Genomic DNA, 56,466 nt, shown 5'->3' on the forward strand with positions numbered 1-56,466 from the left:
CAGGGCGCCCAGGGTCACAAGGGCCAACCCAAAAGCGGTATGGCCGAACGCTGCCAGTCCCAGCGCCCCCATGATCGAGAGGTAGGCGGCAGCCAGCGGCAGAGGCTCCGAAGCCTGACCGAGAATATCGCGGGCGAGCCGTGCCCCCGCCCGTTCCGCCACCGCAACCCCGGGCGCGCGGAAGGCTATTTGCCGCCGCTGTGCGTCAATCCAGCGCTTCTCGCGCGCGTCGAGCGTCTGACGGTCTGCGCCGAGGTGCCACTGCCCTTGCTGGAGCAATTCCCTATCGAGCTGGCGCATGGGCGTGCCGGACTGGAGCGCGAGGCGCATCAGGGCACTGGGCACGTCGACATCAGCGGGTAGGCCCGAGAGTCGCTCCACGAGGTTGCCGGGGACCATCATTGCACCGCTCCATGCGAGTTCCAGATCGATCCTCTCGTAACCCAGCGGCACGGCCAGATCCGCCGGGAATGCCAGGATCTCGCGCGATTCCAGCGCCTTCTCGGTCGCATCGTCGTCGGGCAGAAGCCCTGGAGCGAGGATCAGCATTTCGTCCTCGGCCGTGACCATGCCCGAGAGCCGCGCGGGATTGCGCAGAGCGCGGAACTTCTTCCCGGCGCTTTCGGCCCGATCCTGCACTTCCAGAACTTCGCGTTCGATGGAATCGACGAGACAAATGATCCGCTCGCATCCAAGACGGATGGCGAGATCGAGTTGCCGTTCAACCACCATCGCCCCTGCAAAACCGGCGAACGCAGCGCGCGGAGCTCCCGCTTGCGGGTCCCTTTCCAGCGTCGACAGCAGGGCGATGCGCACGCGTTACTCCTCAGGTTTGACCGCGTCGAAGGGCATAGGTCGCGGGCGGGTAGCCTGCCAAGCGCCGCCGCGCAAATGCCCACCGTTCGCTTCACCGCGAGAGGAAGGTTAATCGGCAAGCTACCACCGCCAGCAAAGCCGGCGCTCTCAGCAACTTTCAATAGTTAACAAGGGTTTCTGGAGTCCCGAAGTGTGGTAGAAGCGCGCCATGGTAAAACGCTCGCACATCACCGTCGTCGAAGGCGAAAATCCGCTCGAACTGAACGAGGAGGTCGATACTTCTCTCGAAACCCAATCCTCGCCCGAGCCGGAGCTGACCTTTGTCGATGAGGAAGGCGAGTGGTTCGAGGAAGAGCCTGCCCCTCGCAGCCGAGTATGGATCGTCCCCTCCGTGGCGCTGCTGGCCATTGCCGGTTGGACCGGTTTCTTCGCTTGGGCCTACGGTCCGGAAATCGTGGCGGGCGCATCACCCCAACAGTGGGCGAGCCTGATCGTAGACTGGAGCGTACCCGTGCTGCTCATCGTCGCCACCTGGATCCTCGTAACCCGCAATTCGCGCCGCGAAGCGCTGCGTTACGGCGAAGTCGCACGCACCCTTTCCGATGAAAGCGCCCTGCTCGAACGGCGCCTGGTGACCGTCAACCGCGAGCTTAGCCTCGCCCGGGAATTTCTCGGCAACCAGTCGCGCGACCTCGAATATCTCGGCCGAAGCGCGTCCGAAAAAATTTCCGAGCACGCCGACCGGCTTCAGGGCCTCATCCGCGACAATGGCGAACAGGTCGACGCCATCGCAGGCACCAGCACGGCAGCGCTCGAAAACATGGAGAAGCTGCGCGACAATCTGCCTGTCATCGCCAACTCCGCCCGCGATGTGTCCAACAAGATCGGCGGTGTCGGACGCGCAGCGCAGGACCAACTCGGTGGTCTCGTTGCCGGCTTTGAGCGTTTGAACGAATTCGGCGAGGCTAGCGAGCGGCAGGTCGCCTCGCTTCGCAAGCGTGTGAATGAGGCGTTGGCAGCGTTTTCTGATCAGGCGACCGAACTCGAGACCATCGTCGCGGAACGCTTTGCCGCCCTTGCCGAAGGCAGCGAGGCCATGCGCAACGACCTGCAGGCACAGGAAATCGAGGCGCTCTCGGGCCTCCGGGCGCGGAGCATGGCTCTGCGCAGCGAACTGGCCGAGGCCCACGCGGCTGCCGGCGCGCAGGAAAACGAGGCGCTGGCGGCCATGCAGGCGCGGGTCCAGTCGCTCAAGGAAGAGGCAGCTCGAATTGCCGTCGCCGTTCGCGAGGGCGAGGATGCGGCCATCGGGGCCTGGTCCGGACAGATCGAAGCGATGCAGGTACGGCTTGAGGAGGCGGTCGCCGAGATCAAGCAGATCGACGAGGCAGCGCTCGAAGCAGCAAACGCCAAGCTCAAGGCCCTGTTCGACGAAGCCTCGGGGATCGACGCCAAAATTGCCGAGCGCAATCGCGTATTCGAAACCGAAACCGAGCGCCGCACCGCCCAACTGGCGGCCGCGCAGGATGAAGCCACGGCCGCTCTGGAAGAGCGCATGGCCGCGCTCGACGAAGCCCTTGCCGAGAGGCGCGAGGCACAGCGTGTGCAGCTCGAAGCCTTGGCCGATCAGGGCGACGAATTGGGTGAGCGCATCGCTTCGCTCGGAACCACTTTCCAGACCATTGCCGCACAAGGCCATGAGGCGCGCGAGACGCTGGCTGGCGGTATCGATGCCCTTGTCGGCCAGTTGCGCAGCAGCCGCGAAGCGCTCGACGGGACCGACCAGGGCATCGCCCGCCTCACGGATGCCAGCGTGCGCCTGCTCGAACTGATCCAGGCCAGCGCCAAGCAGAGCGCCGACACCTTGCCGAAGGCGATGGAGGCTTCCGAACAGCGGCTGACCGCCATCGAACACCGCGCCAGCGAAATCCATTCCCTGCTCGATCAGGCGCGCCTCACCGGCGAGACGCTGACGGAAGGTATGGTCGTGGTGGAGGACCGCACGCGCAAGGCGATGGAAGGCTTCGACGCGTTCCAGAAGGATTTCGACGGAACGTCGACGCGCCAGATCGAAAGTGTGGAACAGCTGCGCACGAACCTTGCCGCCCTCGCTACCGACTCGCAGACCTTCGCCGAGCAGGTACAAGGCGAATTGCGCGAGGCCATTGCAACCCTCGAAGAAAAGGCTCGCACAGCCCTCGCCGCAATTGAAGACGAACAGGCGGGCCGCATCAATCGCGTTGCCGACACCATTGGCGAGCGCAGCGCGCGCCAAATCGAGGAGGTCCTGTCCGAACGCGCCGAGAGTGCTCTGACCCAGCTCGACGAAGCACGCGATCGGTCGAACGCAGCCGCGCGCGACATGACGCAGCACCTTCGCGACCAGCTTGGTCGCCTAAACGAACTGACGGTGAACCTGGAATCGCGCATCGCTTCGGCCCGCGAGAAGGCGACCGACAATGTCGACGGCGATTTCGCGCGGCGCGTGGCACTCATCACCGAGAGCCTGAACTCGAGCTCGATCGATATCGCAAAGGCTCTTTCGAGCGAAGTGACCGACACGGCTTGGGCAAGCTACCTGCGTGGCGACCGCGGTATCTTTACACGCCGTGCGGTGCGCCTGCTCGACAATTCAGAAGCCCGCGAGATTGCCGAGCTCTACGACGACGACAGCGATTTCCGCGAGCACGTCAATCGCTACATTCACGACTTCGAGGCAATGCTTCGCACGCTGCTCTCCACCCGTGATGGCAACGCCGTCAGCGTCACCCTGCTATCGAGCGATATGGGTAAACTCTACGTCGTGCTGGCGCAGGCCCTCGAGCGGCTGCGGCAGTAATTCAGCGACGCGCGTCAGGGCCGAAGAAGATGAGATCTTCTGCCGTGATCCAGCCAAAGCTGTAATTGGCGACGTAGAGAGCGGTCAGCACGGCCGACAGGATCGTGGCGCGCTTGGCGATCAGGCCGGGCCGGAAATTCACAGGCGCGCTATCCGCTTGCCCGGGCACTTTCTCGACACCGGCCTCTTCGTGGGTCTTCACCCCGAACGGCAGCAGAACGAAGGCAGAGACCACCCAGAACAGGGCATAGATCGCCAGGATCGACGTCCATTCCATTGGGAGGCTCATGATCAATCCTCGCGGAGGGTCGTCGGCAGGATGACCCGCACCTGCGGACGCTTGCCGGACCAGCGTTGTGCCGCCCTGCGAGCAGCAAGGCGCGCGGCTTCATGGACAGAGCTAGCGCTCTTGCGGTCGGCACCCTTCAGTTTGCCGATGGCCACACGGATATCATCGCGCGCTTCGGCGAGAAAATCGTCGTAATCTTCATCCAGCGGCAGGCCGAGGCTATCGATGATCGGATTGAAGCGATCGTCGAGCGCCACGATGACGACGCCTTCGTGCATGATCCGGCGGCGCATGACGATGCTGTCGCCATCGGCAGGCGCGATGATGTCGCCATCGAGAACAAGGCGCCCTGCCCTTACCTCTGCAATCTTTCCGGGAGCGCCGGGTGCGAGCCGGACGATATCGCCGTTCTGCTGCACCACCGCATCGGGAATGCCATTGGCGAGGCCGAGCCGCGCCTGTTCCTGCATGTGCCGCATCTCGCCATGGACGGGAACAAGCACCTCGGGCCGCAGCCAGCCATAGAGCGCTTCCAGTTCTGGTCGTCCAGGGTGGCCCGAGACATGGATCATGCTCTGCCGGTCGGTGACCATCGTGATACCCTTGGCGGCCAGGCGGTTCTGCACCGCGCCGATGGCCAGTTCGTTGCCGGGAATCTGGCGGCTTGAGAAAAGCACCACGTCACCCGAAACCAGTTCGAGCGGGTGGTTATCCTCGGAAACACGCGACAAAGCTGCGCGAGGCTCGCCCTGCCCACCTGTCGCGAGGATCAAGACCTCGCCGCGCGGCAGAGACATCGCGGTGTCGAAGTCGACCGGCTGCGGGAAATCGGTGAGATAGCCGTTCTGCTGCGCCACATCGATAATGCGATCGAGCGAGCGACCGGCCACGCACAGCTGCCGCCCGGTTTCGCGCGCCACCTCGCCCAGCGTATGCAAGCGCGCGACATTGCTGGCGAAGGTCGTGACCAGCACCCGCTTGCCGGTGTGCCGCTGGACCTCCTCCAGCAGCCCCTTGAACACCGCGCCTTCCGACCCGCTGGGCGCAGGATTGAAAACGTTGGTGCTGTCGCAGACCAGCGCAAGGACACCCTCGTCGCCGATTTCGGTAAGCTCTTCTTCGGTCGTCGGTTCGCCGATAATCGGGTCTTCGTCGAGCTTCCAGTCGCCGGTGTGGAAGATCTTGCCATGCGGCGTGTCGATCAGCAGGGCGTTCCCCTCGGCGATCGAATGCGCGAGCGGGATATAGGTAATCTCGAACGGACCCACCCGGAAGCTACCGTGGTCTTCCTCGATAATGTGCAACTCGACCGTGCTTTCGAGGTCGGCCTCTTCCAGCTTGCGCCGGACCAGTTCGGCCGTGAAGGGCGTGGCGTAGATCGGCACGCCGAGGTCGGCCGCGAAATACGGGACTGCGCCTATGTGGTCTTCATGCGCGTGGGTCAGGACGATGGCCTCGAGGTCCTGCGTGCGTTCTTCGATGAATTCGAGATCGGCAAAGACGAGATCGACGCCCGGATATTGCCCACCCGAAAAACTCATGCCGAGATCGACCATCAGCCAGCGGCCCTGGCAGCCGTAGAGATTGACGTTCATCCCGATTTCGCCGGACCCGCCAAGGGCCAGGAACAGCAGTTCGTCTTCGGGTTTGAAATTCTTCTTCACGAGGATGCGCGCTCCGCAAGCATTGCCAGGCCTTCAAGGGTGAGATCGCTGTCCACGGCATCGAACAGGTCGGTAATTTCGTCGAACAAGAGCGCCAGTCCGCCGGTCGCAACAACCTTGGCCGGGCGGCCGATTTCCTTCTTCATCCGCGCAACAAGCCCTTCGATCAGCGCGACATAGCCCCAAAACACGCCGATCAGCATCTGATCTTCGGTGTTGCGCCCGATCACGCTCGTGCTGGCAGGCTTTTCGATGGCGATACGCGGCAGCTTGGCCGTGTTTCCCACCAGCGCGTCGAGCGAAAGATTGATGCCCGGCGCGATAATCCCGCCCTTGTAGGCGCCGTTGAAATCGACCGCATCGATGGTGGTCGCCGTGCCGAAGTCGATGACGATCAGGTCGCCATCGTATTTCGCATGGGCGGCGATGGCGTTGAGGGCGCGGTCGGCGCCAAGCGAACGCGGTTCGTCGACATCCACCTCTATGCCCCAGTCCGTGTCCCCTGCCCCGGCGATCATGGGTTCGACGCCGAAATACTTGCGCGCCAGCACGCTCAGGTTGTGGATCGAGCGCGGCACGACCGAGCCGATGATGATCTGCCCTATATCCTCGCGCGAATAGCCCTCGATTTTCAGCAGCTGGAGAAGCCAAACAGCGTATTCGTCACCCGTGCGGCGCGCGTCGGTGGCGATCCGCCAGCGCGCCTTTATCTTGGTCCCGTCGAACAGGGCGAAGACCACATTGGTATTCCCGACATCGGCTGCGAGCAGCATGGCTTAGCCCTCCTCGTTTGCGAACATCACATCGCCTGCATGAATGACACGGCTCTCGCCTCCCGCCAAGCGGAGGCGCAAGGCACCGTCTTCGGTCAATCCAGCGTATGCGCCCAGGATCGGTTCCTCGCCGGGAGGGTGCACGCGCAGCGAGGTTCCTTGCGGATGCGCGACGCTCTCCCAACGCCGGACAAGCGGTTCTAGGCCGAAGCTTCGCCAACGATCCAGCTCGCGGTCGAAGCTGGCAGCAAGCGAACGGGCGAAAGTGTCACGCTCGGGCGCCGGGCCGAAGGCTGACAAGGCGACCGTGCGGCGATCGGGCAAGTCTGGAGCGGCAGCGAGGTTCACACCGATGCCGACGATGATCGCATCACCTTCACGCTCAAGCAGGATGCCGGACAGCTTGGCCCCTGCCAGCATCAGGTCGTTGGGCCATTTGAGCGTCAACTCAGACGGCTTTGCGATCAGCGGTACGACCGCCTCATAGACCGCAAGCGCGGTCACAAGGGCGAGACTTGCCGGCGCCGGGTCGCGTTCATGTGGGCGGACGATTGTCGAGCCCATGAAATTGCCATGCCCGTCGAACCAGGTCCGGCCCTGCCGCCCTCGCCCTGCGGTCTGGCGGTCAGCGACCAGCCAGCTGCCCTCGCCCAACGCCTCGCCAGCGCGCAATTGCGCAGCGAGGTCGGCGTTGGTGCTACCGGTTTCGGGAACCGTGCGGATCAAGCGGCGAAGAACAGCGCCTGCGCCGCCGCACCTGCCATGTCGCTCAGCCACGGCGTTACCAGATAGCCGAGCGGCGAGATCACGAGGACGCTGAGGCCAAGCACGACCCAGTGCGATACAGGGGCCTTGGCGGGGGCTGCCCCCTTCGGCTCATCGAAGAACATCACCTTGATGAACTTGATGTAGTAGAAGGCGCCGATCACGCTGGCGGCGATACCGATGGCGGCAAGCGCAATCATGTCGGCCTGCACCGCGGCCTGGAAGACCACGAACTTGCCCCAGAAGCCGAACAGCGGCGGGATGCCGGCAAGGCTGAACATGAGGGCCAGCAGGCACCACGCGAGCGCCGGGCTAGTCGTCGAGAGGCCCGAAATATCGTCGAAAGTGGCCAGAGCCTTGCCCTCTGCATCGCGCAGCATGAGCAGGGCGACGAAGCTGCCGATGGTCATGAAGACATAGATGAAGAGGTAAACCAGCAGGCCTTCGATACCCTTGGGCGTTGCTGCGGCCAGACCGATGAGAATGAAGCCGACGTTGTTGATCGACGAATAGGCCAGCAATCGCTTGAGGTTCGCCTGCCCGATTGCGCCGAGCGCACCAACCACGATTGAAGCGAGCGCGGCGAAGATGACAATCTGCTGCCACGCCTCGACCTGTCCGCCGAAGGGACCTGTGGCCATGCGCACCAGCATCGCGACTGCGGCGACCTTGGGGGCGCTGGCGAAGAAGGCGGTGACCGGCGTCGGCGCGCCTTCGTAGACGTCGGGCGTCCACATATGGAACGGCACGGCCGCGATCTTGAAGGCGAAGCCGGCAAGCACGAAGACCACGCCGAACATGGCGCCGGTCGAGAAATCGGCGCTGAACGCGGCGCGGATGCCGTCGTAACTCGTCGTGCCCGAGAAGCCGTAGACGAGGCTCACACCGTAAAGGATGATGCCCGAAGCGAGGCCACCGAGGACGAAGTACTTGAGACCCGCCTCGCTCGACTTGTCGTCACGCCGTGCAAAGCTGGCGAGGACGTAGGACGACAGGCTCGACAGTTCGAGACCGATGTAGAGCGTCATCAGGTCGACGGCCGAGACCATCAACCCCATACCAACCGCGTTGAACACCATGAGCACGGCGTATTCGCCGCGATACTGGGCGCGTGGGGTGAAATAATTGGGCGCCACGATCAGGCAGGCGATGGCCGCGATGTAGATCAGGCTCTTCGCGAAGACTGCGAAATTGTCGATCCGCACGAGGCCCGCGAAAGCATCAGCCGATGCGCCCTCGCCGAAGAGCGAGAGATTGAAGGCCAGCGCGCCAAACAAAGCGGCGACGGCGGCGATCGTAATGCCGCGCGCGGCTTTTTCGCCGGTCCAAGCAGTGACCAGCAGCAGCACGAGGCCCGTGACCGAAAGGCCGATTTCTGCGCCGGTGAGGTAGAAGGAGGTGGCGTAGGACATCAGTGCTCTCCCTCCCCTTCGTGGCTCGGAGCGACAAAGTTGGCCGCGTGGTCCTTCGGCGTGCCGACTGTGAGTTCGCTATCGTACTGCGGGGCGACGCTCGCGAGGCGAGCTTCGAGCGCGGCAATGTCTTGGCGCATGGGGGCGAGGAAGCTTTCCGGATAGACGCCCATCCACAGCACGGCGGCTGCAATCGGGGCAAGCATGGCCCATTCGCGGGCGTTGAGATCGGTCATGGCGGCGGCATCGGCGTTCTTCTGCTCACCGAACGCGACGCGGCGATACAGGTAGAGCATATAGGCCGCACCGAGGATGATGCCGGTGGTGCAAACCAGCGTCACGAAGGTCGAGACCTTGTAGATGCCGGCCAGCGCCAGGAATTCGCCGACGAAGTTGCTCGTCCCCGGCAGGCCGACGCTAGCCATGGTGAACAGCAGGAAGAACAGCGCATACTTCGGCATGTTGATGCTGAGCCCGCCATAACGCGCAATCTCGCGCGTGTGCAGGCGATCGTAGATCACGCCGACGCATAGGAACAGCGCACCCGATACGAGCCCGTGGCCGAGCATGACCATCATCGCGCCCTCGAGACCCTGCACGTTGAAGGCGAACAGGCCGACGGTCACGATCGCCATGTGGGCGACCGAGGAATAGGCGATCAGCTTCTTCATGTCGTGCTGAACCAGCGCGACGAGCGAGGTGTAGATCACCGCAACCATCGACAACGCGAAGACCAGCCAAGCAAGGTCCGCGCTCGCATCGGGGAACATGGGCAGGCTGAAACGGATGAAGCCATAGCCACCCAGCTTCAGCAGGACACCGGCGAGGATGACCGAACCGGCCGTCGGCGCCTGGACGTGCGCGTCGGGCAGCCAGGTATGGACCGGCCACATGGGCATCTTCACCGCGAAGCTGGCAAAGAAGGCGAGCCAGAGCCAGAGCTGCGCGCCGACCGGGAAGTCGTACTGCATCAGCGTGGGGATGTCGGAGGTACCTGCCTCGTTCACCATCCACAGCATGGCGATCAGCATCAGCACCGAGCCGAGCAGCGTGTAGAGGAAGAACTTATAGCTCGCGTAGATGCGGTTATCGCCGCCCCAAACGCCGATGATCAGGTACATCGGGATCAGGCCGGCCTCGAAGAAGATGTAGAACAGGAACAGGTCCTGCGCGGCGAACACGCCGATCATCAGCACTTCCATGAGGAGGAACGCGGCCATGTATTCGCCGACGCGCTTAGTGATGCCATCCCAGCTGGCGAGGATGCAGATCGGCATCAGGAAGACGCTGAGCATGATCAGCATCAGCGCGATACCGTCGATGCCGAGCGCGTATTCGAAGCCGGCGAAAAGCTGGGCGCGTTCGGTGAACTGCCACTGGGCTCCACCGATGTCGTAGTTCAGCCAGAGGATAACCCCCAGGGCGAGATCGATCAGCGTCGCGAACAGCGCGACCATGCGTGCGCTGGAGGCGTTCAGGAACAGGCAGGCGATGGCCGCGACGAGCGGCACGGCGAGCATGAGCGAAAGGATGGGGAACTCCATCAGAACAGCACCCAGGTGATGGCGGCGACAAGCCCGAGGAGCATCACCAGCGCGTAGCTATACAGATATCCGGTCTGGAACTTCTTGGCGCCGACTGAGCCCTTTTCGATCACCCAGGCCACGCCATTGGGGCCGAAGCGGTCGATCGTGCCGATATCGCCGAGTTTCCAGAACTGGCGGCCCAGCCAGAAGGCGGGGACCACGAAGAGGTAGTGGTAGAGCTCGTCGAAATACCACTTGTTGTAAAAGAAGCGGTAGACCGGGCCGAGCTGCTCGGCCGCCTTGCCGGGGATGCTAGTGTCCTTGATGTAGGCGAGCCATGCCACGAAGAGGCCGATGACCATTACGATCAGCGCCGCGTACTTAACCGGGGTGGGAACCGCATGCATCGCATGGATGAGGTTCGGGTTGTAGTAGATCGAGTCAGCCCAGAATGCCTCGCTGTCGAGGAAAGTTTCGGCGAAGAATTGACCGGCGAACACCGCGCCCACTGACAAAACGCCGAGCGGGATGAGCATCGAGATGGGGCTCTCGTGCGGATGGTAGCCACCCGTCGTGTCCTCGCCAGCTTCTTCCGGCGTTTTGTGGACGCTGTGCTGGATGTGTTCGCTCTCGATCCAGCGCGGCTTGCCCCAGAAGGTCAGGAACATCAGGCGCCAGCTATAGAAGCTGGTCAGCAGTGCGGCGAGCGTGCCCATCCAGAAGGCGAAGTTGCCGAGTTCGGTCCCGCGGCCATAGGCCACTTCGAGGATCGCATCCTTCGACCAGAAGCCCGCGAAACCGGCGCCAAGATGGTAGATACCCACGCCGGTAATCGCCAGCGTGCCTGCCATCATCGCCCAGAAAGTGAGCGGGATTTCCTTACGCAGGCCGCCATAATAGCGCATGTCCTGCTCATGGTGCATCGCATGGATGACCGAGCCTGCGCCGAGGAACAGCAGCGCCTTGAAGAAGGCGTGCGTGAACAGGTGGAACATGGCCGCACCATAAGCGCCCACGCCGGCTGCGAAGAACATGTAGCCCAGCTGCGAACAGGTCGAATAGGCGATGACGCGCTTGATGTCCCACTGCGTCGTGCCAACCGTCGCGGCAAAAATGCAGGTGGCCGCGCCGATGAAGGTCACCATGCCGAGCGCCACAGGCGCGGTTTCGAACATGGGGCTAAGGCGGCAGACCATGAACACGCCTGCGGTCACCATGGTGGCAGCGTGGATCAGGGCCGAGACCGGGGTCGGGCCCTCCATTGCGTCGGGCAGCCAAGTGTGCAGGCCTAGCTGCGCCGACTTGCCCATCGCGCCGATGAACAGGAGGATGCAGAGCACGTCCATCGTATGCACGCGCAGGCCGAGGAAGCCGATGGTCGCTCCGCTCATGCCGGGCGCCGCTTCGAGGATCTCGGGGATCGAAACCGTGCCGAACACCCAGAAGGTGCCGAAAATGCCGAGCATGAAGCCAAGGTCGCCCACGCGGTTGACCACGAAGGCCTTGATCGCGGCCGCGTTCGCGCTGGGCTTCTTGAACCAGAACCCGATCAGCAGGTAGCTGGCGAGGCCCACGCCTTCCCAACCGAAGAACATTTGGACGAGGTTGTCGGCCGTCACCAGCATCAGCATGGCGAAGGTGAAGAGCGAGAGGTAGGCGAAGAAGCGCGGCTGGTCCGGGTCTTCCTCCATATAGCCCCAGCTATAGAGGTGGACGAGCGCCGAAACGGTGGTGATGACCACCAGCATGACGGCGGTCAGCGTGTCGACGCGCAGCGCCCAGTCGAACGACAAGGCGCCTGACTGGACCCAGGTCAAGACCGGGACCACGCTGGCTTCCGCGCTGCCGTTTACGAAGCCGAGGAATATCGGCCAGCTCAGCGCGCAGGAAATGAACAGCGCGCCGGTCGTGATCGACTTTGCGAAGACGCTGGGTGCGCTCTTATTGACGAGGCCTGCCACAATTGCCGCAAGCAGCGGCAGGAAGACGATGAAAAGGATCGAGTTCACGTCGCCTTATCCCTTCATCTGGTTCGCATCGTCGACCGCGATGGTGCCGCGGCCACGGAAGTAAATCATGAGGATGGCGAGGCCGATGGCTGCCTCTGCCGCCGCAACGGTCAGGATGAACATCGCGAAGACCTGGCCGGTCAGATCGCCGAGGAAGGCGCTAAAGGCGACCATATTGATGTTCACGGCGAGCAGGATCAGCTCGATCGCCATGAGGATCACGATGATGTTCTTCCGGTTGAGGAAGATACCGAGCACGCCCAGCACGAAAAGGATCGCGCTGACGATGATGTAGTGTTCGATGCCGATCACAGCTCGACCCCCTCGCCCACCTTGGGCTGTTTCATGACTGTCGCCTCGTCGGGCGAACGACGGACCTGTTTGCCGATGTCCTGCTGACCGCGCTTCGACTTCGTGGGGCGATGTGTCAGCACGATCGCGCCGATCATCGCCACGAGAAGGACGATACCTGCGGTCTCGAACAGGAAGATGTACTTGGAATAGAGCAGCGCGCCGATGGCGCCCGTGTTGCTCTCGACCATGGCGGCCGTGTCGCTGGCAAGCGGTGTGCCGAGCTCAATCGCGCCGACGCGATAGGCGCCGATGCCGAGCACCAGCTCCGCCAGCAGGATCACCGCAATTGCGATCCCGAGGGGGAAATTCTTGATGAAGCCTGCGCGCATCGCGGCCACGTCGATGTCGAGCATCATGACCACGAACAGGAACAGCACCGCGACCGCGCCCACGTAGACGATGACGAGCAGCATCGCGATGAATTCCGCGCCGACCAGGACCATGAGACCGGCGGCGTTGAAAAAGGCGAGGATGAGCCACAGCACGGAATGCACGGGGTTGCGGGCCATGATCACCATCACGGCCGATGCAATCACGAGCACCGCAAACATGTAAAAGGCAAAGGTCTGGATCATGATGTCCCGATTTCGATTGCGGCGCGGTTAGCGATAGGGTGCGTCGGCTTCAAGGTTCGCGGCGATGGCCCGCTCCCACTTGTCACCATTGGCGAGCAGCTTGGCCTTGTCGTAGAGCAGCTCCTCGCGGGTTTCGGTGGCGTATTCGAAGTTCGGACCCTCGACCACGGCATCGACCGGGCAGGCTTCCTGGCAGAAACCGCAGAAGATGCACTTGGTCATGTCGATGTCGTAACGCGTTGTGCGGCGGCTGCCGTCCTCGCGCGGTTCGCTCTCGATGGTGATCGCCTGCGCGGGGCAGACGGCCTCGCACAGCTTGCAGGCGATGCAGCGCTCCTCGCCATTGGGATAACGGCGGAGGGCATGCTCGCCGCGGAAGCGCGGGGAAAGCGGGTTCTTCTCGAACGGGTAGTTGATCGTCACCTTGGGCTTGAAGAAGTACTTCAGCGTGAGGGCGTGCGCCTTCACGAACTCCCACAGGGTGAACGACTTTATGAGATGGGCGACGCTCATGCGGCGGCTCCATAATGGCCGGTGGCCATCAGCCAACCGGAAACAAGAACAACGAACAGCAGGCTGATCGGGAGGAAGACCTTCCAGCCCAGGCGCATCAGCTGGTCGTAGCGATAGCGCGGAACGGTCGCCATGACCCAGCTGAAGAAGAAGAAGAACATGAAGGTCTTCAGCAGGATCCACACGATGCCGGGCACCATGTAGAGCGGCTCCCAATCGACCGGCGGCAGCCAGCCACCGAAGAACAGGATCGCATTCAGCATGCACATCAGCAGGATGTTGGCGTATTCGCCCAGCCAGAACAGCGCGAAAGCCATCGAGCTGTATTCGGTCTGGTAACCGGCCACGAGCTCGCTTTCCGCTTCGGTCAGGTCGAACGGGACGCGCTGCGTTTCCGCCAGGCTGGAGATGAAGAACATGATCCACATCGGGAACAGCAGCAGGTTGAAGACATAGCCGTTGACGATGCCGAAGCCGTGTCCCTTCTGGGCCAGCACGATTTCGTTGAGATTGAAGGTTCCGGCGTAAAGCACCACGCAGACGAGGATGAAGCCGATCGAGACTTCATAGCTGATCATTTGGGCCGAGGCGCGCATGGCGGAGAAAAAGGGATACTTCGAATTCGAAGCCCAGCCTGCCATGATCACGCCGTAAACCGACAGCGAACTGATCGCGAGGATGTAGAGCAGGCCGACGTTGATGTCCGCCAGCACCGCTTCGGCGCTGAACGGGATGACCGCCCAGGCGGCGAGCGCAACCGTGAAGGTCACGATCGGCGCGAGCAGGAAGATGCCCTTGTTTGCCGCGCTCGGGATGATGGTTTCCTGCAGGAATACCTTCAGGCCGTCGGCAAAACTCTGCAGCAGGCCGAAGGGGCCGACCACGTTGGGGCCGCGGCGCAGGTTGATCGCCGCCCAAACCTTGCGGTCGACATAGATGATCATGGCCACGGCCAGCATCAACGGCAGCGCGATCAGCAGGATGCCGGCAATGGTGGCAACGGCCCATGCCCATTCGTAGGACATGCCGAGGGATTGGAAAAATTCGGTCATTCCGCGGCCTCCGCCAGCTCACCGCCGTGGAGCAGTTCGTCCGAGCAGCGCTGCATCACCGCGCTGGCGCGGGCGATGGGATTGGTGAGGTAAAAGTCCTTGATCGGATAGGCGCTCATCGTGCCTTCGGCCTTTGCCTTGGCGTCCGCCTTGGGCAGCGCACCGAAGTCGGCCAAACCTTCTTCGCCCAGCGCCGGGACTTCCTTGATCATCGCCGACTGAAGCTGCGCGAAGCTGTCAAAGCCGACCTCGACGCCCAAAGCATCGGCCAGCGCGCGCAGGATGGTCCAGTCTTCGCGGGCATCACCCGGAGCGAAGACGGCCTTCTCGGCAAACTGCACGCGGCCTTCGGTGTTGACGTAAGTCCCGTCCTTCTCGGCATAGCTTGCCGCGGGCAGGATAATATCCGCCGCATGCGCGCCCTTGTCGCCGTGATGGCCGATATAGACCTTCAGCGCGTCGGCGAAGGGTTCGAAATCCATTTCGTCCGCGCCGAGGCTGATGACCACTTTGGGCTTGGCCTTGACGATATCCGCCATGCCGCCCTTCTGTGCGTAGCCGAGCATCAGGCCGCCCATGCGTGCAGCCGAGAAATGCAGCACGTTGAAATCCGCGCCCCATTCGCTCGCGAGAGCGAGAGCCTTGCCGTGCGCACCCTTAAGTGCACCACCGCCGACGATGACAGCGCTGCGATCCGCGCCCTTGAAAGCATCCGCAACGTGACCCGGAAGCTCGTTGAGCACGCCAAGGTCGGTGCCGAGGAATTCGGCCGGATAGGTCGTCTCCCACTGCGGGCCGACTACGAAAACCTTCGCGCCGCGCTTCACCGCCTTGCGGATGCGCACGTTCACCAGCGGGGCTTCCCAGCGGATGTGGCTGCCGACGACAAGGATCGCACCAGCGTGCTCGAGGCCCTCGAAGGTCGAGTTGAAATTGACCGCCGCGAGGTTCGACACGTCATAATCCATCCCGGTCTGACGACCTTCGATCAGCGTCGAACCGCAGGCCTTGAGCAGCGATTTGGCCGCGAACATCGTCTCGCAATCGACCATGTCGCCCGCGACGGCGGCAATCGACTTGCCGGGTTTCGCCTTGGCAAGCGCCTTGAAAGCCTCGTCCCAGCTCGACGGCTTGAGACCGCCCTTCTTGCGCATGAAAACCTTGTCGAGGCGGCGCTTTGAAAGCCCGTCGACCATGTAGCGGCCCTTGTCGCTAAGCCATTCCTCGTTGACCGCATCGTTGACACGTGGAAGCGCACGCATGACTTCGCGGCCGCGGCTGTCGAGGCGGATATTCGCGCCGACTGCGTCCGAAACGTCGATGCTGAGCGTTTTCTTCAGCTCCCACGGACGCGCTTCGAACGCATAGGGGCGCGAAGTGAGCGCGCCAACGGGGCAGAGGTCGATCACATTGGCCGACAGCTCGTGCTCGGCCGCCTGCTCGAGATAGGTGGTGATCTGCATGTCCTCGCCGCGGCCGACCGCGCCAATTTCATCCACGCCCGCGATCTCTTCCGAAAAGCGCACGCAGCGAGTGCAGTGGATGCAGCGCGTCATGACCGTCTTGATTAGCGGCCCCATGTATTTCTCGGTCACCGCGCGCTTGTTTTCTTCATAGCGCGTCGCGCCGCGACCATAGGCGACCGACTGGTCCTGCAGATCGCATTCGCCGCCCTGATCGCAGATCGGGCAATCAAGGGGGTGATTGATGAGGAGGAATTCCATCACGCCTTCGCGCGCGGTCTTCACCATCTCGCTGTCGGTGCGAATTTCCTGGCCATCGGTGGCCGGAAGCGCGCAGCTTGCCTGCGGTTTGGGCGGCCCGGGCTTCACTTCGACAAGGCACATGCGGCAGTTGCCGGCGATGCTCAGCCGCTCGTGATAGCAGAAGCGCGGGATTTCCTTACCCGCAAGCTCGCAGGCCTGAAGGACGGTCGCGCCCTCCGGAACCTCGATTTCCTGTCCGTCTACGGTGACTTTAGGCATTATTCGGCATCCGCTGTTTCGGTTTCGGCAGCTGCGAAAGCGCCGTGATAGCTGCGCGCCCACATCCCGTCCGCAACCATCCGGCGCACCAGCGAGGTGCTGAGATTGCCGGCGTCATCGGTTTCGAGGCAGGTCAGGAGCGTGGGGTAAAGCGCCTCGAGCGCTTCGGTTTCGTTACTTGTTCCAGGTCGCGCGTCGAGGAATGTGTGCGCGAGATCGGGGCGGCGATAGCTGATGCAGTCCGACACTTCCGCCATCACCTGCGCGCGCGGGCCGCCGCGCGTGTAGGCGAAGCGGTCGGCAACCAGCAGGGGGGCGCCCTCTTCGCGCACAGGCGCGCGCTTGTTGGCGTGGTTGTAAGCTTCCTCGACCAGCAAGTTGCGCAGGGTCGAGTAGTTCATCGACACCATCATTTTGTAATGCGACGATTTCATGGCCCTACCGATGCAGCGACTGAAATCGATATCGTCGAAGAATTCGCCCGGCTCGAAGGCGGTGGCCGAAAAGTCGATCCGCTCGAAGTCGCTGTTGGCGAGCAACGTGTCCAGCTCTTCCATGCTGTCGAAATAGACGCATTTCGCAAGCCGCTGCTGCATCTGGCGGGAATCGGTCTCGCTCGCGGTTTCCGGTTCTTGCTTGAACCGGGTCCCGACCATGCTTTCCGGGCGCAGGAAGCGATCACGCTTCTTTTCCCAGTCGTCGTCCTGCGCCATGGCAGGAACGCAGAGCGACGCACCGATTAAGGAGGCAAGAAGCAGCCTCATTCCGCGGCCTCCGCGAACTTGGCGTTGTGTTCTTCGATCCGGCGTTCGAGCTCGGGGCGGAAGTGGCGGATGAGGCCCTGGATCGGCCATGCCGCCGCATCGCCGAGCGCGCAGATAGTGTGACCTTCGACCTGCTTGGTGACCTGCTGCAGCATGTCGATTTCCTCGATCGCCGCATCCCCGGTGCGCAGGCGCTCCATCATGCGCCACATCCAGCCCGTGCCTTCGCGGCAGGGCGTGCACTGGCCGCAGCTCTCGTGCTTGTAGAAATAGCTGAGACGGGAAATCGCGCGGACGATGTCGGTCGACTTGTCCATCACAATGACGCCGGCCGTGCCGAGGCCCGATCCGAGGTCCTTGAGACCGTCGAAATCCATCGGGGCGTCCCAGATCTGCTCGGCCGGAACCAGCGGGACCGACGAACCGCCCGGGATCACGGCAAGGAGGTTGTCCTTGCCGCCGATGATGCCGCCGCAATGTTTCTCGATCAGCTCGCTGAACGGAATGCTGAGCGCTTCCTCGACCACGCAGGGCTTGTTCACATGGCCGCTGATCTGGAAGAGCTTGGTGCCCTTGTTGTTCTCGCGTCCGAAGCTTGAAAACCACGATGCGCCGCGGCGCAGGATGGTCGGGACGACAGCGATCGATTCCACATTGTTGACCGTGGTCGGGCAGCCATAGAGGCCTGCACCTGCCGGGAACGGCGGTTTCAGGCGGGGCTGGCCCTTCTTGCCTTCGAGGCTCTCGATCATCGCGGTTTCTTCGCCGCAGATGTAAGCGCCCGCACCCCGGTGCAGGAAGACGTCGAAGTCATAGCCCGACTTCGAGGCGTTCTTGCCGATCAGGCCGGCGTCATAAGCCTCGTCGATGGCGGCCTGCAAGGTTTCGGCCTCGCGGATATATTCGCCGCGGATATAGATGTAAGCCGCCCTCGCCCGCATGGCATAACCGGCGACCAGCGCGCCTTCGATCAGCTTATGCGGATCGTGGCGGATGATCTCGCGGTCCTTGCAGGAGCCGGGTTCGGATTCGTCGGCGTTGATAACGAGGAAGCTGGGACGGCCGTCCTTCGATTCCTTCGGCATGAACGACCATTTGAGACCGGTCGGGAAGCCTGCGCCCCCCCGTCCGCGAAGACCCGAGGCCTTGATCTCTTCGATAATATTGTCGTGACCGCGCGCGATCAGCGACTTGGTATCGTCCCAGTCGCCGCGCGCTTCGGCTGCCTTCAGGCCCCAGTCCTGGAAGCCATAAAGGTTGGTGAAGATGCGATCCTTGTCGGCGAGCATCAGAAGCCTCCCCCGAACACTACGATGGCGGCGACAATCAGGATTGCCACGAGCGCCACGGTCTTGACGATGCCCTTGAGCACCTTCCAGGCGACGACCACCGCGACGATGGCGAGAATGATGGTGAGCCAGTCTGCGCTCATTTCCATTCTCCCCGGTAATCGTGGTTCGCGTCGACCATTTCCTTCAGCGTGGTCGGGCCGCCTTCGGGTTCGCTCGTCTTCTTGCCTGCGATCTGCGTGCCGGTCTTGGGCTGCTTGCCCGCGGCCAGTTCGTCGAGGATTTCGTCGAGGCGTTCGGGCGTCAGGTCTTCATAATTGTCGTCGTTGATCTGGACCATCGGCGCGGTGGCGCAATTGCCCATGCATTCGACCTCGGTGAGCGTCCAGAGGCCGTCTTCCGAGACATGGCCCTTCTTCATGCCGCGCTTCTTGCAGGTTTCGAACAACCCGTCCGAACCGCGCAGCATGCACGGCGTCGTGCCGCAGACCTGCACGTGGTACTTACCCACCGGCACGAGGTTGTACATGAAGTAAAAGCTGGCGACTTCGAGCACGCGGATGACCGGCATGTCGAGATAGTCGGCGACATATTCGATCACCGGCAGCGGCAGCCAGCCTTGCGTATCGGTTTCCTCGCCGACCTGGCGCTGGGCAAGGTCGAGCAGCGGCATCACGGCGGAACGCTGGCGCCCTTCCGGATAGCGCGCAATCGCCTTGTCCGCGCGTGCGCGGTAACTATCGTTGAACTCGAAAGCACCCCAGCGCTCGCGGAGTTCGGGTGTATCGGGTGCGGGATTACGGTCAGCCATCGTTTTCAGCCCCGAACTTCACATTGGTCGGGCGCGCCGACATGAGATAATCCACGCGAACAAGCTTCTGCTGATGGAAATGATAGCGGACGAACCGTACCGGGAATTCGGGATGCACCATCACATCTTTCTTGTAAGGCCACCAAAATTCGCGAACGAGAATGCTGTCCTCGTCCGCATAGAAAAATTCTTCACGCGACGTGCTCGCGCTATCCATCGAGCCGGCGAGCCCTTGGAGCCACGAGAACCATTCATCGCGCGTCGATGATTGCAGCTCGCCATCGCGGTAAACCTCGACATTTTCGTGCACCATCGGGGTGACTGCGACTAGGTCTCCCGGAAAGATATTCGGTAGAGCGCGGAAGAAGTCGTCGTAGAAGGCTGCGACTGCCGGTGCTGGCGGCGGCGGCGGGGCTGCCAATGCCGGAGCGGATGCCAGCAAGAGCGTGAACGCGATAATGTTCCTCACCGGTCACACTCCCCGAACACGACGTCGATGGCGCCGAGGATGGCGGTGGCGTCGGGCAGCATGTGGCCCTTGCTCATGAAATCCATTGCTTGCAGGTGGCTGAAGGCCGTCGGGCGGATCTTGCAGCGGTAGGGTTTGTTCGAGCCGTCGCTGACGAGGTAGACGCCGAATTCGCCCTTGGGGCTTTCGGTGGCGACGTAGACTTCGCCCGCGGGCACGTGGAAGCCCTCGGTATAGAGCTTGAAGTGGTGGATCAGCGCTTCCATCGACTGCTTCATCTCGGCGCGCTTGGGCGGCGAAACCTTGCGGTCGGTGCTGGCGATCGGCCCGGTCGGCATATCGCGCAGGCACTGCTTGATGATTTTCGCGCTTTCGTAAACTTCCTTCACGCGCACCACGAAGCGGTCGTAGCAGTCCGAATTGGTGCCGACGGGAATGTCGAATTCCATCCGGTCGTAGACATCGTAGGGCTGCGACTTGCGCAGGTCCCAAGGAATTCCGGCCGCACGGATCATCGGGCCGGAGAAACCCCAGGCCACGGCATCGTCCTTGCTCACGACGGCGATATCGACATTGCGCTGCTTGAAGATGCGGTTGTCGAGCACGAGGCTCATCGCATCGCCGAACAGTTCGGGCAGGCGCGTGTCGATCCATTCGCCGATGTCGACGAGCAGCTTCTCGGGCACGTCCTGGTGGACACCGCCCGGGCGCAGGTAGGCGTGGTGCATGCGCGCGCCGCTCATGCGCTCGAAGAAATTCATGCAGTCTTCGCGCAGTTCGAACACCCACAGGTTCGGCGTCATCGCGCCAACGTCCATGACGTGCGCGCCGATGTTGAGCATGTGGTTGCAGATACGCGTCAGCTCGGCGAACAGCACGCGGATATACTGCGCGCGTTCGGGCACCTCGACATTGAGCAGCTTCTCGATGGCGAGGACGTAGCTGTATTCCTGCGCCAGCGGGCTGCAGTAATCGAGCCGGTCGAAATAGGGCAGCGCCTGCAGGTAGGTCTTGTGCTCGATCAGCTTCTCGGTGCCGCGATGCAGCAGGCCGACATGCGGATCGATCCGTTCGATGATCTCGCCGTCGAGCTCCATAACCATGCGCAGCACACCATGCGCCGCGGGATGCTGGGGCCCGAAGTTGATCGTGTAATTTGTGATCGTCTCGTCGCCGGTGGTGGGCGATTCCTCGATGTGCATTGCACTGCTCATGCGCGGATCCAGTTCACGGAAAAGAGGACGGGATTAGCCGAGAGGCAGGGGGAAGGACGGCACGACATCATTCGGCGTCCTTCTTCTTGGCCGGAGCCTTGCGCTTGGCCGGAGCCTTCTTTGCAGCGGGCTTCTTGGTAGCAGCCTTCTTGGCCGCAGGCTTTTTCTTGGCCGGAGCTTTCTTGGCTTTTGGTTCAGTCGCCTTGGCCGTGTCGGTCGTCTTGCCCTGCCGCTTGGCGCGGGCGGGACGATCCTCGGTCGGCTTGGGCGGCTCGGCATCCTTGCCGCCGTCTTCCTCGGCCGGAGCGCCGGCGCTGACCTTTTCGGCAGCCTTGTCGTCGGTCTTCTTACCCGCGCCGGTCTGCTTGGGGCTTTCGGTAGTCTTGGGCTCGTCGACCGGCGAGGTCGTCGCCTTCTCGTCACCCGGCAGCACGTAATCCGCGCCTTCCCACGGGCTCATGAAGTCGAACTGGCGCAGGTCCTGGGCAAGCTCGACCGGCTCGTAGACCACGCGCTTCTCGTCTTCGGAATACCGCAATTCGACATAGCCGGTGAGCGGGAAATCCTTGCGGAAGGGATGCCCTTCGAAGCCATAATCGGTCAGGATGCGGCGCAAGTCGGTGTTGCCGTCGAACAGCACGCCATACATGTCGAAGACTTCGCGTTCGAGCCAGCCTGCGTTGGGCCAGAGCGTCGTCACGGTCGGCACGGGCGTGTCTTCCGACGCGGTGCACTTGACCATGATGCGACTGTTCTTCGTCAGGCTGAGCAGCATGTAGACGACTTCGAACCGCTCTGCGCGGCTCGGATAGTCGACCCCGGCGATTTCCATCAGCTGCTGGTAGCCGTGATCGTCACGCAGGATGCGCAGCGCGTCCTCGACCGAGGCGCGTTGCACGGTCAGCAGGAGCTCGCCATGCTCTTCATGCGCGGACACGAGATGCTCGCCAAGCGCAGAGCCGAGCGTGCCGGCCAAGCCCTCGATCTGCGTGAAGCGGGGCGCGGAGTGGAGTGTTGCCATCGTGCCTACCCTCAACGCTCGATCGTGCCGACGCGGCGGATTTTCCGCTGCAGCTGCATTACGCCGTAAAGCAGCGCTTCGGCTGTCGGCGGACAGCCGGGAACGTAGATGTCCACCGGCACGATCCGGTCACACCCGCGCACGACGCTGTAGCTATAGTGGTAATAGCCGCCGCCATTCGCGCAGCTACCCATCGAGATGACGTATTTCGGTTCCGACATCTGGTCGTAAACCTTGCGCAAGGCGGGTGCCATCTTGTTGCACAGCGTACCGGCTACGATCATCACGTCGCTCTGGCGCGGGGAGGCACGCGGGGCGACACCGAAACGCTCCATGTCATAGCGCGGCATGTTGACGTGGATCATCTCGACCGCGCAGCACGCGAGGCCGAAGGTCATCCACCACAGCGAACCGGTGCGCGCCCACTGGAACAGGTCCTCGGTCGAGGTGACCAGGAAGCCCTTGTCGTTCACTTCGGTCTGCAGCGCGTTGAAATAGTCCGCGTCCGGCTGGCGCACGTCCCCCGGCTGGGCGGCGGGCACGGCGTTGGGCGGCGTGATAATGGTAGAATTGCTCATATCAGTCCCACTCCAGCGCGCCGACTTTCCACGCGTAGGCAAAGCCGATCACCAGCTCGACAAGGAAGACGACCATGGTCGCCCAGCCCGTCCAGCCCGTAAAATCGAGGCTCACAGCCCAGGGGAAGAGGAAGGCCGCTTCGAGGTCGAAGATCAGGAAGAGGATCGCCACGAGGTAGAAGCGCACGTCGAACTGGCTGCGGGAATCGTCGAAGGCGGGAAAGCCGCATTCATATTCGCTGAGCTTCTCTGCAGTGGGGGCGTGCGAGCCGGTAAGGCGCGAGACGCCCATCGGCAGGAACACGAAGAGGGCCGAAAGGCCCGCCGCGATGAAAAGAAAGATCAGGATCGGAAGATATTGTTCGAGGTCGACCACGTATGATTCCGTCTGGCACAAGGGTTTCGCGCCCGCCTCTAGGCCTCTCGCCGGAATGGTGCAAGGGTCACGGCTGCCAGATATCCCGCGAATTTCGCAAGCGCTGTTGAGCCGGTGTTAAGACCTTGGCATCAAGGCAGCCACGGGATCAATCAACAGGGAAATACTCAAAAATGATCAAACACGCTCTCTCGGGCGCCGTCATCGCTGCGGGCATGCTGGCCGCAAGCCCGCTCGCAGCCAAGAACATCGTCGCAGACGTGGACCAGATCGCCAACCTTCTCCAGGCAGAAGGCTACAAGGCGAAGGTCGAGGGTACTGGCGGCGATCGCCATATCAAGACCGGCATGGCCGGCTACAGCTTCCTCATCCTGCCCTACGACTGCAACGACAAGGGCGATGGGTGCAAGTCGGTCCAGTTCTATACGGCCTTCACGCCCAAGGATAAGCCGACGCTGGAAGAGATGAACACCTATGCCGCCGAGAACCGCTTCGGCCGTATCTATCTCGACCAGGACCGCGACCCTGCCATCGAAATGGACATCGACCTCGAAGTGGGCGGCATGTCGAAGGAACTGTTCCTCGACAACCTCCTCTACTGGGAAGCCGTCATGGTCGGTTTTGCTGAGTTCTCCTTCAAAAAGGACAACGACTGATCCGCTGATCTTCAGCCCACCCTATCGAGGCTGCAAAATAGGCCGCCCGGTCCGAATGGATCCGGGCGACCTTTCTATCCCAGGCGATCGCGTCTTAACGCGTCATTTCATCATGCCTTTGACGGCCTTCTCCGTCGCCGAGCCATAGGGCGGCTTGAACCCGCCCAGCTTCGCAACGTCGATCTTGGGCTGCGTGTAGACACTGCGTGCGTGGCTGAACTCGCGGAAACCCTCGACACCGTGGTAGCTGCCCATGCCCGAAGGCCCGACGCCGCCGAAGGGCAGGTCTTCCATCGAGACGTGGAAGATCACGTCGTTCACGGTTACGCCGCCGCTGATCGTCCTGGTCAACACCTTTTCGCGTTCACCGCTGTCCTCACCGAAGTAATAGAGGCCCAGCGGGCGGTCGTTCTCGTTCACGTAATCGATGGCATCGTCGATCTGCGTGTAGGTCTTGACCGGCAGGACAGGACCGAAGATTTCCTCCTGCATCGCCTTCATGTCGTCGGTCACGCCCTTGAGGATGGTAAGCGGCATTTTGCGCGCGTTGCTGCTTCCGAAATCCTCGTTGCCCGGATTGACCTCGATCACCTCGGCGCCCTTGTCGCGCGCGTCGGCCACCATGTCCTGCAGGCGGTCGAAGTGGCGATCGGAGACGAGGCTGGCGTAATCCTCGTTCTCCAGCATCGTGGGATACATATTTGCCGTGCCCTGCCACACGCCGTGGATCGCCTCGTCCTGCTTGCTTTCGGGCACATACATATAGTCTGGCGCGAGGCAGATCTGGCCGGCGTTCATCATCTTGCCCATCGCGATGCGCTCGCCCGCCTTGGCGAAATCGGCGCTCTCGCCGAGGAAGACCGGGCTCTTGCCGCCCAGCTCCAGCGTGACCGGCACGAGGTTCTTCGAGGCCGCTTCCATCACCTTGCGTCCCGTGGCAGTGGACCCGGTGAAGACGAGATGGTCGAACGGCAGCTCGGAAAAGGCCGCCGCGACTTCGGGTCCGCCAGTAAAGACAGCGCATTCGTCGGGCGTGAAGTATTCCTCGACCAGCTCCTTCATCATCAGGCTGGTCTTGGCGGTGAACTCGCTCGGCTTGATCATCGCGCGGTTACCGGCGGCGAAGACCTGCATGAGCGGGCCAAAGGTCAGATTGACCGGGAAATTCCACGGGCTGAGAATGCCGACCACGCCCTTGGGCTCGTAGCGCAGCTCCGCCTTTGCACCGAGCAGGCCGAGCGGGAATTGCACGCTGCGCTTCTCGCTGCGCGACCACTTGTCGACATGCTTGAGGCAATATTTTCCGAAATTCACCGTGCCCGCGATGTCGGTGATCATCGACTGCATGGGCGAGCGGTTGCCGAAGTCGGCGCTCATCACCTTGCACAGGTCGTCGCCGTGCTCCTTCAACAGCTTCATCGCGCGCTTGATCCGGTCCTTCCGGATGGACAGCGGCTCCGGGCGCATCTGGGTGTGGACGGCGCGCTGCTTGCGCAGGACATCTTCCATCTCGAGCTTGCGATTGTCCGCCATTTGCATTCTCCCGGGGTCTATGTTGCGCTGCACCAGCACAAGGCCTATCTCGGCGACGAGATATTCCAGACTAAGTTCCAGACTACAAGGACAACCACCAGCATGACCCAGTTCAGCGCCACCGACCCCGTCGTCATCCTCTCCTACGCCCGCACCCCGATGGGCAGCATGCAGGGGGCGCTGGCCGAAGTATCCGCGACCGATCTCGGCGCTACGGCCGTGAAGGCCGCGGTCGAGCGTTCGGGTGTCGCGGTCGACAAGTTCGACCGCACCTATATGGGCTGTGTCCTTCCGGCCGGTCTCGGCCAGGCGCCTGCCCGTCAGGCTTCGATCAAGGCCGGCCTGCCCAAGTCGGTCCAGGCGACCACGGTCAACAAGGTCTGCGGCAGCGGCATGCAGACGGTCATCATGGGCGCCGAAGCGCTTGCCAGCGGCACGATCGACTATGTCGTCGCCGGCGGCATGGAGAGCATGACCAACGCGCCTTACCTCCTCAAGAAGCACCGCAGCGGCGCGCGCATCGGGCACGACACGACCTATGACCACATGTTCCTCGACGGGCTGGAAGACGCCTATGAGGAAGGCCGCGCCATGGGCACCTTCGCGCAAGACACAGCGAACGAATACCAGCTTACTCGCGAACAGATGGACGATTACTCGATCGAATCGCTGCGCCGCGCCAACGCCGCCATCGACAGCGGCGCATTTGCGGACGAAGTCGTCGCGGTGACGGTCAAGACCCGCAAGGGCGAGGTCACGGTCGACAAGGACGAAGCGCCCGGTCGTGGCAATCCGGACAAGATCCCGCAGCTGCGCCCCGCCTTTGCCAAGGATGGCACGATCACGGCAGCGACTTCCTCCTCGATCTCGGACGGTGCGGCGGCCGTCGTCCTCACCCGCGAAAGCGTGGCAAAGGAGAACGGTCAGCAGCCGGTGGCGAAGATCGTCGCCATGGCCGCCCATGCGCAGGAGCCGAGCGAGTTCACCGTCGCGCCCATCGGCGCCATCGAAAAGGTTCTCGACAAGGCCGGCTGGAGCGCGGACGAAGTTGACCTGTGGGAAGTCAACGAAGCCTTCGCCTGCGTCGCCATGTTCGCCATGCGCGACATCGGCATCCCGCATGACAAGATCAATGTGAACGGAGGCGGCACGGCCCTGGGCCACCCCATCGGCGCCAGCGGCACGCGCATCATCGTCACGCTGCTCAACGCTCTGAAGTCGCAAGGCAAGAAGCGCGGCGTCGCCAGTCTCTGTATCGGCGGCGGCGAAGCGACGGCCGTGGCGGTCGAACTGGTCTGATTTGCCGGGACCTTTCCCCGCACCAGCAGCGTTGGTGCGGGGAAAGGGGAATAGCTATGAAGAAACTGATGGTTGTCGCCGCCTGCGGAATGCTTGCAGCTTGCGGATCGAACGAGGCCGAAGAGCCGGTCGAACCGATCGAGACCACGGCACCTGCCGGCACCACCGACACCGCCACGGCGGGCCAGATGGCCGGCACGTACGAAATGACCATGGATGACGGCACCGTCGTTCGACAGCAGGTCAACGCCGACGGCACCTATGTCGACACCGATCTGGAAGGCAACGAACTGGAACGCGGCACCTGGCGCCAGCAGGGCGACCAGCTTTGCTACGACGATGCTGGTGCCGATCCGGAAGTGTGCTGGACCGGCGGAACGCCGGGCGCGGACGGTTCGTTCGAAGCGACCGCAACCGACGGCACATCGATCACCGTGCGCCGCGTGCAAGACGAACCGGCGATGTAACGCGTCGCGTTTACATGGAAATTACGATAGGGGCGGTCCGATGGGCCGCCCTTTCTCGTTTTGCGGGAGATACGATTTGCGTACCCTTGCCATCTTGGCTCCTTTGCCCTCGCCGCCTGCGGCCAGGCTTCCGATCCGGAACCTCAGCCGGAGAGCACGGCAGAGGCCGAAGCGCCCTCGCCCAAGTTCTACACGATGGGGCCCGGCACCTTCGACATCGTCGGAGAAAACGTGGTCTACGCGACCACCGAATTGCGCGAGGACAGGACATATATCGACAGCGCTGAGGGACAGGAAGTCGGCCGCGGACGGTGGAAAGTGGATGGCCCGCAGGTCTGTTTCGATCCCGAAGGCGATGGAGAAGACCAGCAGGAACGCTGCTGGACGAACTCGCCCATGTCGCCCGACGGTTCCTTCGTCACGACCCGCGACGACGGCAGCGAAAGCTATACGGTAAGGCCGCGAACAGCGGAGTGATCAGGGCTCGCCAGCGCCCCAGAGCCGGGTCTGACGCACCCAGCCCGACCGCTTGCCGACCGTCATCTCGCACCAGCCCCGCGCACAATCGCCCAGCGTGCCGACCACGCCGGGGGCAAGCTGCCACTTGATCGGCGCGCTGGCATCGGCGTCCTCGCGCATCGGCGCGGCTTCCTGCCCGATAACCATGGCGCCGCGTGCCGGGTCCAGCAGGCGCGAGGCAACCCAGCCCCGCGTGCCGTCCGGATCCTCGATCAGGCGCCAGCCCTCCATCACGCGCACGACCTTCACGGGGAGACCCTTGCGGCGATAAACCCAGTCGATCTTGTAGTCCGCACTGGGTCCGACGCGCATGTTGATTTCGTTGGCCCGCAGGCTCGCCCAATAAGGCACTTCACGGTCCTGCGCCTGCGCCGGTGTGCCGAGCAGCGTAAGTGCCGCGAGAGTAAGGATTAAACGCTGGATCATCGCCCCTGTCCAATAGCTGCAGGCTCGCTCCCAAACAAGCACCGCTTGACCGCTCCAATGCCCTAAGCGTAGCGAGCGTGATTGCATGGAACCGACAAGCGACAGCAACCTCGCGCCGCAAAAGCGGCTGACCCGTACTCCCCGCGTCACTGTCACCCGCAGGCTGGGCCCCGCGGTCGAAGAGCGCATGGGCGAACTCTTCGAGGTGCGCACGAACGCGAGCGACATGCCGCTGACCCGCGAACAATTGGTCGAGGCGATGCAGGACTGCGATGTCCTCGTGCCCACGGTTACCGACCGTATCGATGCCGAGATGATTGCGCAGGCCGGTGAGAACCTCGGCCTGATCGCCAATTTCGGTGCCGGGACAGAGCATATCGACCTCGAGGCCGCGGCGAAACGCAAGATCATCGTCACCAACACGCCCGGCGTCTTCACCGACGACACTGCCGACCTCACCATGGCGGGCATCATCGGCGTGCCGCGCCGCATCCGCGAAGGCGTGCAGCTTATCCGCAGCGGCGAATGGACCGGCTGGGCGCCGACCGCGATGCTCGGCCGCAAGCTGGGCGGAAAGACGCTCGGTATCGTCGGCATGGGCCGGATCGGCCAGGCGGTCGCCCACCGGGCCCGCGCCTTCGGTCTCGAGATCGCCTACCACAACCGCAAGCGCCTGCCGGTGGCGGTGGAGCGGATGTTCGGCGCGCGCTGGGTCGAAACGCTCGACGAACTGATGGCCGAGGCCGACATCCTCACCCTGCACTGCCCGGCAAGCCCCGAAAGCCGCCACATGATCGACGCACGGCGCCTCTCACTGATGAAGGAGGGCGCCAGCCTCATCAACACCGCCCGCGGCGACCTGGTGGACCAGGAGGCGCTCATCGCGGCGCTGGAAAGCGGCCAGCTGGCGGGTGCAGGGCTCGATGTCTATCCCGACGAGCCCAATGTCGACGAGCGGCTCATCCGCCACCCCAATGTGATGACCCTGCCTCACATCGGCAGCGCCACGCGCGAAGGGCGCGAGGATTCGGGCATGAAGGTCATCGCCAATATCCGCATGTGGGCCGACGGCCATCGTCCGCCCGACCAGGTGCTCAGCGGCCTTGCCTGACAAGGCTTGCCCCCCTCGCGCCATGCTGTAAGCGACTAATCCCATGGACGAATTTGCTGCCAAGATCGAAGCTCTCGAGCACCTGTGGATGCGCAGCTGGGTGCAGCGCGACCGCAACCAGATGAAGAAACTCGCCGCGCGCGACTTCATCTTCCTGCTGGGCTCGACCAAGCCCGCCATCCTCGACCGGGCTAGCTGGCTCGAAGCGGCCACCACCCGCTTTCGCTGCAACGGCTACCGCTTCGACGAAGTCTACGTCCGCCGCCACGGCGCGACCGCCGTCTTCGCAACCCGCCTGACGCTGGACGCGATGATGGGCGAGCACGAATGGTCGGGCGACACCTGGCTCATGGACCTGTGGCAAAAGGGCAAGGTGAGCCGCAAATGGCGGATCGTCGAACGCACCCTCTCGCGGCCCGACACCGACGAGAAAATGCCCGAGGCGATCAAGTCGATGCAGCTCTGGCGTTAGGCTCCTGCTGGTCGGATGGGGATCCCAACCGGGATACGCACGGGAATTACCGGATCACAGATTATCCTGCTGCGGCATGCCAAGGACGTGGAACCCGCCGTCGACGCGTAGGATCTCGCCGGTCGTGCAAGACCCAGCGTCCGAGCAGAGATAGACCGCCGTCCCGCCCACCGCATCCAGCGTTGCGTTGCTCCGCATCGGCGCGTTGGCCTCGGTGTGCTTGTAGGTCCGGCGCGCGCCGCCGATGGCCGCTCCGGCGAGCGTTTTCATCGGGCCGGGGCTGATCGCGTTGACCCGAATTCCATCCGGTCCGAGATCGTTGGCGAGATAGCGAACGCTGGCTTCCAGTGCAGCCTTTGCAACGCCCATGACGTTATAGTTGGGCGTTACGCGCGTCGACCCCATGTAAGTGAGGGTCAGCAAAGTGCCGCCATTCTCCACCATCATGGGATGAGCGCGGCGCGCCACCTCGATGAAGCTGTAGGCGGAGATATCCAGCGAGTTCTTGAAGTTCGCGCGCGAGGTGTCGAGGATTCGGCCGGTCAGTTCGGATTTGTCCGAATACGCGATCGCGTGAACGACGAAATCGAGACGGCCCCACCGCTTCTCCAACTCGGCAAAAGCGGCGTCCATCGAGGCTTCGTCGGTGACGTCGACATCGAGCATGAAATCCGAACCGACGCTCTGCGCCAGGGGCTCGAGCCGCTTTCCGAAAGCGTCACCCTGATAGGTGAACGCCAGTTCCGCGCCCGCCTCGGCGCAGGCCTTGGCGATGCCCCATGCAATCGAGCGGTCGTTGGCGACACCCATGATGAGACCGCGCTTACCTTCGAGAACGACCGTCATTTGTCTTCCTTTCCGCCAAGTTCCACGGTCTTACGCCCGGAACTTGGAAAGCAGCATCGACCCGTTGGTCCCTCCGAAGCCGAAGGAATTGGTCATCACCGTGTCCAGGCCTGCATCTTCGACCAGCTCGGTGGCGATCTCTTCCGGCTTGAGCGCAGGATCGAGCGTTTCGACGTTGATCGAGGGGATGATGAAATCATGTTCCAGCGCAAGCAGACAGTAGACCGCTTCCTGCGCGCCGGTGGCCCCCTGGCTGTGACCGGTCATGGATTTAGTCGAACTCACCGGCGGCGTTGCGCCTTCCCCGAAGACGCGGCGGACGGCTTCGATTTCCCCAACGTCGCCCACCGGCGTCGATGTGCCGTGCGCGTTGATGTAGCTGACCTTGCGATCTTCGGCCAAGGTTTGGAGCGCGCCGCGCATGGCCCGTTCGCCGCCTTCGCCCGAAGGCGCAACCATGTCCGCACCGTCCGAAGTGGCGGAAAAGCCGGTTACTTCGGCATAGATCTTGGCACCGCGCGCCTGCGCATGCTCAAGGCTTTCGAGGACGACGATAGCGCCGCCGCCGCCAATGACGAAACCGTCGCGGTCCGCATCGAAAGCGCGGCTCGCGCGTTCGGGCGTATCGTTATACTTGCTGGACATCGCACCCATGGCATCGAAAAGGCAGGACAAGGTCCAGTCCAGTTCCTCGCCGCCACCGCCGAACATAACGTCCTGCAGGCCGAGCGCGATCTGTTGCGCTGCCATCCCGATACAATGGAGCGAGGTCGAGCAGGCCGAGGTGATCGAAAAGTTCATCCCCTTGATCTGATAGGCCGTCGCAAGGTTTGCGCTGACGGTGGAAGACATGGTCTTCGGCACCGCGAAAGGACCGACACGCTTGGTAGCGCCGGTCTTGAGTACGGTCTGGTGCGCAGCGAGCATGGCCGAGGTGGAAGGACCGCCCGATCCGGCAATGACGCCGGTCATCGGATTGATGACGTCCTTTTCTTCCAGACCGGCATCGGCGATAGCCTGTCCCATCGCGATATGGGCATAGGCCGCGCCCGGCCCCATGAAACGCAAGGTGCGCTTGTCGACATGCTCGGCAATATCGAGATCGACCTTACCCGCGACTTGCGAGCGGAAGCCGTGCTCGGCCATGTCCTCGTTGAAGGTAATACCGGACTTGCCGGCCTTCAGGGAGGTAAGAACCTCCTGCGAATTGTTACCAATCGAGGAGACGATCCCCAAGCCCGTTATGACTACGCGACGCATATCTCTCCTCACGCCTCCGACAAGGCGACTTTCATGTCCTTAACCTGATAGATGACTTCACCATCGGCCTCGACCCGGCCGTCGGCAACACCCATGGTCAGGCGGCGGCTTTGGACCGATTTGGTGAAATCGACAAAATATTTCAGCATTTTACGATCCGGACGGACCATTCCGGTCAGCTTGACCTCGCCGACACCCAGAGCGTAACCGCGGCCTTGCCAGCCACGCCAGCCCAGATTGAAACCGGTCAGCTGCCACAGACCGTCGAGGCCCAGGCATCCCGGCATGATGGGATTGCCGGGAAAATGGCATTCGAAGAACCAGAGATCGGGCGTGATGTCGAATTCGGCGACGACATGGCCTTTACCGTGCTCGCCTCCATCGCTCGAAATGTCGGTGATCCGGTCCATCATCAGCATCGGCGGTTCGGGAAGCTGCGCATTGCCCGGGCCGAACAGTTCGCCCCGCGCGCACTTCAGCAGATCCTCGCGATCGAAACTGGTTGGATAATCACTCATTCTCGGCGGTGCTCCTCACCCTGATTGCTATTTGCCCACGCGCCTAGCAGGCGCTTGGGGTGCTGGAAAGGGCGTTCCGAAGACGCGGTCTGCTGCGTTTGAGAGCACGCTTAGCAGTGCGCAGCAAATACCTGAAACACCGCGAATTCTTCCCGCAACCCGGCGCGACACTCAGCCCGGTGTCACGCTGTCGCTGCGACAGGGCTTTATCTCTCCGGGCTCGGGCCGGTCGGCAGCTGCCTTGAACTGCGCATAATAACCAGACAGCTCGGGCGCGTCCTTGAAGGCGACCAGTTCATAGCCGACGCGGCTGAATTCGCAGGACAGCAGCAACGGATCGATCCCGTGCGCGTCAGTCGGTCGGTCGACATCGACCACGACCACCTGCCCTTCGGCGCGAAGCGCGGGCCACATGCGCCACAGGAACTCGTACGGCTGCTCGATCTCGTGGTACATATGGACCATGAAGATGCGGTCAAAACTGTTGTCGGGCAGGCGGGGATCGGAAAATTCACCGCGCCGGATCGAGACATTGTCAAGCCGGTAGCGCTCCACGCGCCGCCCAAGGCGGTCGAGCGCGCCCTGGTCGATATCCTGCGCGAGCACCCTGCCCTCAGAACCGACGCGCTCGGCCAGGCGCACCGTATAGTAACCGTTGCCCGCGCCGATATCGGCCACGGTCATGCCCGGTTCGATCTCGGCGAGGTCCATCACGGTCTGTGCTTCGCCGCGGCTGTCGCGCTGGTCCTCGGTCGAGAATTGCGCTGAGACGACCTCCGAAACAGGTCGATCGGGTTCGGGAAAGCGGCGCTCGCCGTCACCGGATGCATCGCAGCCCGTCAGCGCAAGGCCGAGGAATGCGGACAGCAGGACGGGCGCGTTGCCCTTCACTCGGCGTCCTCCACCTCGACAGTTTCGCCCGTCACGCGCTGGGCAAGCGCGGCGGAGATAAAGGGATCGAGCGCGCCGTCGAGCACATCGTCGGGTGTCGGCGAGGTCACGCCGGTGCGCAGGTCCTTGACCATCTGATAGGGTTGCAGGACGTAGGAACGGATCTGGTGGCCCCACCCGATGTCGCTCTTTTCCTGATACTCGCCCGAAGCGGCCGCTTCGCGCTCCGCCATTTCGCGTTCGAACAGGCGCGCCTTGAGCATGTTCATCGCAGTCGCCTTGTTCTTGTGCTGGCTGCGATCGTTCTGGCTCGCCACCACGATGCCGGTCGGCTGGTGGGTGATGCGCACGGCGGAGTCGGTCGTGTTGACGTGCTGGCCGCCGGCACCCGACGCGCGATAGGTGTCGATCTTGAGGTCGGACGGGTTGATCTCGATGTCGATGTCGTCGTCGATCACCGGATAGACCCAGACCGAGCTGAAGCTCGTGTGGCGGCGCGCCGAGCTGTCATAGGGGCTGATGCGGACGAGGCGGTGCACACCGCTCTCGGTCTTGGCATAGCCATAGGCGTTTTCGCCCTTGAGCAGCAGCGTCGCGCTCTTGATGCCGGCCTGGTCACCAGCCTGGTATTCGACCGTCTCCACCTTGAAGCCCCGCCGTTCGGCCCAGCGGCCGTACATCCGGAACAGCATCTCGGCCCAGTCCTGGCTCTCGGTTCCCCCGGCGCCGGCATGGATCTCGATGTAGGAATCGTTGGCATCCGCCTCGCCCGACAACAGCGCCTGCACCTTGTCGCGGTCGGCACGGTCGGCGAGCGCGGAGAGGCTGGTCAGGCCTTCGTTGACGACATCGTCGTCACCCTCGGCCTCGCCCATTTCGACGAACTCCGTCGCATCGTTCATCTCGCTCTCGATCTCGCGCACCGTGTTGATGGCGGTTTCGAGGCGCTTCTGCTCCTGCGTGATGGCCTGCGCCTGCTTGGGATCGTCCCACAAGGTGGGGTCCTGCACGCGGGCGTCCAGCTCATCGAGGCGGCGCAGCGCGCGCTCCCAGTCGAGCGACTGGCGCACCAGCGCGAGCGCAGCTTGGATACGGTCGATATGGGCCTGCCCTTCGGCACGCATAGGGAATTCCTCAGCTATTCGGTCCGCCCACCTAGCGCGGCTGCGGCGATTGTAAAGTTGTGCCCACAGGGCCGGTCAGTAGATGCCGCCCTGATCCTCGACGAAGTCGGAAGGCTCCTCTTCGCGCCGTTCAGCCCGGCGACCGCGCACGCCTTCGCGAGCCCGGCGGATGAGGTCGAGGATTTCGCTGCGCTTGGCGGCGAGTTCGTCAGACCGGGTGGAGCGGGCCGGTTCGGTATCGGGCTTGAACGCTTCCCAGATGATGGCGGCCTTGGGATCGTCGGTCGGCGTGCCGTCGAACACGCGCTTGCCGGTGCGGCGGTCGATCTTGACCATGCGGATGCCGGGCGGCGCGATAAAATCGTCGCTGGTCCAGCGCTCGCGCGTTTCCTCGATGAACTGCTTCATGATCGGCGCAGCGGTGTTGCCGCCCTGCACCCACCCGCCAAGATTGCGCGGCTGGTCGAAGCCCACATACATGCCGGCGATGATATCCGGCGTGCCGCCGACGAACCACGCGTTGGTCGGGCCGTTTGTCGTTCCGGTCTTGCCGAAAAGCGGCAGTTCGAGGCTGCGCAGGCGCACCGCCGTACCGCGCGTCACCACGCCCTGGAGCATATGAACCACCTGGAAGGCCGTGCGCGGATCGAGCACCTGGCGCCCGCCCGGTTCGAACCGGGGCATGGGCTGGCCGTCCCAGTCGTCCATGTTGCAGCTGGTGCATGCGCGCTTATCACTGCGGAAGATGACCTTCCCGCGGCGATCCTGCACATAGTCGATTACCGAACCTTCGTGCTGGCGGCCCCAGTTGGCGAGCGCGGCGTAGCCGTTGACCATCTTGGCCACGGTCGTGTCGCCCGCGCCAAGTGCGAAAGAGTAATAGGGCTCGTAGTCCCCGATGCCGAGGCGCTTGATCGTCTCGGTGACGTTTTCCATGCCCGTGTCGTCAGCGATGTGGATCGTCATCAGGTTGCGGCTCTGCTCGAGACCCCAGCGCATCGTGTGCTCGCCGCCGCCGCCGCCGCCGAAATTGCGGAAACATTTCTCCCCCAGATTCGCGCCCTGCCAGACGCAGAAGGTCTGGTCGGGAACCATGGTCGCCGGAGTCATGCCGTTGTCGAGCGCGGAGGCGTAGACGAAAGGCTTGATCGTCGAGCCCGGCTGGCGCAGCGCCTGTGTTGCGCGGTTGAAGCTGCCGAGACGGCTGTCGAAGCCGCCCTGCATCGCAAGCACGCGGCCCGTCTTGGGCGATGCGGCAAGGAAAGCGCCGGAGACTTCGGGCACACCGCGGATGCGGTAACCATTGCCCGATTCCTCGACCGCAATCACATCGCCGACCTTGATCGAGGAGGGTGCGCCGGAAAGGTCGTAATCCTCGCCGTCCGTCAGCCCAACCTTCGCGTCTGAACCGCCCTGGGTGACGACACCAATGCGCCAGTCTTCATAATTGATCGAGATGTTCGACGACAGCAGCTGCCCGTGCAGGTCGCCGTTGTCAGGATTGAGCGTGGCGATCGGGCCGGTGTAGCCGCGATTGCCGTGATAACGCAGCAGCTGGGCCCGAAGCGCATCGCGCGCGGCATCCTGCAATTCTACGTCGAGCGAAGTGCGCACCCACAGGCCGCCGGCATAAACACTGTTGCCGCCGTCTTCCGCTGTTTCGCCGAACTCCTCGATCAGCTGGCGGCGAACTTCTTCGAGGAAATAGCCGGCGTCCGCCGAACGCTCCGTGCGCTGCTGGACAAGACCGAGCGGCTGGCGCTTGGCCGCCGCTGCATCGGAAGCGGAAACGAAGTCGTTGGCAACCATCTGGTCGAGCACGAAGTTGCGCCGCGCGATTGCCAGGTCCTCATAGCGAGCGCGGCCATAGCGTTCGGGTGCCTTGGGCAGGATTGCGAGGAAGGCGGTCTCGTGAAGGTCGAGATCGGCCACGTCCTTGTCGAAATAGGCGCGCGCCGCCGCCTGCACGCCGAAGCTGCGGCGACCGAGCGGAATTTCGTTGAGATAGAGCTCGAGAATTTCCTGCTTGGTCAGCACCTGTTCGATGCGTTGCGCGAGGATCATTTCCTTGAGCTTGCGGGTAACCGAATATTCGTCGCCCAGAAGGAGGTTCTTGGCGACCTGCTGGGTGATGGTCGAACCGCCCACCGCACGCTCGCCCGACCCGTATTTGGTCGCGTAATCGACCACGGCGTTGAGCGTACCGGTGAAATCGACCCCGCTGTGGCTGAAGAAGGTCTTGTCCTCGGCCGAGAGGAAAGCCTCGATCATCGGCTGCGGGAAATCGACATATTGCAGCTGGACGCGGCGTTCGCGGGCGTAAGAGTGGACGATCTCGCCATCGACGCCGCGCACCACGGTCGGCAGCGGCGTTTCGTATTCCAGCAGCGAATCGGCTTCGGGCAGGTTGCGCGCAAGCGAGGCCCAGGCCAGCACCAGCAGCAGGACGCCGATCCCGACGATATAGGTCGCCACCCGCAGGCGGCGGCTGTGGTGCCAGTTGTCGCGCATCCACGCGGCGAACCGCGCAGGGTCACCCGTCAGGCGGCGGCGGACGTAGTCTAGTGTGGGAATTGCAACCATAGTCGGCTGCGGCCTCTAGCACGCAGCTTTAGCGAAGCGCCAGATCAAGAATCGTCCAAGCCCTCGCGATTTGTCGCCTCGCGCAGGAAATAGACGGCGATGGCCCGGCTCATTGCCTCGGCAAAGGCCTCGCGCCCCTCGTCCGAGGCCAGCCTTTGCGCGTCGGTCTCGTTGGAGATGAAGCCGCTTTCGAACAGGACCGAAGGAATGTCGGGCGCCCGCAGCACGGCCAGCCACGCCGATCGCCGCGCCTGCGGGTGAAATTCCAGATAGTCCTGCCCTTCCCGCTCGATAAGCTCGGCAAACCGGACTGAGCGCTCCTGCGTGCGACGCTGGGAGAGATCGACGAGAATATCGCTGACGACCTTGTCCTCCTGCGACAAATCGACGCCGCCGATGACATCGGTAGCATTCTCCTTCGCCGCGTAAAGCGCCGCTGCCCGGCTCGAAGCTTCCTTGGACAGCGTGTAGATGCTCGCGCCTGTTACTTCGTCCGCCGCGCCGGCGCTGTCGGCATGGATCGAGAGGAAGAGGTCGGCATCGAGGCGCTGGGCGATGCGGTAGCGTTCGTTGTGGAGGAGGTAGGTGTCGTCCTCCCGTGTCAGCGCGACCCGCGCAATACCCTGCCGCTCGAGCTCGTCGCGAAGCGCCTCGGCCAGACCCATGACTAGGCGCTTTTCCACGTATCCGCGTGCCGAGGCACCGGGGTCATGCCCGCCATGCCCGGGATCGATCACCACCAGCGGCAAGTCTTCTCCGCCCGTCACCTCGGGCAGGTCCATCGGGGCCCCGCCGCGCGGCAGATCGACGCGCATCACATAGCCCGCGCCAGGCCCGATCACCCCCGCTCCGCGCGCAAACAGCACCAGTCCGCCGATGATGGCGAGCGGGAGCGCGACGAGCGCCAGAAGGTGAACTGTCCGGTTCATGTGGCGCGATGGTTAAGAGCTAACGAGCCTCAAGCGCAATATAGTTGCCGAGCGATACCCACGGTGCTAGCGAACGGGAACCTCCGGGGAACCGGTGCCTCCGATCGGCGCGTTAAAGTCGCGACGAAGAGGGTCACTCTCCCGGACGGTCGCCGCCATTCCGGCAGCGACTTCGAATGAACAGGTTGATGCAGGACACGCTTCGCTCCCTTCCGACACAGATCACGCAAGCGCAGGAATGCGCTGCAGCGATCGCGGGGCGGACGGATCGGCAGACCCGCAAGGGCATCCTCGCAGACACGAATCACCGGCCTCTCGCAAAAGCGGTCCGCCGGATCCCGAATGCCGCAAGTCCCTCTTGGACAAGCGGATTCCCAACACTGACGCGCGGCAGGTACGGCGGGTTCACCCCGCCCCGCTGCGCATGGAGAAATATCAATGGCAACGCGCATGCTCATCGACGCGCGCCACCCGGAAGAAACACGGGTGGCGGTCCTCAAGGGAAACCGGATTGAGGAATTCGATTTCGAATCTGCCGACAAGCGGCAGATCAAGGGCAATATCTACCTCGCCAAGGTAACCCGGGTCGAACCTTCGCTGCAGGCGGCCTTCGTCGACTTCGGCGGTAATCGCCACGGCTTCCTCGCTTTTAGCGAAATCCACCCCGACTATTACCAGATTCCCAAGGAAGACCGCGACGCCCTGCTCGCAGCCGAGGCGGAAGTCGCCGAGGAAGAGCAGCGCCTGCGCGCCGAAGAGGAAGAGCGCGGCGAAATGCCCGGCGACGAATACGACGCCGAGGACGAAAGCGCCGAAGCGCTCGCCGAAGACCTCGCCGAAGACGGGCTCGAGGAAGTCGACACCTCCGACAAGGACGATGTCGCCACCATCGAGGAAGGTCAGCTCGACGGCGACGAAGATGACGACGACGACAGCGACGACGAAGACGAGAGCGACGACAAGCCCAGGGGCCGTGGTCGCCGTGGTCGTGGCCGTCGCCAGGGCAAGGGTGGCCGCACCCGCGCCAAGGAAGTCGACGAAGCACGCGCCAAGCGCATGGCGCTGCGTCGCAAGTACAAGATCCAGGACGTCATCCAGCGCCGCCAGGTTCTGCTGGTGCAGGTCGTCAAGGAAGAGCGCGGCAACAAGGGCGCCGCGCTGACCACCTATCTCAGCCTGGCTGGCCGCTACACCGTGCTCATGCCCAACAGCAGCCACGGCGGCGGTATCAGCCGCAAGATCAACTCGGCCAGCGACCGTAAGCGCCTGAAGCAGGTCGTCTCCGACCTCAGCCTGCCGCGCAGCATGGGCCTGATCGTGCGCACCGCCGGTCTCAGCCGCACCAAGACCGAAATCAAGCGCGACTTCGACTATCTCGCCCGCCTGTGGGACGAAATCCGCGAACGGACGCTGTCGTCCGCTGCACCTGCGCTGATCCATTCAGACAGCGACCTCATCAAACGCGCCATCCGCGACATCTACAATCGCGAGATCGAGGAGGTCGTCGTCGAGGGCGAGGACGGCTACAAGTCGGCCAAGGCCTTCATGAAGATGCTCATGCCCAGCCACGCGCGCCGGGTTAAGCAGTATGCCGACCCCGTGCCGCTGTTCCAGCGCTATGGCGCGGAAGACCAGCTCAAAGCGATGTACGACCCCGTGGTCCAGCTCAAATCGGGCGGCTACCTCGTGATCAACCCGACCGAGGCACTGGTCTCGATCGACATCAACTCGGGCCGCTCCACCAAGGAGCATAATATCGAGCAGACCGCGCTCCACACCAATCTGGAAGCGGCCAAGGAAATCGCCCGCCAGCTGCGCCTGCGCGACATGGCCGGCCTGGTGGTGATCGACTTCATCGATCAGGAGCACCACTCGAACACCCGCAAGGTCGAGCGCGCGATGAAGGACGCGCTCAAGAATGATCGCGCGCGGATCCAGGTGGGCCGCATTTCCAGCTTCGGCCTTATGGAAATGAGCCGCCAGCGTCTGCGCACCGGCGTGCTCGAGGCGACTACGCGCGAGTGCCCGCATTGCGACGGCACCGGTCTCGTCCGTACCGCCAGCTCCGCCGGTCTTTCGGCGCTGCGCCTGATCGAAGAGGAAGCGGCCAAGGGCAAGGGCACGAAGATCCGTCTCGCCGCCAGCACCGAAGCGGCCGTCTATCTCCTCAACGAGAAGCGCGCCGAACTGGTCGAGATCGAGGAACGCTACGGGGTGACCGTCGAAGTCGTCCCCGAAGGCGAAGACGAAGGCGCAAAGATGAGCGTCTCCAGCCACGGCCCCAAGCCGAAGGACGCGCCGAAGTTCGAAGCCCTCGTCGATGACGAGGAAGACGAGGACGACGACATCGACACCTCGGACGAGGACGAAGACGAGGATGACCGTCCCCGCAAGAAGCGCCGCCGCCGCCGTGGCGGCCGTGGTCGCAACAAGAACCGCGACCAGAACGATAGCGGTGACGACAGCGACGACGACGATAGCGATGCCGAAGAAGGCAGCGACAGCGACGAAGACAATGGCCAGGACAAGCCGAAGAAGCGCCGCCGTCGCGGTGGCCGCCGCCGTGGCGGCCGTGGCCGTGGGAAGGGCAATGGCGACGAGGTGACCGCAGAAGACGCGGAAAAGCTCGAAGCCGTTTCGGAACAGGTCGCCGACGATATGGCCGTCGTTGCGGGTCCCGACGAAACGCCGGAAACTGCTAAAGCTGCGGCCGAGGAAAAGCCCAAGAAGCGCGCTCAGCGTCGCAAGAAGAAGGCCGACGAACCGGCTGCCGAAGAGGCTGCGAGCGAAGAGGCAAAGGCTGAGGAAAAACCGAAGCCCAAGCGCACGCGCAAGAAAAAGGCCGATGCCGAAGCGGCGGCTACTGCCGAGACCGAGGAAGCGCCCAAGCCGAAGCGTACGCGGCGCAAGAAGGCCGACGCCGAAGCTCCGGCTGATGTTGCAGCCAAGGAAGAGCCCGCAGCCGAGGCTCCCAAGCCCAAGCGGACCCGCAAGAAGAAGGCCGAGCCTGCCGAAGTTGCCGAGCAGGTCGCCGAGGACATGGCCGTCGATGCCGGTCCCGAGGACACACCGCAGACCGCCGAAGCGGCTGCCGACGCAAAGGACGAAAGCTCGGATAGCAAGGACGCCAAGCCCAAGCGCGGCTGGTGGCAGCGCACCTTCGGCGAGTGATCCTCGCGCCTAACTGATCAAGACCCCGCCGGACCTCAGGTTCGGCGGAGTTTTTCGTAAGAGGTCAGGCACCGGCCCTGCGGGCGACACCCCATTCCATCCAGCCCATCAGCTTCGGCGTTTTTTCGAGATAGGCCTGCCCCAAGGGCTCGACCTCAAACCCGGCTCCGCGAAGGGATGCCCCGATGGGGCGGGTCAAATGGCACCCCCCCGCCATGGGCTTCCAATAAGGTTCGATCCGATCCTGCCAGCGCGCAACCGCGGGATCGGGCGCCTTGCCATGTTCGAGGAAGAGCAACCGCCCGCGCGGTTTGAGGATGCGGCGCAGCTCGCTCAGGACCTTGTCCGGATCGTCGACCGTGCACAGGGTATAAGTGCACACGGCGGTATCGAAACTGCTGTCGGGAAAAGGAATGTCCTCCCCTACCCCTTCGCGGATGTCGTGGTCCCAGCCCTTGGCCCTGGCCCTCTCCCGCGCGCCTTCGAGCAGTTTAGCATGGGGATCGATGCCGGCAAAACGCGTGATGCGCGATGGATCGTAAAGCGCCTGGTTAAGGCCGCCGCCGCAGCCCAGTTCGAAGACCTGCCCTTCGGCGAGCGGCACCACTTCGCGCCGCCGTTTCTCGATCCCGCGCTGCCCGCATGCCAGCGTGATCACGCGAGGCATGACATGCGCGTCGTAGAATCGCTTGATTCCCATAAGCTCTCCGGCCTGCGACTCGAATGGGCAGCTTAGCTCCATTCCCGCGCGGCGGAAGCGTTATGGTTAACGCGCAGCCAGCAACGCTCTTACGAGGTCGAGATCGGCCTGCTTGTCGATGTCGACCGCGGCAAGCCCGTCGCTGGCCGGGACGAGGCAGGCCGAGACGCCGATCTTGCGTCCGAGCCGTTCCAGAGCCTCAGACATGGTAAGCCGCCCGAGCAGCATCGAGACGAGCGTGGCAGGGCCGAGGCGCGCGGCGATCCGCCAGGGCCGCTTGCGATCCGCCTCCACCATCGACCAGATGTCGAGCGCCCGGCGCGCCGCCGGTGTGCGCAGGTAAAAGAGGTTGCAACCCGACCAATGCCCATCCGCAAAGCGAAGATAGGTCCGCTTGCTCCCCGGCACGGCGGCTTCGACACGGGCGCGCTCGGCGAGCATGACCGAGAGGTCGCACCCCTCGCCCGTACCCTCGACAATCTCCCGCACCCATGCGCTTTTGAGCAGGCCGTGATCGCTGGTCGTCACCAGCAGGGGCGCGCCTGCGCGATCGAAGCCTGCGGCGACGCTGGCGCTCGGTCCGGCCTCTGCCGGGATGACTTCCGCGCCCAATTTGCATGCAAGATCGGCCACCGGACCGGACGCACAACTGACCAGCACACGCTCGATCCCCGCCGCGTGCAGCGCCCCGACCACGCGCGCCAGCAGGGTCTCGCCCTCCAGCTCGATGAGCGCCTTGTGCGGCAGTGCCAGTTCGTTGGCGAAGGGATCGCCACCGGGCCGCGTTCCGGCCAGGACTAGGGCGGCCGGTCCACTCACTTCGCTTGCTTTGCTGCGGCCATGGACTGGAGCACCAGCCTCACGGTGATCCCCATGGCAAGCGACACCGCCGCCGCCCACACAGCGACCATCCACCCGATCGCGACGGGGCCGGCCTCATGAAACAACAGGATAGCGGTCCCCAGCGCGACGGCGCCCACGGCCCGGATGATAAAGGGATATTGCGCGTGCCCGGTCGAGAAGAGCAGCGGCTCGAACGCCACACCCGCCAGCCCGAGCGAGGCTCCGATGGCCACGGGCACAAGAATATCGGCGGCTTTCAGGAATTCCTCGCCACCCATCAGCAGCATGATCCAGTCGCCAAGCGTCAGCGCGAGAACGGCGACGAGAACGCCACCGAGGCTCGCCAGTATGGTCACCTGCCGCACGAGCTTGCGGAACTCTCCGATCTCGACGCTGGTGCGCGCCATTACGAACTCCGGCAGCGCTGCGCGAGTGATCATGTTGGCCACGCGCGCCACACCCAGCGCCAGCTGGTCGGCAAGCCGGTAGAGCCCCGCCGCGCTGGTGCCGAGGAAATAGCCGACCGCAAGCAGCGGGCCTTGCCGCGTCAGCGCATCGAGCGAGGAGGAACCGTAGGTAATGCCGAAGAACCGTCGCAGCGCCCGCTCTTCACGCAGGGCTTTGAACGGATTGCGGAAATTCGACCAGCGCAGGGCCTCGGGCGCGAGCCTTCTGGCCATGATCCAGTAAAGTGCCCCAACCAAGAGGTCGAAAAAGGCCCAGGCGAAGAGGAACCGCCCTACCGTCGCGCCCACAAGGACGATCACCAAGCTCGCAAGCAAGCGCCCGGCGGGCATGACCGCCTCGACATAGGTGCCCACATCGAAGCGATCGAGCACGCGCACAATGCCGGTCGGTGTCGTCATGCGCGACCACAGCATGGCGCAATTGAAGGCGAAGGCCATGTCGACATATTCGGGGTTGAGGTCGAGCAGGCTGCCGAAACCGTAGTAGATCACGCCTGCAAGGATACAGCCCACGATGGCACCCATCACGTCGATGCTGCCGCACAGCCAGCCCAGCTCGCCAAACCGTTTCCAGTCCTTGCGTTGCACCGGCTCGGCGCCGAAGCGGACCATGGTCTGCCAGGTCTCGAATGTCGCCAGCGCGCAGAGCAGCTGTCCTGTCGCGAAAATCAGCGAAAAGTGGCCGAAATCCTTCAGCTCCAATGAGCGCGCGAGGATGGCGAGATAGGCCAGGCTGCAGACGGCAGCAAACCCCTTGCCGCCAAGCAGCCAGGCGAGGTTTTTCAGGATGTTCGCGAAGCCGGAACGACGTGTCTTCGCGGTCTCTGAGCCTTCCATCCGCGCCCTTTGGACGAGTGCAGGCCGGCGATCAATGGCGCGGCAGTGCCCTTGCCCCGAAAACAGGGCGATGCGGTGATGCACTGACAGCCGCTTTGCAATCCGCGCGCCGCTGACATATCGGCGCGCGATGGCCCGCGTCCTCTTCCTCTTCAACCACGATGCCCCGCACCAGGTCGCCCATCTTGCAGGGATCGCTGCCGCGACCGCGCGCGCTTTCCCGCAAATCGAATGCCAGCTGGCCTATGCGACCGACCGGATCGAGGCACAGGTGCGCGCAATCCTGAGCGAGGACGATGCGGCGAGGCTCGGATGGGTCCGGCTCGACCTTCCCGCCTGGGCGCGCGTGGTAGCGAAGCTGGCCGACCGCATCCTGCCCGCCTCGCGCCTCCTGCGCCTGCGACTGAACCTCGATCTGTTCGAACAGGCCGACCTCGTGGTGTCGACGGAGCGCACCTGCCTGCGCACCAAGAAGCACCTGCCCGCGGACAAGACCCCGCTCTACGCGAAGGTTCCCCATGGCGCGGGCGATCGCAGCGTCGCCTACCATCCCGACTATCGCAAATTCGACCGCGCCTTCGTGGCCGGACAAAAGGTGGTGGACCAGCTGGTCGCGCACGGGGTCGAACGCGAAAAGGTCGTCGTGATCGGATACCCCAAGTTCGAGACGGTCGACCTCGACGCCAAGCCCGATTTCTTCGGCAACGGCCGCCCGACCTTCCTTTACAATCCCCATTTCGACCCGCATCTTTCCAGCTGGTACGATGCAGGGCCCGAGCTCCTGCGCTGGTTCGCCTCGCCGGAGGGACAGAAGTTCAACCTGATTTTCGCGCCTCATGTAATGCTGTTCCGCAAGGAAACGCATATCTCGCCCGAATACAAACTCGCGCGCCGACGGCCCGACGTGCCCGAGGAGGCGCTGGCTGCCGAAAACGTGCTGGTCGATGTCGACGGCCCGCACCTGTTCGACATGGCCTATACGCTGTCTGCCGACGCCTATATCGGCGACGTGTCGAGCCAGGTGTACGAGTTCCTTGTGAGGCCCCGCCCCGCCTACTTCCTCGATTGCCGCGACAAGGGCCGCGCAAGCGACGACGAATGGCACCACTTCTGGAAGAGCGGTCCGGTGTGCTCCTCGGTGGAAGAGCTGACCGCGAAGCTGGAGGATTTCGAAGCCATCGGCGCACAGTATCGCGAGGCGCAGCAGGAGCTCGTCGACTACACGTTCGACCTTCAGGACAAGCCTGCCTCGCAGCGCGCGGCCGAAGCGATTGCCGAACTTCTCGGCGTCAGCGAGACCGCCGGCCAATGAGTGACGCCCCCTCGCGCATCGCCTATGTCATCAACTCGATGGAGGGCGGCGGGGCGCAGTCTCCCCTCCCCGCCATCATCCGCAGCATCGAGGCGAACGGGGCGGAAGTCCGGCTATTCGCATTGGCGCGGAAAGACGGAAAGGCCATCCCGCGTTTGGCCGAGGCTGGGATAGAGCCGCGCGTTTTCGATGGCTCGCTTTCCGATCATCTCGGCGCGATGCGCTGGTTGCGAAGAGAGTTGAAAGAATTTGTCCCCGATGCAATCTGGACATCGCTTACACGGGCCACGCTGCTTGGGCAGAAGGTCGGCCGCGAACTTCGCGTGCCCGTCGCCAGCTGGCAACACAGCGCCTTTCTCAAACCCTGGAACGAGCGGCTGCTGCGCTGGCGGCGCAAGGCGAGCGACTTCTGGATCGCCGACAGCACCGAAGTCGCGCAGTTGACCCGCGAGCGGTTGAGGCTGGCGCCGGAAAAGGTCGTGACCTGGCCGATTTTCGCCGCCGAACCGGACGCTCTCACGCCTGCTCGCTGGAGCGATGGCGAAACCGTGAGGATTGGCGCGCTGGGGCGGCTTCATGTTAGCAAGGCTTACGATGTCCTCCTCGAAGCGCTGGCGATGCTGCGCGGACGGGACCTCCCCGACTTCGAGTTGATCATCGGGGGACAGGGGCCGGAAGGCGAAGCCCTGAGGGAACAGGCCGAAAAGCTTGGACTGGAAAATGTCGCCTTCGCTGGCTTCGTCGACCGGCCTGGCGAGTTCCTCGCCGGACTCCACCTCTACCTCCAGCCCTCGCGCCGCGAAGGCTTCTGCATCGCCATGCACGAAGCGATGGCGGCAGGACTGCCCGTGGTGGTGTCCGATGTCGGTGAAATGCCACACACGGTCGACAGCGAGGCGATGGGCCGTGTCGTGCCTGCCGAAGACGCCGGGGCGCTCGCCGAGGCGCTGGGCGAACTGCTGGCTAACCCGCAGGACCTCGCCGCCATGGGAGAGGCCGCGCGCCAGCGGGTGCTCGAACTCTATCCGCAGGATCGATTCAAGAGGGTCGCCGCCGAAATCGTCGAGCGTCTGCGGCAACTCGCGCGCGGTTAAAGACCTTCGATGACCCGCCATCCGCGCGCCTCGGCACGCGCCTTCTTGCGCGGGTTTGCGGTGACGAACACCGCATCATCCGCCTGTTCAAGCGAGGGGGCATCGGCAAAGCTGTCGCTGACGAAGCGGACCGAGGACACCTCGCCTTGCCCTTCCAGCCACTCGGCCACACGCCTGCGTTTTTCCTCGCCGTAGCAATTGCCGCCCGGGATGCCGCTGCCGTCCCAGCGCGTGGCGATAACATCCTCAATGCCGAGCCGCCGGGCAAAGGCGCGTGCGTAGAATTCGAAGGCTGCCGTGGCCACCACCAGCGCGGATCCCTCTGCACGGTCCTGTTCGACCATCGCCACGACCTTACCGATCCAGCCCGCTCGTTCGAGGTGGTGTTCGGCAAACGCCTCCCCCACAGCTTCCAACCGGGCGAGATCGGGACGCCCCAGCATCAGATTCATCCCGCGCGTCTTGAGCGTGGTGCGGTCGTAAAGGCCGAGGCGATACCCCACCATCATCAGCACCCAGACCGGCAGCATGACAAGCCGCCAGGGCGCAATCCGGCGCGCAGCGAAGGCTAGGAACGGCGTGAAGGTCGCGCGCCGCACCAGCGTCTTGTCGAGATCGTAAATCGCCACTTTCATCGCGCCGCTGACTGGCAGCTTCGCTTACATGCATCAAGCGATGCGTAATTCGCGCCTTCCACCCCCTTGCGCCAAGCCGTGCAACAGCTAGAGAGGGCGCAACCGCAGTCAGGATCGATTACACATGGCGACCTTCACCCTTCCGAAGAATTCGAAGATCACCGGCAAGTCCCGCGTGCACAAGGCCGAGGGCGCCGCGCGTGTGAAGAAGTTCAAGATCTACCGCTATGATCCCGACACCGGCGAAAACCCGCGTTACGACACGTTCGAGATCGACCTCGACGAATGCGGCCCGATGGTCCTCGACGCGCTGTTCAAGATCAAGAACGAGGTCGACCCGACGCTGACCTTCCGCCGCTCGTGCCGCGAAGGCATCTGCGGTTCGTGCTCGATGAATATGAACGGCAAGAACGGTCTCGCCTGCACCACCGCGATCGACGATCTGAAGGGCGAGATCCGCATCACCCCTCTGCCCCATATGGAAGTGATCAAGGACCTCGTTCCCGATTTCACGCACTTCTACGCGCAATACGCCAGCATCCGTCCGTGGCTGCAGACCGTGTCTACCACGCCCAGCGGCAAGGAACGCCTCCAGTCGCCCGAACAGCGCGAGAAGCTGGACGGTCTTTACGAATGCATTCTGTGCGCCTGCTGCTCGACCTCGTGCCCGAGTTATTGGTGGAACAGCGACAAGTTCCTCGGCCCCGCGATCCTGCTGCAGGCCTATCGCTGGCTCGCCGACAGCCGCGACGAGATGACCGGTGAGCGGCTCGACCAGCTGGAAGACCCCTTCCGCCTCTATCGCTGCCACACGATCATGAACTGCGCGAACGTCTGCCCCAAGGGCCTGAGCCCCGCCAAGGCGATCGCCGAAACCAAGAAGATGATGGCCGAACGCGCCATCTGATTCGTGGCTTTAAGCGAAGACGTATTCGAGCACGGACCCGACCCGGAAAATCCGGGCTGGCGGCACTGGAACCTCAAGGACGAAACGCTGTTCAACGGCGCGGTAATGGGCAAGCTCATCACCCGCCTCGATCCTGACGGCGAACACGCGCGCCTGCGCATGTTTCCCGAGCGCCGCCACGAGAATCTGCAAGGTATCATCCACGGCGCGGTGACGCTGTCGCTGATCGACATTTCGCTCTTCACCACCATGCACACGCTGGGCAGCGGCAACGCCGGCCCTTCGGTGACGCTCGAACTTTCGACCCAGTTCACCGGCGGCGGCAAGCCCGACCGCCCGCTCGACGCGGTGACAGAGATCGTGAAGGAAACCGGCGGCCTCGTGTTCGTGCGCGGCAGGGTCGAGCAGGACGATCACGTGGTCGCCTCCTTCTCCGGCATCGTGAAGAAGATGCGTCCCAAATGACCGGCATGCTCGCGCGCTACGAGAAGCTTGTCGCCGCCGGCGAGCTTCGTGCCGATCCCGACCAGCGCCGCGCCGCCGAACGGCTCGACAAGCTGCAGAAGGACCTGGAGGCGGAGACCTCCGGCGGCATCCTTAGCCAGCTGTTCCGGCCCAAGAAAACCCGTCCGCAAGGTGTCTATATGTGGGGCGGCGTCGGGCGGGGGAAATCGATGCTGATGGATCTCTTCGTGGAAACGCTGGCCATCGCCGAGAAGCGCCGCGCCCACTTTCACGAGTTCATGCTGGAGGTCGACCGCCTGATCCGCGAAGAGCGCAAGAAGGAGGCGGGTGACCCGATCGCTCCCGTCGCTGCGCGGCTTGCAAACGATGTCCGCTGCCTCGCCTTCGACGAAATGGTGGTCAATAACACCGCCGATGCCGCGATAATGGCGCGCCTGTTCACCGCGCTGATCTGCGACGAAGGTGTAAGCGTGGTGACTACCAGCAACCGGCCGCCGTCCGATCTTTACAAGGATGGCCTCAACCGCTCGCTCTTCCTGCCGTTCATCGACCTCATCCAGGCCGAACTCGACGTGATGCCGCTGAACGGGCCGACCGATTACCGGCTCGACCGTCTGGGCGATCTCGACACCTGGCACACGCCGCTGGGCGATCCGGCCACCGCGCAGGTGCGCGAGGCTTTCTTCCGGCTGACCGACTACAGGCCCGAAGACGCCGAGCACGTCCCCAGCGGCGAAATCGATCTCGGCGGCGGACGGACGCTCCACGTCCCCAAGAGCCTAAAGGGTGTCGGCGTCTTCAGCTTCAAGCGTCTTTGCGGCGAAAACCGCGGCGCGGCGGATTATCTCGCCCTCGCCCACGCCTATCACACGGTGATCGTGGTCGGCATCCCCCGCCTCTCGCCGGAAAACCGCAACGAGGCGATACGCTTCACCAAGCTGGTCGACGCGCTTTACGAAAACAACGTGAAGCTCTTCGCAACCGCGGCCGCCGAGCCGGAAGACCTCTACAAATCTGGCGATGGCGCGTTCGAATTCGAGCGCACCGTCAGCCGGCTCAAGGAAATGCAGAGCGCCGACTACATGGCGCGCGGCCACGGCCTCGCCTGAGAAACGTCAGGCGGCGTTGCGCGTCGCGCTGCTTTCAAAATAGTCGATCATCATCGTCAGCACGTGGCGCAGCGAGCGCTCCTGCTCGTCGAGCCGGGTTTCGATCGCCGCAAGACGCGCGTCGTGACTGGTATCGGAAGCCTCGGCAGGCGAAGCATCGCGAAGCTGTGCAACTTCCCGGCGTAGCGAGGCGATGACCTTGTCGCGCTGGGCGAAGGCTTCCTCGATGGCCGAAATCTGCGCGTCGAGCAGCGCACTGCCCTCGCCCTGCTCCGGCGCATCGTCCCACTCCTGATAGTCTTCCACTTCGGGAGCCGGATCGTCCTCGACCGGGGCCGACGGCATGGGCTGGAGGCCGGACTTTTCGGACTGGGGCGTGTATTCGCTCATCGGGGCCTCCTCGGGCGCCTTGCCGTTGATCTCGTCGATGACCGCCGCAACGAAAGCGTCGTCGATCACTTCGCGCTCTTCCACCGCGCCCTTCATCAGGACGCGGGACATGATGCGGTTGACGAGGCGCGGAATACCGCGGCTTTCACGCTGGATGCGCTGCCAGATCGCTTCTTCGAAGCGGGGCCGGAGCTTGTAACCGACATGCTCGAGCCGGTGCATCACATAGGGCTCGATTTCCTCCGGCTGCATCGCATCGAGATGGTGCGCCGCGATCACGCGCTGGCGCAATTGTTCGAGCTGGTCCCACTCGGACAGCAGCTGCTTGAATTCCGGCTGGCCGAGCAGGAGCATCTGCAACAGCGGTTGCGCGCCCAGATGGAAATTCGACAGCATCCGCAGTTCTTCGAGCGCGCCGACGGTGAGGTTCTGCGCCTCGTCCACCACGAGCAGCACCTTGCGCCCCGCGCGTGCTTCGTCCTGCAGGAAGTGTTCGATCTTCGAAAGCGCCCCGGCCTTGTCCGCGTGATCGACCTCCAGGCCGAAGCTGTGCGCGGCCATGGCAATCATTTCCTCGCTGCCGAGCGCGCTGGTGACGACCTCGCCCACGGTCACGCTGTTCCAGTCGAGCCGGTTGCGCAGATGGCCCACCAGCGTGGACTTGCCCGCCCCCACCTCGCCGGTGATGACGATGAAGCCTTCGCCCTGCTGGAGGCCGAAGCTGAGATAGCTCAGCGCCTTCTTGTGCGTGACGCTCTCGAAATAGAACGAGGGATCCGGCGTCAGCTGGAAGGGCCGCTCGCTAAATCCGTAGAAATCCTCGTACATCGACTGCCTTCGACCAAACCTTCGTATGCGCGCGATCCCTACAGGGTAAATATGGTTAAATGGTTGATAGGTGCCTCAAACCAGCATTTCTTCCGCCGGCCCCTGTCCGAGGAAGGCGCTGGGCGAGGCGCTGGCCCCATAGGCGCCGGCGCAGAACACGGCGACCAGATCGCCCACCTCGGCGTGCGGGAGATGCGCCTTGTCGGCCAACCTGTCGAGCGGAGTGCAGAGGCAGCCGACGACATTGGCGACCTCGGTCGGCTCGGCACCGAAATGCGAGGCGATGGCGAGGGGGTAATTGCGCCGCACGACCGTGCCGAAATTGCCCGAGGCCGCGAGCTGGTGGTGGAGACCGCCATCGGTCACAAGATAGGTCTCGCCGTGGCTTTCCTTCCGGTCGAGGATGCGGGTGAGATAAACGCCTGCCTCGCCCACGATGTAACGGCCGAGTTCGATGAAGAGTTCAGCGCCCACGAGGGTGTCGGGAAGGTTTGCGAACCGTTCCTCCAGCGCCGCGCCGACCCGCTCGATGTCGAGCGGGGTATCGCCGTTGAAGTAGGGAATGCCGTAGCCGCCGCCCATGTTGAGCTTGGGCAGGTCCAGACCCGCCTCGCTGGCAATCCGGTGTGCGAGATCGAGCGTGTTTGCCTGCGTTTCGATCACCGCGTCGGCGTCCAGCGCCTGGCTGCCGGTAAAGATATGGAGCCCGCGAAACTCGCAGCCTGCACCGATGATTTCCTTGGCCAGCGCAGGCACCCGCTCGGCATCGACGCCAAAGGGCTTGGCACCCCCGCCCATCTTCATGCCCGATCCCTTGAGCTCAAAATCGGGGTTCACGCGGATGGCGAGGCGCGGCGTGACGCCCAGCTTTTCCCCAATCGCGAGCGCACGGCGGGCCTCGTTCTCGCCTTCGAGATTGAGCGTCACGCCCGCGCGGATTGCCGCTTCGAGTTCCGCGTCGCGCTTGCCAGGACCGGCGAAACTGACCCGCTCGCCCGCGACACCCGCCGCCTCGACCATGGCGAGTTCCCCGCCAGAGGCGATGTCCAGCCCGTCCACCAGCCCGGCCAGTTGGTCGAGCAGCGGCGCGTAGCTGTTCGCTTTGATTGCGTAATTGATCCGCAAGCGGTCGGGCATGGCAGCCCGCAGACGTGCAACACGCTCTTCGATCATCGCCCGCGAATAAACGAACAGCGGAGTGCGCCCGGCTTCAGCGGCAAGATCGCTCGCCTTACGGCCCGAAATCGCCAGTTCGCCGTCGATCACTTCGAAACCGGCGGGAATGGGGCCCAATGGCTTCACGCGCCGATCTCCGCCGCGAGCGCCGTGCGGTCGATCTTGCCATTGGGGTTGAGCGGCATCGCCTCGCGCCAGTGGATCACCTGGGGTTGCATGAAATTGGGAAGGTCCTTTGCAAGTTGGCGGGCGAGCCGGTCGGCCCCCGCGCCCTCATCGCCGCGCACGACGAGGTGGATCGCATGGCCCAACCGCGTGTCGGGCACACCCAACGCGACGGCTTCGGCCACCAGGCCCGTGGCCAGCGCGGCGCTTTCGATTTCCTGCGGGCTGATGCGATTGCCCGAAGACTTGATCATCGCATCGCGGCGGCCGACGAAATAGAGCAGGCCGTTCGCGTCGCGTTTCACCCGGTCGCCGGACCACACCGCCGTACCGCCATAGGTTGAGGCGGCGGGCGCGGGCTTGAAGCGCTCTGTGGTCCGTTCTGGGTCGTTCCAGTACCCTTGTGCGACAAGCGGTCCGCAGTGGACCAATTCGCCCTCTTCTGCGGCTTCACACACATTGCCTTCGTCATCGATCACGAGGATTTCGGCGAAGGGAATAGCTCGACCCATCGAAGTGGGATGCTCCGCCACGAGGGCGGGATCAAGATAGGTCGACCGGAAAGCCTCGGTCAGGCCGTACATGGGAAATATCTTCGTATTCGGCAACTTAACCTGCAAACCTGAAATGATCTCCGAGGTCAGCGCGCCGCCGCTATTGGTCACGCGCCGCAACGACGTCACCGCCTCTTCCGGCCATTCTACGTCGCCCAGCTGCACCCAGAGCGGCGGGACCGCTGCCAGCGTGGTCACACTTTGCTTGGCGCAGGCTTTCGCAACGTCGCGCGGGAAGAGATAGTCCAGCGGCACCACGCTCCCGCCTGCGTACCAAGTCGAAAGCAGCTGGCTTTGGCCGTAATCGAAACTGAGCGGCAAGACCGCGAGCGTCACGTCGTCATCTGCCAGCTCGAGGTAGTGCGCCACCGAAACCGCGCCAAGCCACATGTTGGCATGGCTCAGCATCACACCCTTGGGCTTGCCGGTCGACCCGCTAGTGTAGAGGATCGCGGCAAGCTCCCCGGGGTCGCGTTCGGAGGGCGGAAGCATGGCGTCAACGCGTTCTGCCTCCTGCCACGCGTCCTCTTCGGACATTGCAACACATCCTGCAGGAATATCCTGTTCTTCCAGCGACTTGAGACGCGAAGCTGTCGCAAGGAGCGCACTTGCCCCGCTGTCCGACAGGATGTGCGCGACCTGCGCGCGTTTCAGCAGGGGATTGATCGGAACATGGACCATCCCTGCCCGCGCGGCCGCCAGCGGGAGGAGGCAGGTCAGTTCTCCCTTCGCCGCCCAGCTCGCGATCCGGTCCCCGGCGCTCCAACGGTTCGCCAGCCATCCGGCAAGCAGCGCCACGCGCGCGGCAAGATCGCGATGCGTCAGGATCCGGTCTCTCAAGACCAGGGCGGGCGCATCGCGCGTCCCACGCTCGGCAAGATGGTCGAGCGGACGCGGAACGGGATCGTGCGCGGGGTGATTGGATGCGGCCATTATCGCCCGCTATCCCTTTATCGCGCATCCAGCGCAAGAGGCGCTTCGCCCTGCCGCCTTGCACGCCCTCCCATGCGCCGCTAAGGGCAGGCCCGCCTTTGAGCTACGGGAAAACAGCCATCAGCATGACCTGCGAGACCGTCACCGCCGAACCCACCGGCCCAAGCCGCAGCGCGATCGACGAGCGCCTGCGTGCGATCCTTGTCGACGTGCTTTCGCTGGACGCGGAACGGGTGGAGGAATTCGACGCGGAAACCGGCCTTTTCGGCCATCTTCCCGAACTCGACAGCATGGCCGTCGCCACGCTCTTTACCGAGATGGAAGACCGCCTCGGCATCGTGATCGAGGACGAGGACGTCGATGGCGAAATGCTCGAAACCTATGGCGGGCTGCTGGCCTTCGCCGAAGCCAAATGCGTCGAAGCCTGAAACCTAGCGTGTGAAATAGCTGGTCAGCTCGACGTGGGTGGACCAGCGGAACTGTCCCACCGGCCGCAGCTTCTCCAGTCGGAACCCTGCATCCACCAAAGTCTTCGCGTCGCGCGCCCAGCTCGACGGATTGCAGCTGACATAGGCGACGCGGGAGACCGTACTCTGGGCGATTTGTGCCACCTGTTCGCGTGCTCCGGCGCGAGGGGGATCGAGCACAATCGCACCGAAACGCGAGACTTCGTCCGCCGTCAGCGGATTGCGGAACAGGTCGCGGTGCATTGCATGGACCGGAACGCCGCGCATATTGGCCGCGGCCTTGCAGGCGAGATGCGCATCGCGCGCCGCCTCTACCGCAAGCACCTTGGCAGGGTCGGCAAGCGCGAAGGCAAAGGTCCCGAGGCCTGCGAACAGATCGGCCACAGTCCGCGCCTCACCGAGGAACTCTCCCGTATCGGACACCAGCACCTGCTCCCCATCGCGCGTAGGTTGCAGGAACGAGTTCTGCGGTAGGCCCACGGGGATAGATCCGAGGGTGATCGTGACCGGCTCGGGCTCCCACAAGGTTTCCGCGCCATAGCCTTGATCGAGCGCAAGACGGGCAAGCCCACGGTCGCGCGCGAAATCGAGCAGCGCTTCGGTGGCGGCTAGCCCTTCGGCAGTGAAGCCCTTCAACTGGCAATCCACGCCCTGGTCCGCCAGCGTCAGCGAGATGTCGATGGGTTGCCTGCCCGAATGGTTGGCAATGAGACCCCGCAAGGGCGCGACCAATGCAAAGAGTTCGGGCGCGAGGATATGGCATTCGCGCATATCGACCACGCGGTTGCTGCGCGCTTCCCGAAAGCCGATGACCGCGCCCTTGCCGGCCTTCAACGCGTGGAGCGTGGCGCGGCGCCGCGTGCGCGGAGGGGAAAGATGCGTGGGGAGGAGTTCGCCCAGCTCCAGCTCCTGAGCTTCGGCGGCGAAAGCCACGCGCTCGGTCACGAACTGGCGCAGCGCCGTTTCGTCGGCCTGCTGCAGCTGGCACCCGCCGCAGGTTCCGAAGTGGCGACAGGGCGCTTCGACGTGGTGCGGACCGGGGATGATCGTGCCGTCGTCGCGGACCGTGTCTCCCGTAACGGCTCCGGACACATGGCGGCCACTTTCGGTGACGCCATCGCCCTTGGCGGCAATCCGCAGGATGGTCTCTTTGCTCACAGAAAGCTCCACAAGGCGTTGTTGACGCTTCGGGCCAGCGTTCCGGCGGTGAAGGCAGGACCGGCGAGCCGCGCTGCTTCATGATGGATCCACACGGCCTCTTCGAGCGCCTGCTGCACTTCGCCCCGCACGGCGAGGCGCGCGGCAGCGATGCCCGCAAAGACATCGCCCGTGCCGGCAACGGAAAGCCAGCTGGATCCGCGTTCGAAGAAGAGCACTCCTTCGGGTCCCGCGAGTATGGTGTCGGGCCCCTTTGCCAGCACAGTCATACCCGTCTCCGCGTGGAGGGCCTCGGCTCGATCGAATTTGCTGGAAGCGTCGATCCCGAAGGCCTCGCACAGCTTGGCGAGTTCGCCTTCATGCGGGGTGAGGCCGATCTTGGCCGTGTTGCATCCCGCGGTCATCGCAGGATCGAGGAGATGAAGCGCGTCGGCGTCGAGAATCGTGGGCCGCCCAGCCTCAAGCGCGGACCCGAGCGCATCGCGCGCTTTGTTCTTCCGCCCAAGCCCAGGCCCGACGAGGATGGCCGACAGGCGCTCGTCGGAAAGTGTTTTTCTCGTCGCGGCACTCTCGATGACAAGTTCGGCTGGCGCGTCGGGATGCGAATGATCGCTCAGCAGCTTCACATACCCTGCCCCGCTGCGCATCGCAGACTCTGCGGCGAGGAGCGGCGCGCCGGGCATTTCGCCAGCGACGATGGCGAGGAGACCGCGGCGATACTTATGCGCATCCGCAGCCGGAGCCGAGATGCGTGGCGCATCACTCAGGCGCGGAACATCGGCGGGAAGGTCCAGTCCGATGTCGACCACGCGCTTCACACCCATGGTGGCCATCACCGGCATGGTGAAGTGCGCCCTCTTCCAGCCTCCCAGAGCCAGTGTCAGATCGTACTCGACTGGGGGACCGAGCCGCTCGCCCGTGTCGCTCGCGACGCTGCTCGGAACATCGATGGCAACCTTGTAGCCGGTCGCGTCCCGAAGGTTCTCCAGAAGCTGCGCAAACTCGCCGGTCACCTCGCGAGCGAGGCCGTAACCGAAGAGGCAGTCGACATAGACCTGATTGCGCGGAAGGCCCTCGGTCGAGACTTCACCTTTGTAAGCAGCCCGGGCGGTCCGTGCGGTTTCCGTGCCCGGTTCCTTGGGAGCGACGACATGCACCGTGTTCCCTCGGCGCCTCAGGCTCTCCGCAATGACATAGCCATCTCCGCCGTTATTGCCGGGGCCGCAGAGGACGCAGACGTCGCGCCCACCCGCCATGCGCGCGATCCACTGGGCGGCACCCTCGCCGGCCCGCTGCATCAGCTCCCACTCGGAGGTTCCGGCAGACATCGCAGCCTGCTCGGCAGCGCGCATCTGGTCGACAGTGAGGACAGCGGTCGGAGACATGCGCGGCGGCTGCCACGCAATGCCGCGCGGGGCAAGCTCTAGCGGCGCTTCAGCTGCGAAACATCGCGGATCGCCCCGCGCGCGGCAGAGGTCGTCATCGCGGCGTAGGCTTCCAGAGCCTGGCTCACCTTGCGTCGGCGCG

At 63.7% G+C, this 56,466-nt stretch carries 55 protein-coding genes (2 of these 55 cut by a window edge); 14 read left to right on the plus strand and 41 right to left on the minus strand.

All coding sequences use genetic code 11. The features are described 5' to 3' along the window. Window positions 1-816, minus strand: the 5' portion of a protein-coding gene (locus tag K3148_RS12645; protein WP_221425116.1) for a hypothetical protein. Its footprint begins 363 nt before the window's first position; only the first 816 of its 1,179 coding nucleotides appear in the window; its start codon is at window positions 814-816; its stop codon lies beyond the left edge, outside the window. 208 nt (window positions 817-1,024) lie between these two features. On the opposite strand from K3148_RS12645, the gene K3148_RS12650 reads away from it, so the two are divergent. Beyond that, window positions 1,025-3,655, plus strand: a complete 2,631-nt coding sequence (locus K3148_RS12650; protein ID WP_221425117.1) for a coiled-coil domain-containing protein — start codon at window positions 1,025-1,027, stop codon at window positions 3,653-3,655. A gap of 1 nt (window position 3,656) precedes the next feature. Here K3148_RS12650 and K3148_RS12655 read toward each other — a convergent pair whose 3' ends face one another. The 21 genes from K3148_RS12655 to ndhC form a co-directional block, all read right to left on the minus strand. Continuing rightward, window positions 3,657-3,932 carry a DUF1467 family protein gene (locus K3148_RS12655; RefSeq protein WP_221426723.1) on the minus strand — a complete coding sequence of 92 codons (276 nt, stop codon included), beginning with the start codon at window positions 3,930-3,932 and terminating at the stop codon, window positions 3,657-3,659. Window positions 3,933-3,946: 14 nt separating this feature from the next. Then, complete coding sequence (locus K3148_RS12660) at window positions 3,947-5,608, minus strand: ribonuclease J (RefSeq protein WP_221425118.1); 1,662 nt, start codon at window positions 5,606-5,608, stop codon at window positions 3,947-3,949. Beyond that, complete coding sequence (locus K3148_RS12665) at window positions 5,605-6,381, minus strand: type III pantothenate kinase (protein ID WP_221425119.1); 777 nt, start codon at window positions 6,379-6,381, stop codon at window positions 5,605-5,607. Before K3148_RS12665 ends, K3148_RS12660 begins: the two co-directional genes overlap by 4 nt. 3 nt (window positions 6,382-6,384) lie before the next feature. Next, a complete protein-coding gene (locus K3148_RS12670) occupies window positions 6,385-7,107 on the minus strand; it encodes a biotin--[acetyl-CoA-carboxylase] ligase (RefSeq protein WP_221425120.1) in 723 nt (240 codons plus the stop codon). After that, on the minus strand, window positions 7,104-8,558 hold the full coding sequence (gene nuoN, locus K3148_RS12675; protein ID WP_221425121.1) for an NADH-quinone oxidoreductase subunit NuoN: 1,455 nt from the start codon (window positions 8,556-8,558) through the stop codon (window positions 7,104-7,106). The genes K3148_RS12670 and nuoN overlap by 4 nt, the downstream gene beginning before the upstream one ends. After that, window positions 8,558-10,102 (minus strand): NADH-quinone oxidoreductase subunit M, encoded by a 1,545-nt coding sequence (locus tag K3148_RS12680; RefSeq protein ID WP_221425122.1) that lies wholly within the window; start codon window positions 10,100-10,102, stop codon window positions 8,558-8,560. The genes nuoN and K3148_RS12680 overlap by 1 nt, the downstream gene beginning before the upstream one ends. Further along, complete coding sequence (gene nuoL / locus K3148_RS12685) at window positions 10,102-12,093, minus strand: NADH-quinone oxidoreductase subunit L (protein WP_221425123.1); 1,992 nt, start codon at window positions 12,091-12,093, stop codon at window positions 10,102-10,104. Before nuoL ends, K3148_RS12680 begins: the two co-directional genes overlap by 1 nt. A gap of 6 nt (window positions 12,094-12,099) precedes the next feature. Continuing rightward, window positions 12,100-12,405, minus strand: a complete 306-nt coding sequence (gene nuoK, locus K3148_RS12690; protein WP_221425124.1) for an NADH-quinone oxidoreductase subunit NuoK — start codon at window positions 12,403-12,405, stop codon at window positions 12,100-12,102. Continuing rightward, on the minus strand, window positions 12,402-13,022 hold the full coding sequence (locus tag K3148_RS12695; RefSeq protein WP_221425125.1) for an NADH-quinone oxidoreductase subunit J: 621 nt from the start codon (window positions 13,020-13,022) through the stop codon (window positions 12,402-12,404). The genes nuoK and K3148_RS12695 overlap by 4 nt, the downstream gene beginning before the upstream one ends. 27 nt (window positions 13,023-13,049) lie before the next feature. Then, window positions 13,050-13,535 (minus strand): NADH-quinone oxidoreductase subunit NuoI, encoded by a 486-nt coding sequence (nuoI, locus tag K3148_RS12700; RefSeq protein ID WP_221425126.1) that lies wholly within the window; start codon window positions 13,533-13,535, stop codon window positions 13,050-13,052. After that, complete coding sequence (nuoH, locus tag K3148_RS12705; protein WP_221425127.1) at window positions 13,532-14,587, minus strand: NADH-quinone oxidoreductase subunit NuoH; 1,056 nt, start codon at window positions 14,585-14,587, stop codon at window positions 13,532-13,534. The genes nuoI and nuoH overlap by 4 nt, the downstream gene beginning before the upstream one ends. Further along, window positions 14,584-16,572: an NADH-quinone oxidoreductase subunit NuoG gene (gene nuoG, locus K3148_RS12710; protein WP_221425128.1), complete on the minus strand. Its 1,989-nt coding sequence runs from the start codon at window positions 16,570-16,572 to the stop codon at window positions 14,584-14,586. Before nuoG ends, nuoH begins: the two co-directional genes overlap by 4 nt. Continuing rightward, window positions 16,572-17,285, minus strand: coding sequence for a hypothetical protein (locus K3148_RS12715; protein WP_221425129.1), 714 nt, complete (start codon window positions 17,283-17,285; stop codon window positions 16,572-16,574). The genes nuoG and K3148_RS12715 overlap by 1 nt, the downstream gene beginning before the upstream one ends. A 47-nt stretch (window positions 17,286-17,332) precedes the next feature. Then, window positions 17,333-18,625: an NADH-quinone oxidoreductase subunit NuoF gene (gene nuoF / locus K3148_RS12720; protein ID WP_221425130.1), complete on the minus strand. Its 1,293-nt coding sequence runs from the start codon at window positions 18,623-18,625 to the stop codon at window positions 17,333-17,335. After that, entirely contained in the window at window positions 18,625-18,768 is a 144-nt protein-coding gene (locus K3148_RS12725; protein ID WP_221425131.1) for a hypothetical protein, read from the minus strand. The genes nuoF and K3148_RS12725 overlap by 1 nt, the downstream gene beginning before the upstream one ends. Next, entirely contained in the window at window positions 18,765-19,436 is a 672-nt protein-coding gene (gene nuoE / locus K3148_RS12730; protein ID WP_221425132.1) for an NADH-quinone oxidoreductase subunit NuoE, read from the minus strand. Before nuoE ends, K3148_RS12725 begins: the two co-directional genes overlap by 4 nt. After that, the gene (locus tag K3148_RS12735; protein ID WP_221425133.1) at window positions 19,429-19,905 is read right to left on the minus strand and encodes a hypothetical protein; all 477 of its coding nucleotides are present in this window, start codon (window positions 19,903-19,905) and stop codon (window positions 19,429-19,431) included. Before K3148_RS12735 ends, nuoE begins: the two co-directional genes overlap by 8 nt. Next, window positions 19,902-21,119 carry an NADH-quinone oxidoreductase subunit D gene (locus tag K3148_RS12740; protein WP_221425134.1) on the minus strand — a complete coding sequence of 406 codons (1,218 nt, stop codon included), beginning with the start codon at window positions 21,117-21,119 and terminating at the stop codon, window positions 19,902-19,904. The genes K3148_RS12735 and K3148_RS12740 overlap by 4 nt, the downstream gene beginning before the upstream one ends. A 67-nt stretch (window positions 21,120-21,186) precedes the next feature. Further along, window positions 21,187-22,140, minus strand: coding sequence for an NADH-quinone oxidoreductase subunit C (locus K3148_RS12745; RefSeq protein ID WP_221425135.1), 954 nt, complete (start codon window positions 22,138-22,140; stop codon window positions 21,187-21,189). Window positions 22,141-22,151: 11 nt separating this feature from the next. Then, entirely contained in the window at window positions 22,152-22,718 is a 567-nt protein-coding gene (locus K3148_RS12750) for a NuoB/complex I 20 kDa subunit family protein (protein WP_221425136.1), read from the minus strand. 1 nt (window position 22,719) lies between these two features. Continuing rightward, window positions 22,720-23,094, minus strand: coding sequence for an NADH-quinone oxidoreductase subunit A (gene ndhC / locus K3148_RS12755; protein ID WP_221425137.1), 375 nt, complete (start codon window positions 23,092-23,094; stop codon window positions 22,720-22,722). A 173-nt stretch (window positions 23,095-23,267) separates the two neighbouring features. Here ndhC and K3148_RS12760 point away from each other — a divergent pair, with 173 nt between their 5' ends. Further along, complete coding sequence (locus K3148_RS12760) at window positions 23,268-23,750, plus strand: YbjN domain-containing protein (protein ID WP_221425138.1); 483 nt, start codon at window positions 23,268-23,270, stop codon at window positions 23,748-23,750. A gap of 102 nt (window positions 23,751-23,852) precedes the next feature. Here the strand turns inward: K3148_RS12760 and K3148_RS12765 are convergent, their stop codons facing one another. Then, window positions 23,853-25,283, minus strand: coding sequence for a coniferyl aldehyde dehydrogenase (locus K3148_RS12765; protein ID WP_221425139.1), 1,431 nt, complete (start codon window positions 25,281-25,283; stop codon window positions 23,853-23,855). Window positions 25,284-25,385: 102 nt separating this feature from the next. On the opposite strand from K3148_RS12765, the gene K3148_RS12770 reads away from it, so the two are divergent. The 3 genes from K3148_RS12770 (at window position 25,386) to K3148_RS12780 (ending at window position 27,526) form a co-directional block, all read left to right on the plus strand. Next, window positions 25,386-26,582 (plus strand): thiolase family protein, encoded by a 1,197-nt coding sequence (locus K3148_RS12770; RefSeq protein ID WP_221426724.1) that lies wholly within the window; start codon window positions 25,386-25,388, stop codon window positions 26,580-26,582. A 56-nt stretch (window positions 26,583-26,638) separates the two neighbouring features. After that, entirely contained in the window at window positions 26,639-27,049 is a 411-nt protein-coding gene (locus tag K3148_RS12775; RefSeq protein WP_221425140.1) for a hypothetical protein, read from the plus strand. 195 nt (window positions 27,050-27,244) lie between these two features. Continuing rightward, complete coding sequence (locus K3148_RS12780) at window positions 27,245-27,526, plus strand: hypothetical protein (protein WP_221425141.1); 282 nt, start codon at window positions 27,245-27,247, stop codon at window positions 27,524-27,526. Here K3148_RS12780 and K3148_RS12785 read toward each other — a convergent pair whose 3' ends face one another. After that, window positions 27,527-27,994: an SH3 domain-containing protein gene (locus tag K3148_RS12785; RefSeq protein ID WP_221425142.1), complete on the minus strand. Its 468-nt coding sequence runs from the start codon at window positions 27,992-27,994 to the stop codon at window positions 27,527-27,529. Between the two features lie 85 nt (window positions 27,995-28,079). Between K3148_RS12785 and K3148_RS12790 the strand changes: the two genes are divergently transcribed. Further along, window positions 28,080-29,105 carry a 2-hydroxyacid dehydrogenase gene (locus K3148_RS12790; protein WP_221425143.1) on the plus strand — a complete coding sequence of 342 codons (1,026 nt, stop codon included), beginning with the start codon at window positions 28,080-28,082 and terminating at the stop codon, window positions 29,103-29,105. Window positions 29,106-29,148: 43 nt separating this feature from the next. Then, a complete protein-coding gene (locus tag K3148_RS12795; RefSeq protein WP_221425144.1) occupies window positions 29,149-29,577 on the plus strand; it encodes a nuclear transport factor 2 family protein in 429 nt (142 codons plus the stop codon). 54 nt (window positions 29,578-29,631) lie between these two features. On the opposite strand, the gene K3148_RS12800 is transcribed toward K3148_RS12795, so the two are convergent. From K3148_RS12800 to K3148_RS12830, 7 genes are all read right to left on the minus strand, one after another. Then, complete coding sequence (locus K3148_RS12800) at window positions 29,632-30,423, minus strand: enoyl-ACP reductase FabI (RefSeq protein WP_221425145.1); 792 nt, start codon at window positions 30,421-30,423, stop codon at window positions 29,632-29,634. A 30-nt stretch (window positions 30,424-30,453) separates the two neighbouring features. After that, a complete protein-coding gene (locus K3148_RS12805; protein ID WP_221425146.1) occupies window positions 30,454-31,683 on the minus strand; it encodes a beta-ketoacyl-ACP synthase II in 1,230 nt (409 codons plus the stop codon). A gap of 8 nt (window positions 31,684-31,691) precedes the next feature. Continuing rightward, window positions 31,692-32,201 (minus strand): bifunctional 3-hydroxydecanoyl-ACP dehydratase/trans-2-decenoyl-ACP isomerase, encoded by a 510-nt coding sequence (gene fabA / locus K3148_RS12810; RefSeq protein ID WP_221425147.1) that lies wholly within the window; start codon window positions 32,199-32,201, stop codon window positions 31,692-31,694. Between the two features lie 171 nt (window positions 32,202-32,372). Further along, entirely contained in the window at window positions 32,373-33,092 is a 720-nt protein-coding gene (locus K3148_RS12815; RefSeq protein WP_221425148.1) for a class I SAM-dependent methyltransferase, read from the minus strand. Continuing rightward, window positions 33,089-34,216, minus strand: a complete 1,128-nt coding sequence (prfB, locus tag K3148_RS12820; protein WP_221425149.1) for a peptide chain release factor 2 — start codon at window positions 34,214-34,216, stop codon at window positions 33,089-33,091. Before prfB ends, K3148_RS12815 begins: the two co-directional genes overlap by 4 nt. A 75-nt stretch (window positions 34,217-34,291) precedes the next feature. Further along, window positions 34,292-36,799, minus strand: coding sequence for a penicillin-binding protein 1A (locus K3148_RS12825; RefSeq protein WP_425594641.1), 2,508 nt, complete (start codon window positions 36,797-36,799; stop codon window positions 34,292-34,294). 44 nt (window positions 36,800-36,843) lie between these two features. Beyond that, the gene (locus K3148_RS12830; RefSeq protein WP_221425150.1) at window positions 36,844-37,728 is read right to left on the minus strand and encodes an N-acetylmuramoyl-L-alanine amidase family protein; all 885 of its coding nucleotides are present in this window, start codon (window positions 37,726-37,728) and stop codon (window positions 36,844-36,846) included. A gap of 438 nt (window positions 37,729-38,166) precedes the next feature. On the opposite strand from K3148_RS12830, the gene K3148_RS12835 reads away from it, so the two are divergent. After that, the gene (locus K3148_RS12835) at window positions 38,167-40,899 is read left to right on the plus strand and encodes an Rne/Rng family ribonuclease (protein ID WP_221425151.1); all 2,733 of its coding nucleotides are present in this window, start codon (window positions 38,167-38,169) and stop codon (window positions 40,897-40,899) included. 64 nt (window positions 40,900-40,963) lie between these two features. Here K3148_RS12835 and K3148_RS12840 read toward each other — a convergent pair whose 3' ends face one another. The 3 genes from K3148_RS12840 to K3148_RS12850 form a co-directional block, all read right to left on the minus strand. Then, a complete protein-coding gene (locus tag K3148_RS12840) occupies window positions 40,964-41,599 on the minus strand; it encodes a class I SAM-dependent methyltransferase (protein ID WP_221425152.1) in 636 nt (211 codons plus the stop codon). A 66-nt stretch (window positions 41,600-41,665) separates the two neighbouring features. Beyond that, window positions 41,666-42,418 carry a nucleotidyltransferase family protein gene (locus K3148_RS12845; protein WP_221425153.1) on the minus strand — a complete coding sequence of 251 codons (753 nt, stop codon included), beginning with the start codon at window positions 42,416-42,418 and terminating at the stop codon, window positions 41,666-41,668. After that, complete coding sequence (locus K3148_RS12850) at window positions 42,415-43,746, minus strand: lipopolysaccharide biosynthesis protein (protein ID WP_221425154.1); 1,332 nt, start codon at window positions 43,744-43,746, stop codon at window positions 42,415-42,417. Before K3148_RS12850 ends, K3148_RS12845 begins: the two co-directional genes overlap by 4 nt. A gap of 130 nt (window positions 43,747-43,876) precedes the next feature. Between K3148_RS12850 and K3148_RS12855 the strand changes: the two genes are divergently transcribed. Continuing rightward, window positions 43,877-45,058 carry a CDP-glycerol glycerophosphotransferase family protein gene (locus tag K3148_RS12855; protein WP_221425155.1) on the plus strand — a complete coding sequence of 394 codons (1,182 nt, stop codon included), beginning with the start codon at window positions 43,877-43,879 and terminating at the stop codon, window positions 45,056-45,058. Continuing rightward, window positions 45,055-46,152 (plus strand): glycosyltransferase family 4 protein, encoded by a 1,098-nt coding sequence (locus tag K3148_RS12860; RefSeq protein WP_221425156.1) that lies wholly within the window; start codon window positions 45,055-45,057, stop codon window positions 46,150-46,152. Before K3148_RS12855 ends, K3148_RS12860 begins: the two co-directional genes overlap by 4 nt. Here K3148_RS12860 and K3148_RS12865 read toward each other — a convergent pair. Then, window positions 46,149-46,787 carry an HAD-IB family phosphatase gene (locus K3148_RS12865; RefSeq protein WP_221425157.1) on the minus strand — a complete coding sequence of 213 codons (639 nt, stop codon included), beginning with the start codon at window positions 46,785-46,787 and terminating at the stop codon, window positions 46,149-46,151. The genes K3148_RS12860 and K3148_RS12865 overlap by 4 nt on opposite strands. Window positions 46,788-46,911: 124 nt before the next feature. On the opposite strand from K3148_RS12865, the gene K3148_RS12870 reads away from it, so the two are divergent. From K3148_RS12870 to zapE, 3 genes are read left to right on the plus strand one after another with little or no spacing between them, the layout of a single operon-like run. Continuing rightward, entirely contained in the window at window positions 46,912-47,694 is a 783-nt protein-coding gene (locus K3148_RS12870) for a succinate dehydrogenase iron-sulfur subunit (RefSeq protein ID WP_221425158.1), read from the plus strand. A gap of 3 nt (window positions 47,695-47,697) precedes the next feature. Then, window positions 47,698-48,159, plus strand: a complete 462-nt coding sequence (locus tag K3148_RS12875; RefSeq protein ID WP_221425159.1) for a PaaI family thioesterase — start codon at window positions 47,698-47,700, stop codon at window positions 48,157-48,159. Next, entirely contained in the window at window positions 48,156-49,268 is a 1,113-nt protein-coding gene (zapE, locus tag K3148_RS12880) for a cell division protein ZapE (protein ID WP_221425160.1), read from the plus strand. Before K3148_RS12875 ends, zapE begins: the two co-directional genes overlap by 4 nt. Window positions 49,269-49,274: 6 nt before the next feature. Here zapE and K3148_RS12885 read toward each other — a convergent pair whose 3' ends face one another. From K3148_RS12885 to K3148_RS12895, 3 genes are all read right to left on the minus strand, one after another. Continuing rightward, window positions 49,275-50,486 carry an ExeA family protein gene (locus tag K3148_RS12885; protein WP_221425161.1) on the minus strand — a complete coding sequence of 404 codons (1,212 nt, stop codon included), beginning with the start codon at window positions 50,484-50,486 and terminating at the stop codon, window positions 49,275-49,277. Window positions 50,487-50,561: 75 nt separating this feature from the next. Beyond that, window positions 50,562-51,788, minus strand: a complete 1,227-nt coding sequence (locus K3148_RS12890) for a pyridoxal-dependent decarboxylase, exosortase A system-associated (RefSeq protein ID WP_221425162.1) — start codon at window positions 51,786-51,788, stop codon at window positions 50,562-50,564. After that, window positions 51,785-53,314, minus strand: coding sequence for an acyl-CoA ligase (AMP-forming), exosortase A system-associated (locus tag K3148_RS12895; protein WP_221425163.1), 1,530 nt, complete (start codon window positions 53,312-53,314; stop codon window positions 51,785-51,787). The genes K3148_RS12890 and K3148_RS12895 overlap by 4 nt, the downstream gene beginning before the upstream one ends. Before the next feature lie 125 nt (window positions 53,315-53,439). Here K3148_RS12895 and K3148_RS12900 point away from each other — a divergent pair, with 125 nt between their 5' ends. Beyond that, window positions 53,440-53,742: an acyl carrier protein gene (locus K3148_RS12900; RefSeq protein WP_006832243.1), complete on the plus strand. Its 303-nt coding sequence runs from the start codon at window positions 53,440-53,442 to the stop codon at window positions 53,740-53,742. Window positions 53,743-53,745: 3 nt separating this feature from the next. On the opposite strand, the gene K3148_RS12905 is transcribed toward K3148_RS12900, so the two are convergent. The 3 genes in view from K3148_RS12905 to ilvD are tightly spaced (at most 38 nt apart) and all read right to left on the minus strand, a layout consistent with a single transcriptional unit that may run on beyond the window. Then, window positions 53,746-54,939: a class I SAM-dependent RNA methyltransferase gene (locus K3148_RS12905; protein WP_221425164.1), complete on the minus strand. Its 1,194-nt coding sequence runs from the start codon at window positions 54,937-54,939 to the stop codon at window positions 53,746-53,748. Continuing rightward, window positions 54,936-56,324, minus strand: a complete 1,389-nt coding sequence (locus K3148_RS12910) for an NAD(P)H-hydrate dehydratase (RefSeq protein ID WP_221425165.1) — start codon at window positions 56,322-56,324, stop codon at window positions 54,936-54,938. Before K3148_RS12910 ends, K3148_RS12905 begins: the two co-directional genes overlap by 4 nt. A 38-nt stretch (window positions 56,325-56,362) precedes the next feature. Next, a protein-coding gene (gene ilvD, locus K3148_RS12915; RefSeq protein WP_221425166.1) for a dihydroxy-acid dehydratase crosses the window boundary here: on the minus strand, window positions 56,363-56,466 show its final stretch. 1,744 nt of this gene lie beyond the right edge of the window; the window shows 104 of its 1,848 coding nt (coding positions 1,745-1,848); its start codon lies beyond the right edge, outside the window; the stop codon is at window positions 56,363-56,365.

This window comes from Qipengyuania aurantiaca (assembly GCF_019711375.1).
GTDB classification, from domain to species: Bacteria; Pseudomonadota; Alphaproteobacteria; order Sphingomonadales; family Sphingomonadaceae; genus Qipengyuania; species Qipengyuania aurantiaca.

Excerpts from the sequence above, each read along its gene's own strand:
- nuoI (WP_221425126.1), bottom strand. The coding sequence starts at position 13,535 with ATGAGCGTCGCCCATCTCATAAAGTCGTTCACCCTGTGGGAGTTCGTG.
- nuoF (WP_221425130.1), bottom strand. The coding sequence starts at position 18,625 with ATGCTCGCCGACAAGGATCGCATCTTCACCAACCTTTATGGCTTCCAG.
- K3148_RS12655 (WP_221426723.1), bottom strand. The coding sequence starts at position 3,932 with ATGGAATGGACGTCGATCCTGGCGATCTATGCCCTGTTCTGGGTGGTC.
- zapE (WP_221425160.1), top strand. The coding sequence starts at position 48,156 with ATGACCGGCATGCTCGCGCGCTACGAGAAGCTTGTCGCCGCCGGCGAG.
- K3148_RS12745 (WP_221425135.1), bottom strand. The coding sequence starts at position 22,140 with ATGGCAACACTCCACTCCGCGCCCCGCTTCACGCAGATCGAGGGCTTG.
- K3148_RS12865 (WP_221425157.1), bottom strand. The coding sequence starts at position 46,787 with ATGAAAGTGGCGATTTACGATCTCGACAAGACGCTGGTGCGGCGCGCG.
- K3148_RS12695 (WP_221425125.1), bottom strand. The coding sequence starts at position 13,022 with ATGATCCAGACCTTTGCCTTTTACATGTTTGCGGTGCTCGTGATTGCA.
- K3148_RS12900 (WP_006832243.1), top strand. The coding sequence starts at position 53,440 with ATGACCTGCGAGACCGTCACCGCCGAACCCACCGGCCCAAGCCGCAGC.
- K3148_RS12830 (WP_221425150.1), bottom strand. The coding sequence starts at position 37,728 with ATGAACCGGACAGTTCACCTTCTGGCGCTCGTCGCGCTCCCGCTCGCC.
- K3148_RS12800 (WP_221425145.1), bottom strand. The coding sequence starts at position 30,423 with ATGACGGTCGTTCTCGAAGGTAAGCGCGGTCTCATCATGGGTGTCGCC.
- K3148_RS12870 (WP_221425158.1), top strand. The coding sequence starts at position 46,912 with ATGGCGACCTTCACCCTTCCGAAGAATTCGAAGATCACCGGCAAGTCC.
- K3148_RS12805 (WP_221425146.1), bottom strand. The coding sequence starts at position 31,683 with ATGCGTCGCGTAGTCATAACGGGCTTGGGGATCGTCTCCTCGATTGGT.
- K3148_RS12760 (WP_221425138.1), top strand. The coding sequence starts at position 23,268 with ATGATCAAACACGCTCTCTCGGGCGCCGTCATCGCTGCGGGCATGCTG.
- prfB (WP_221425149.1), bottom strand. The coding sequence starts at position 34,216 with ATGCGTGCCGAAGGGCAGGCCCATATCGACCGTATCCAAGCTGCGCTC.
- K3148_RS12765 (WP_221425139.1), bottom strand. The coding sequence starts at position 25,283 with ATGGCGGACAATCGCAAGCTCGAGATGGAAGATGTCCTGCGCAAGCAG.
- fabA (WP_221425147.1), bottom strand. The coding sequence starts at position 32,201 with ATGAGTGATTATCCAACCAGTTTCGATCGCGAGGATCTGCTGAAGTGC.
- nuoH (WP_221425127.1), bottom strand. The coding sequence starts at position 14,587 with ATGACCGAATTTTTCCAATCCCTCGGCATGTCCTACGAATGGGCATGG.
- K3148_RS12850 (WP_221425154.1), bottom strand. The coding sequence starts at position 43,746 with ATGGAAGGCTCAGAGACCGCGAAGACACGTCGTTCCGGCTTCGCGAAC.
- K3148_RS12715 (WP_221425129.1), bottom strand. The coding sequence starts at position 17,285 with ATGGCGCAGGACGACGACTGGGAAAAGAAGCGTGATCGCTTCCTGCGC.
- K3148_RS12650 (WP_221425117.1), top strand. The coding sequence starts at position 1,025 with ATGGTAAAACGCTCGCACATCACCGTCGTCGAAGGCGAAAATCCGCTC.
- K3148_RS12775 (WP_221425140.1), top strand. The coding sequence starts at position 26,639 with ATGAAGAAACTGATGGTTGTCGCCGCCTGCGGAATGCTTGCAGCTTGC.
- K3148_RS12665 (WP_221425119.1), bottom strand. The coding sequence starts at position 6,381 with ATGCTGCTCGCAGCCGATGTCGGGAATACCAATGTGGTCTTCGCCCTG.
- K3148_RS12855 (WP_221425155.1), top strand. The coding sequence starts at position 43,877 with ATGGCCCGCGTCCTCTTCCTCTTCAACCACGATGCCCCGCACCAGGTC.
- K3148_RS12910 (WP_221425165.1), bottom strand. The coding sequence starts at position 56,324 with ATGTCTCCGACCGCTGTCCTCACTGTCGACCAGATGCGCGCTGCCGAG.
- K3148_RS12740 (WP_221425134.1), bottom strand. The coding sequence starts at position 21,119 with ATGAGCAGTGCAATGCACATCGAGGAATCGCCCACCACCGGCGACGAG.
- nuoG (WP_221425128.1), bottom strand. The coding sequence starts at position 16,572 with ATGCCTAAAGTCACCGTAGACGGACAGGAAATCGAGGTTCCGGAGGGC.
- K3148_RS12770 (WP_221426724.1), top strand. The coding sequence starts at position 25,386 with ATGACCCAGTTCAGCGCCACCGACCCCGTCGTCATCCTCTCCTACGCC.
- nuoN (WP_221425121.1), bottom strand. The coding sequence starts at position 8,558 with ATGTCCTACGCCACCTCCTTCTACCTCACCGGCGCAGAAATCGGCCTT.
- K3148_RS12790 (WP_221425143.1), top strand. The coding sequence starts at position 28,080 with ATGGAACCGACAAGCGACAGCAACCTCGCGCCGCAAAAGCGGCTGACC.
- K3148_RS12825 (WP_425594641.1), bottom strand. The coding sequence starts at position 36,799 with ATGGTTGCAATTCCCACACTAGACTACGTCCGCCGCCGCCTGACGGGT.
- K3148_RS12780 (WP_221425141.1), top strand. The coding sequence starts at position 27,245 with ATGGGGCCCGGCACCTTCGACATCGTCGGAGAAAACGTGGTCTACGCG.
- K3148_RS12680 (WP_221425122.1), bottom strand. The coding sequence starts at position 10,102 with ATGGAGTTCCCCATCCTTTCGCTCATGCTCGCCGTGCCGCTCGTCGCG.
- K3148_RS12895 (WP_221425163.1), bottom strand. The coding sequence starts at position 53,314 with ATGGCCGCATCCAATCACCCCGCGCACGATCCCGTTCCGCGTCCGCTC.
- K3148_RS12840 (WP_221425152.1), bottom strand. The coding sequence starts at position 41,599 with ATGGGAATCAAGCGATTCTACGACGCGCATGTCATGCCTCGCGTGATC.
- K3148_RS12860 (WP_221425156.1), top strand. The coding sequence starts at position 45,055 with ATGAGTGACGCCCCCTCGCGCATCGCCTATGTCATCAACTCGATGGAG.
- K3148_RS12725 (WP_221425131.1), bottom strand. The coding sequence starts at position 18,768 with ATGAGCGCAGACTGGCTCACCATCATTCTCGCCATCGTCGCGGTGGTC.
- K3148_RS12785 (WP_221425142.1), bottom strand. The coding sequence starts at position 27,994 with ATGATCCAGCGTTTAATCCTTACTCTCGCGGCACTTACGCTGCTCGGC.
- nuoE (WP_221425132.1), bottom strand. The coding sequence starts at position 19,436 with ATGGCTGACCGTAATCCCGCACCCGATACACCCGAACTCCGCGAGCGC.
- K3148_RS12750 (WP_221425136.1), bottom strand. The coding sequence starts at position 22,718 with ATGAGCAATTCTACCATTATCACGCCGCCCAACGCCGTGCCCGCCGCC.
- K3148_RS12835 (WP_221425151.1), top strand. The coding sequence starts at position 38,167 with ATGGCAACGCGCATGCTCATCGACGCGCGCCACCCGGAAGAAACACGG.
- K3148_RS12885 (WP_221425161.1), bottom strand. The coding sequence starts at position 50,486 with ATGTACGAGGATTTCTACGGATTTAGCGAGCGGCCCTTCCAGCTGACG.
- K3148_RS12795 (WP_221425144.1), top strand. The coding sequence starts at position 29,149 with ATGGACGAATTTGCTGCCAAGATCGAAGCTCTCGAGCACCTGTGGATG.